Source organism: Streptomyces sp. NPDC050423 (genome assembly GCF_040655445.1).
Classification (GTDB): Bacteria; Actinomycetota; Actinomycetes; order Streptomycetales; family Streptomycetaceae; genus Streptomyces.
On the sequence record NZ_JBFAJY010000006.1, the window covers coordinates 1 to 54511 of the forward strand.

53 protein-coding genes and 2 pseudogenes (1 of these 55 cut by a window edge) are annotated in these 54511 nt (G+C 71.0%); 31 read left to right on the forward strand and 24 right to left on the reverse strand.

Translation table 11 applies throughout. The annotated features are described in order from the left end of the window. Positions 1 to 101 precede the first annotated feature (101 nt). On the reverse strand, positions 102 to 1694 hold the full coding sequence (locus AB0I52_RS06475; protein WP_363069527.1) for a GMC family oxidoreductase N-terminal domain-containing protein: 1593 nt from the start codon (positions 1692 to 1694) through the stop codon (positions 102 to 104). Between the two features lie 113 nt (positions 1695 to 1807). Here AB0I52_RS06475 and AB0I52_RS06480 point away from each other — a divergent pair, with 113 nt between their 5' ends. Next, complete coding sequence (locus tag AB0I52_RS06480) at positions 1808 to 2482, forward strand: TetR/AcrR family transcriptional regulator (protein WP_363069529.1); 675 nt, start codon at positions 1808 to 1810, stop codon at positions 2480 to 2482. Between the two features lie 180 nt (positions 2483 to 2662). Here the strand turns inward: AB0I52_RS06480 and AB0I52_RS06485 are convergent. Continuing rightward, positions 2663 to 3110: pseudogene (locus AB0I52_RS06485) on the reverse strand (transposase); the annotation flags it as partial. Positions 3111 to 3177: 67 nt separating this feature from the next. On the opposite strand from AB0I52_RS06485, the gene AB0I52_RS06490 reads away from it, so the two are divergent. The 6 genes and pseudogenes from AB0I52_RS06490 to AB0I52_RS06515 all read left to right on the forward strand — a co-directional run. Beyond that, positions 3178 to 3480 carry a transposase gene (locus AB0I52_RS06490; RefSeq protein ID WP_363069865.1) on the forward strand — a complete coding sequence of 101 codons (303 nt, stop codon included), beginning with the start codon at positions 3178 to 3180 and terminating at the stop codon, positions 3478 to 3480. Further along, positions 3477 to 4349, forward strand: a complete 873-nt coding sequence (locus AB0I52_RS06495; protein WP_363069531.1) for an IS3 family transposase — start codon at positions 3477 to 3479, stop codon at positions 4347 to 4349. Before AB0I52_RS06490 ends, AB0I52_RS06495 begins: the two co-directional genes overlap by 4 nt. A 268-nt stretch (positions 4350 to 4617) precedes the next feature. Continuing rightward, on the forward strand, positions 4618 to 4917 hold the full coding sequence (locus tag AB0I52_RS06500; RefSeq protein WP_363069533.1) for a DUF397 domain-containing protein: 300 nt from the start codon (positions 4618 to 4620) through the stop codon (positions 4915 to 4917). A 53-nt stretch (positions 4918 to 4970) separates the two neighbouring features. Further along, positions 4971 to 5888 (forward strand): hypothetical protein, encoded by a 918-nt coding sequence (locus AB0I52_RS06505; RefSeq protein ID WP_363069535.1) that lies wholly within the window; start codon positions 4971 to 4973, stop codon positions 5886 to 5888. Positions 5889 to 6046: 158 nt separating this feature from the next. Further along, the gene (locus tag AB0I52_RS06510; RefSeq protein ID WP_363069537.1) at positions 6047 to 6553 is read left to right on the forward strand and encodes a DUF6624 domain-containing protein; all 507 of its coding nucleotides are present in this window, start codon (positions 6047 to 6049) and stop codon (positions 6551 to 6553) included. Between the two features lie 67 nt (positions 6554 to 6620). Further along, positions 6621 to 6758 (forward strand): annotated as a pseudogene (locus AB0I52_RS06515) (VOC family protein); the annotation flags it as partial. 110 nt (positions 6759 to 6868) lie between these two features. On the opposite strand, the gene AB0I52_RS06520 reads toward AB0I52_RS06515, so the two are convergent. The 3 genes from AB0I52_RS06520 to AB0I52_RS06530 all read right to left on the reverse strand — a co-directional run bounded on the left by AB0I52_RS06520 (position 6869) and on the right by AB0I52_RS06530 (position 10148). Continuing rightward, positions 6869 to 7591, reverse strand: a complete 723-nt coding sequence (locus tag AB0I52_RS06520) for a sulfite exporter TauE/SafE family protein (protein WP_363069539.1) — start codon at positions 7589 to 7591, stop codon at positions 6869 to 6871. A gap of 505 nt (positions 7592 to 8096) precedes the next feature. Beyond that, positions 8097 to 8741, reverse strand: a complete 645-nt coding sequence (locus AB0I52_RS06525) for a hypothetical protein (protein WP_363069541.1) — start codon at positions 8739 to 8741, stop codon at positions 8097 to 8099. 297 nt (positions 8742 to 9038) lie between these two features. Continuing rightward, on the reverse strand, positions 9039 to 10148 hold the full coding sequence (locus AB0I52_RS06530) for a citrate synthase 2 (RefSeq protein ID WP_363069543.1): 1110 nt from the start codon (positions 10146 to 10148) through the stop codon (positions 9039 to 9041). Positions 10149 to 10373: 225 nt separating this feature from the next. Between AB0I52_RS06530 and pdxH the strand changes: the two genes are divergently transcribed. Both pdxH and AB0I52_RS06540 read left to right on the forward strand, forming a co-directional pair. Further along, a complete protein-coding gene (pdxH, locus tag AB0I52_RS06535; RefSeq protein WP_363069867.1) occupies positions 10374 to 11036 on the forward strand; it encodes a pyridoxamine 5'-phosphate oxidase in 663 nt (220 codons plus the stop codon). A 361-nt stretch (positions 11037 to 11397) separates the two neighbouring features. After that, a complete protein-coding gene (locus tag AB0I52_RS06540; RefSeq protein ID WP_363069545.1) occupies positions 11398 to 12792 on the forward strand; it encodes a PAS domain-containing protein in 1395 nt (464 codons plus the stop codon). Between the two features lie 50 nt (positions 12793 to 12842). Here AB0I52_RS06540 and AB0I52_RS06545 read toward each other — a convergent pair whose 3' ends face one another. After that, positions 12843 to 13598: an SIS domain-containing protein gene (locus tag AB0I52_RS06545; protein ID WP_363069547.1), complete on the reverse strand. Its 756-nt coding sequence runs from the start codon at positions 13596 to 13598 to the stop codon at positions 12843 to 12845. A gap of 209 nt (positions 13599 to 13807) precedes the next feature. Between AB0I52_RS06545 and AB0I52_RS06550 the strand changes: the two genes are divergently transcribed. Then, complete coding sequence (locus AB0I52_RS06550; RefSeq protein ID WP_363069549.1) at positions 13808 to 14500, forward strand: metal-dependent transcriptional regulator; 693 nt, start codon at positions 13808 to 13810, stop codon at positions 14498 to 14500. A 666-nt stretch (positions 14501 to 15166) separates the two neighbouring features. Next, positions 15167 to 16060: an alpha/beta hydrolase gene (locus AB0I52_RS06555; RefSeq protein WP_363069869.1), complete on the forward strand. Its 894-nt coding sequence runs from the start codon at positions 15167 to 15169 to the stop codon at positions 16058 to 16060. A 57-nt stretch (positions 16061 to 16117) separates the two neighbouring features. On the opposite strand, the gene AB0I52_RS06560 is transcribed toward AB0I52_RS06555, so the two are convergent. The 3 genes from AB0I52_RS06560 to AB0I52_RS06570 are packed head-to-tail and all read right to left on the reverse strand — an operon-like array spanning position 16118 to position 19320. Next, complete coding sequence (locus AB0I52_RS06560; protein ID WP_363069551.1) at positions 16118 to 17767, reverse strand: transporter; 1650 nt, start codon at positions 17765 to 17767, stop codon at positions 16118 to 16120. Beyond that, complete coding sequence (locus AB0I52_RS06565) at positions 17764 to 18594, reverse strand: ABC transporter ATP-binding protein (RefSeq protein WP_363069553.1); 831 nt, start codon at positions 18592 to 18594, stop codon at positions 17764 to 17766. Before AB0I52_RS06565 ends, AB0I52_RS06560 begins: the two co-directional genes overlap by 4 nt. Before the next feature lie 39 nt (positions 18595 to 18633). Beyond that, on the reverse strand, positions 18634 to 19320 hold the full coding sequence (locus AB0I52_RS06570) for a bifunctional DNA primase/polymerase (RefSeq protein WP_363069871.1): 687 nt from the start codon (positions 19318 to 19320) through the stop codon (positions 18634 to 18636). Between the two features lie 294 nt (positions 19321 to 19614). Between AB0I52_RS06570 and AB0I52_RS06575 the strand changes: the two genes are divergently transcribed. Together AB0I52_RS06575 and AB0I52_RS06580 are read left to right on the forward strand one after the other, a co-directional pair. Then, positions 19615 to 20997: a transcriptional regulator gene (locus AB0I52_RS06575; RefSeq protein WP_363069555.1), complete on the forward strand. Its 1383-nt coding sequence runs from the start codon at positions 19615 to 19617 to the stop codon at positions 20995 to 20997. 191 nt (positions 20998 to 21188) lie between these two features. Continuing rightward, positions 21189 to 22820, forward strand: coding sequence for a hypothetical protein (locus AB0I52_RS06580; RefSeq protein ID WP_363069557.1), 1632 nt, complete (start codon positions 21189 to 21191; stop codon positions 22818 to 22820). Positions 22821 to 22863: 43 nt separating this feature from the next. On the opposite strand, the gene AB0I52_RS06585 is transcribed toward AB0I52_RS06580, so the two are convergent. Then, positions 22864 to 24144 (reverse strand): ABC transporter substrate-binding protein, encoded by a 1281-nt coding sequence (locus AB0I52_RS06585; RefSeq protein ID WP_363069559.1) that lies wholly within the window; start codon positions 24142 to 24144, stop codon positions 22864 to 22866. A 174-nt stretch (positions 24145 to 24318) separates the two neighbouring features. Here AB0I52_RS06585 and AB0I52_RS06590 point away from each other — a divergent pair, with 174 nt between their 5' ends. Together AB0I52_RS06590 and purU are read left to right on the forward strand one after the other, a co-directional pair. Further along, complete coding sequence (locus tag AB0I52_RS06590) at positions 24319 to 24765, forward strand: hypothetical protein (protein ID WP_024494606.1); 447 nt, start codon at positions 24319 to 24321, stop codon at positions 24763 to 24765. Positions 24766 to 24793: 28 nt separating this feature from the next. Next, on the forward strand, positions 24794 to 25696 hold the full coding sequence (gene purU, locus AB0I52_RS06595; RefSeq protein ID WP_363069561.1) for a formyltetrahydrofolate deformylase: 903 nt from the start codon (positions 24794 to 24796) through the stop codon (positions 25694 to 25696). Between the two features lie 27 nt (positions 25697 to 25723). Here purU and AB0I52_RS06600 read toward each other — a convergent pair whose 3' ends face one another. Beyond that, the gene (locus AB0I52_RS06600) at positions 25724 to 27013 is read right to left on the reverse strand and encodes a zf-HC2 domain-containing protein (protein WP_363069873.1); all 1290 of its coding nucleotides are present in this window, start codon (positions 27011 to 27013) and stop codon (positions 25724 to 25726) included. Between the two features lie 59 nt (positions 27014 to 27072). Next, positions 27073 to 27669, reverse strand: coding sequence for a sigma-70 family RNA polymerase sigma factor (locus AB0I52_RS06605; protein ID WP_363069563.1), 597 nt, complete (start codon positions 27667 to 27669; stop codon positions 27073 to 27075). 385 nt (positions 27670 to 28054) lie between these two features. Between AB0I52_RS06605 and AB0I52_RS06610 the strand changes: the two genes are divergently transcribed. Together AB0I52_RS06610 and AB0I52_RS06615 are read left to right on the forward strand one after the other, a co-directional pair. Then, positions 28055 to 28423 carry an STAS domain-containing protein gene (locus tag AB0I52_RS06610; RefSeq protein WP_363069875.1) on the forward strand — a complete coding sequence of 123 codons (369 nt, stop codon included), beginning with the start codon at positions 28055 to 28057 and terminating at the stop codon, positions 28421 to 28423. A gap of 118 nt (positions 28424 to 28541) precedes the next feature. Continuing rightward, complete coding sequence (locus AB0I52_RS06615; RefSeq protein ID WP_363069565.1) at positions 28542 to 29063, forward strand: EF-hand domain-containing protein; 522 nt, start codon at positions 28542 to 28544, stop codon at positions 29061 to 29063. Positions 29064 to 29770: 707 nt separating this feature from the next. On the opposite strand, the gene AB0I52_RS06620 is transcribed toward AB0I52_RS06615, so the two are convergent. Next, positions 29771 to 31312, reverse strand: coding sequence for an AMP-binding protein (locus AB0I52_RS06620; RefSeq protein WP_363069567.1), 1542 nt, complete (start codon positions 31310 to 31312; stop codon positions 29771 to 29773). Positions 31313 to 31456: 144 nt separating this feature from the next. On the opposite strand from AB0I52_RS06620, the gene AB0I52_RS06625 reads away from it, so the two are divergent. From AB0I52_RS06625 to AB0I52_RS06640, 4 genes are all read left to right on the forward strand, one after another. Then, a complete protein-coding gene (locus AB0I52_RS06625; protein ID WP_363069569.1) occupies positions 31457 to 32650 on the forward strand; it encodes an amidohydrolase family protein in 1194 nt (397 codons plus the stop codon). Between the two features lie 11 nt (positions 32651 to 32661). Beyond that, a complete protein-coding gene (locus tag AB0I52_RS06630) occupies positions 32662 to 33819 on the forward strand; it encodes an acyl-CoA dehydrogenase (RefSeq protein WP_363069571.1) in 1158 nt (385 codons plus the stop codon). A gap of 7 nt (positions 33820 to 33826) precedes the next feature. Further along, complete coding sequence (locus tag AB0I52_RS06635; protein WP_363069572.1) at positions 33827 to 34774, forward strand: acyl-CoA dehydrogenase family protein; 948 nt, start codon at positions 33827 to 33829, stop codon at positions 34772 to 34774. A gap of 495 nt (positions 34775 to 35269) precedes the next feature. Next, positions 35270 to 35860 carry an ATP-binding protein gene (locus tag AB0I52_RS06640; protein WP_363069573.1) on the forward strand — a complete coding sequence of 197 codons (591 nt, stop codon included), beginning with the start codon at positions 35270 to 35272 and terminating at the stop codon, positions 35858 to 35860. Between the two features lie 81 nt (positions 35861 to 35941). Here the strand turns inward: AB0I52_RS06640 and AB0I52_RS06645 are convergent, their stop codons facing one another. Continuing rightward, positions 35942 to 36868, reverse strand: a complete 927-nt coding sequence (locus AB0I52_RS06645) for a cyclase family protein (RefSeq protein ID WP_363069575.1) — start codon at positions 36866 to 36868, stop codon at positions 35942 to 35944. An 83-nt stretch (positions 36869 to 36951) separates the two neighbouring features. Between AB0I52_RS06645 and AB0I52_RS06650 the strand changes: the two genes are divergently transcribed. Continuing rightward, positions 36952 to 37878 (forward strand): SDR family oxidoreductase, encoded by a 927-nt coding sequence (locus AB0I52_RS06650; protein ID WP_363069577.1) that lies wholly within the window; start codon positions 36952 to 36954, stop codon positions 37876 to 37878. A 268-nt stretch (positions 37879 to 38146) separates the two neighbouring features. Beyond that, positions 38147 to 39196 carry a Zn-dependent alcohol dehydrogenase gene (locus tag AB0I52_RS06655; RefSeq protein WP_363069579.1) on the forward strand — a complete coding sequence of 350 codons (1050 nt, stop codon included), beginning with the start codon at positions 38147 to 38149 and terminating at the stop codon, positions 39194 to 39196. Between the two features lie 37 nt (positions 39197 to 39233). Here AB0I52_RS06655 and AB0I52_RS06660 read toward each other — a convergent pair whose 3' ends face one another. Beyond that, positions 39234 to 40226 carry a helix-turn-helix domain-containing protein gene (locus tag AB0I52_RS06660; RefSeq protein WP_363069581.1) on the reverse strand — a complete coding sequence of 331 codons (993 nt, stop codon included), beginning with the start codon at positions 40224 to 40226 and terminating at the stop codon, positions 39234 to 39236. Positions 40227 to 40412: 186 nt separating this feature from the next. Between AB0I52_RS06660 and AB0I52_RS06665 the strand changes: the two genes are divergently transcribed. Genes AB0I52_RS06665 through AB0I52_RS06675 form a run of 3 tightly spaced genes read left to right on the forward strand, consistent with a single transcriptional unit; the run spans position 40413 to position 43382 of the window. Next, positions 40413 to 41618: an MFS transporter gene (locus AB0I52_RS06665; protein ID WP_363069583.1), complete on the forward strand. Its 1206-nt coding sequence runs from the start codon at positions 40413 to 40415 to the stop codon at positions 41616 to 41618. Further along, complete coding sequence (locus tag AB0I52_RS06670) at positions 41615 to 42034, forward strand: DUF2809 domain-containing protein (protein ID WP_363069585.1); 420 nt, start codon at positions 41615 to 41617, stop codon at positions 42032 to 42034. Before AB0I52_RS06665 ends, AB0I52_RS06670 begins: the two co-directional genes overlap by 4 nt. Positions 42035 to 42065: 31 nt before the next feature. After that, positions 42066 to 43382: an MFS transporter gene (locus tag AB0I52_RS06675; RefSeq protein ID WP_363069587.1), complete on the forward strand. Its 1317-nt coding sequence runs from the start codon at positions 42066 to 42068 to the stop codon at positions 43380 to 43382. 18 nt (positions 43383 to 43400) lie between these two features. On the opposite strand, the gene AB0I52_RS06680 is transcribed toward AB0I52_RS06675, so the two are convergent. Continuing rightward, on the reverse strand, positions 43401 to 44027 hold the full coding sequence (locus AB0I52_RS06680; protein WP_363069877.1) for a flavin reductase family protein: 627 nt from the start codon (positions 44025 to 44027) through the stop codon (positions 43401 to 43403). Positions 44028 to 44331: 304 nt separating this feature from the next. Here AB0I52_RS06680 and AB0I52_RS06685 point away from each other — a divergent pair, with 304 nt between their 5' ends. Continuing rightward, positions 44332 to 44835 (forward strand): Uma2 family endonuclease, encoded by a 504-nt coding sequence (locus AB0I52_RS06685; protein ID WP_363069589.1) that lies wholly within the window; start codon positions 44332 to 44334, stop codon positions 44833 to 44835. 31 nt (positions 44836 to 44866) lie between these two features. Here AB0I52_RS06685 and AB0I52_RS06690 read toward each other — a convergent pair whose 3' ends face one another. From AB0I52_RS06690 to AB0I52_RS06700, 3 genes are all read right to left on the reverse strand, one after another. Next, positions 44867 to 45715 carry an enoyl-CoA hydratase-related protein gene (locus tag AB0I52_RS06690; RefSeq protein ID WP_363069591.1) on the reverse strand — a complete coding sequence of 283 codons (849 nt, stop codon included), beginning with the start codon at positions 45713 to 45715 and terminating at the stop codon, positions 44867 to 44869. A gap of 55 nt (positions 45716 to 45770) precedes the next feature. After that, positions 45771 to 47999, reverse strand: coding sequence for an acetate--CoA ligase family protein (locus tag AB0I52_RS06695; protein WP_363069593.1), 2229 nt, complete (start codon positions 47997 to 47999; stop codon positions 45771 to 45773). Positions 48000 to 48242: 243 nt separating this feature from the next. After that, complete coding sequence (locus AB0I52_RS06700; RefSeq protein WP_363069595.1) at positions 48243 to 49430, reverse strand: NAD(P)/FAD-dependent oxidoreductase; 1188 nt, start codon at positions 49428 to 49430, stop codon at positions 48243 to 48245. A 173-nt stretch (positions 49431 to 49603) separates the two neighbouring features. Here AB0I52_RS06700 and AB0I52_RS06705 point away from each other — a divergent pair, with 173 nt between their 5' ends. After that, the gene (locus AB0I52_RS06705) at positions 49604 to 50056 is read left to right on the forward strand and encodes a DoxX family protein (RefSeq protein WP_363069597.1); all 453 of its coding nucleotides are present in this window, start codon (positions 49604 to 49606) and stop codon (positions 50054 to 50056) included. Beyond that, the gene (locus AB0I52_RS06710; protein WP_363069599.1) at positions 50053 to 50493 is read left to right on the forward strand and encodes a Zn-ribbon domain-containing OB-fold protein; all 441 of its coding nucleotides are present in this window, start codon (positions 50053 to 50055) and stop codon (positions 50491 to 50493) included. The genes AB0I52_RS06705 and AB0I52_RS06710 overlap by 4 nt, the downstream gene beginning before the upstream one ends. Before the next feature lie 271 nt (positions 50494 to 50764). On the opposite strand, the gene AB0I52_RS06715 is transcribed toward AB0I52_RS06710, so the two are convergent. Together AB0I52_RS06715 and AB0I52_RS06720 are read right to left on the reverse strand one after the other, a co-directional pair. After that, the gene (locus AB0I52_RS06715) at positions 50765 to 51262 is read right to left on the reverse strand and encodes a ricin-type beta-trefoil lectin domain protein (RefSeq protein WP_363069601.1); all 498 of its coding nucleotides are present in this window, start codon (positions 51260 to 51262) and stop codon (positions 50765 to 50767) included. 104 nt (positions 51263 to 51366) lie between these two features. Next, positions 51367 to 51882 (reverse strand): hypothetical protein, encoded by a 516-nt coding sequence (locus AB0I52_RS06720; protein ID WP_363069603.1) that lies wholly within the window; start codon positions 51880 to 51882, stop codon positions 51367 to 51369. 609 nt (positions 51883 to 52491) lie between these two features. Between AB0I52_RS06720 and AB0I52_RS06725 the strand changes: the two genes are divergently transcribed. Beyond that, entirely contained in the window at positions 52492 to 52845 is a 354-nt protein-coding gene (locus tag AB0I52_RS06725) for a hypothetical protein (protein ID WP_363069605.1), read from the forward strand. Between the two features lie 97 nt (positions 52846 to 52942). Here AB0I52_RS06725 and AB0I52_RS06730 read toward each other — a convergent pair whose 3' ends face one another. From AB0I52_RS06730 to AB0I52_RS06740, 3 genes are all read right to left on the reverse strand, one after another. Further along, the gene (locus AB0I52_RS06730) at positions 52943 to 53167 is read right to left on the reverse strand and encodes a hypothetical protein (protein WP_363069607.1); all 225 of its coding nucleotides are present in this window, start codon (positions 53165 to 53167) and stop codon (positions 52943 to 52945) included. Positions 53168 to 53307: 140 nt separating this feature from the next. Then, on the reverse strand, positions 53308 to 53811 hold the full coding sequence (locus AB0I52_RS06735; RefSeq protein ID WP_363069609.1) for a hypothetical protein: 504 nt from the start codon (positions 53809 to 53811) through the stop codon (positions 53308 to 53310). Positions 53812 to 53972: 161 nt separating this feature from the next. Then, complete coding sequence (locus AB0I52_RS06740; RefSeq protein WP_363069611.1) at positions 53973 to 54173, reverse strand: hypothetical protein; 201 nt, start codon at positions 54171 to 54173, stop codon at positions 53973 to 53975. Positions 54174 to 54424: 251 nt separating this feature from the next. Between AB0I52_RS06740 and AB0I52_RS06745 the strand changes: the two genes are divergently transcribed. Then, on the forward strand, positions 54425 to 54511 hold the beginning of the coding sequence (locus AB0I52_RS06745; protein WP_363069613.1) for a helix-turn-helix transcriptional regulator. It continues 876 nt past the right edge of the window; the window shows 87 of its 963 coding nt (coding positions 1–87); its start codon is at positions 54425 to 54427; the stop codon falls past the right edge of the window.

A 54511-nucleotide genomic window follows, 5' to 3' on the forward strand; every position in this document is an offset into this window, starting at 1 on the left:
GGCACCGCCCCCTCTCGTCACGAGAAGACCTGCCCATTTCCGCACCAACCCACGTCCCCACAGGTCAGGGCTTCCCTCGAAACGAGCCGCACCCATTGAGGTTAGGCGTTGCCGAGGATGTGGTCGGCTGCGATCCAGCCTACGGCCATGGTGGGGGCGGCGGTGTTGCCGGAGACCTGGGTGGGCAGGACGGAGGCGTCAGCGATGCGCAGGCCCTCGACTCCGCGGACACGCAGCTGGGAATCTACAACGTCGTCGTTCTCGGGCCCCATTGCGGCCGACCCTACAGCGTGGTAGATACCGGCACCCGTGTCGATGGAATACTTGAGCACCTCATCGGCGGTTGATACGGCAGGGCCGGGATATTCCTCATCGAGGATGTAGTCCGCGATCGGGCCCTGGGCGAACACCGTGCGTGCAGTGTCCAGGATGGTGGACGTTGCCTTTCGGTCGCCCTCGTCCTCCAGGAATCGCGCATCGATAATCGGCAGGTTCTCGGGAAGCTTTCCCGACAGGTGGATCGAGCTACGGGTCTTGGGCCTGATCTGGTACCCCATGAACATGATTCCCGAATGTTTGGCCAGCTTCATGGTCGCACTGCTGGTGTCGAGGGCCATCGGTACGAAAAGCCCTTGGATGTCCGGGCGGTCGAGCGTCGGATCGGACTTGAACTGAGTCATCAGGTCGTAGCCGCCGGTCGAGATGGGACCCTTGTGGTTGAACAGGTACTTGAAGCCTTGCCAGCCCTGTTTCGGGATGGTGTTGAGCTCTTGGGTGGGACCGATTTGCCGCTTCAGCCGCACCTGGGTGGCCACGCCGCGTTGTTCGATGACGCGCTCGCCCACGTTGGGGCTCTCGGCGATCATGTCGATGCCGGCGCCATGAAGGATGTCGCCGCGCCCGATGCCGGATCGTTCAAGCAGCAGCGGCGTCTCGACCGTGCCGGCCGAGAGGATGACTTCCTTGCGCGCCTTGTAGTCATGTGTCCGGTCGCCGCTGCGGGCACGAACACCGACCACCCGTTTACCCTCGAACAACAGGTAACCCGCGCGTGTACGGGTCCGGATCGTCAGGTTGGGACGCTTACGTACGGGGCGGACGAAGGCGCTGTAGGCGCTGGTGCGCAGTCCGTTCTTGATCGTGGAGGGGGTGAAGCCGACGCGCTCGGTGTCGAGTGCGTTCATGTCATCGACACGATCCCACCCATGAGTCTGCGCTGAGCCGAGCATCGCGGTGACCACTTCGTCGTGATTCTCGACCACCGATACGCCCAGCGGCCCACCGGCTCCGCGCACCTTCGAGGGGCCGAGGTTGTGGTCCTCCATCGACCGGTATACCGGTAGGACCTGGTCCCAGCCCCAGCCCAGGTTGCCACGATCGGCCAGTCCGTCGAAGTCGGCCTTGGCGCCGCGGGTCCACATCATGCCGTTGACCGACGTCGAACCGCCCAGCACCTTGCCGCGGGCCCAATCCTCGGTCTGACCGCTCGGGCCGATCGGCTGCGTCTTGTAGTGGTAGCTGTAGCGGTTCCCCTTGAGCGTGAAGAAGAATCCCTTGGGGATGTAGATCATCGGGTTCTTGTCGCCGCCGCCGTACTCCAGCAGCAGAACTTGGTTCTTGGGATTATCCGACAACCGACTGGCCAAGACCGAGCCTGCCGCTCCGGCACCGACGACGATGTAGTCGTAGACCATTTTTTTTCACCCTTTGAGAATGTAGTTGAATTCAGCACCATCAGCATACACTAAAATGGGGACTACTCCACGTTTCGTTGCCAGAAAGCGAGCGACCCGCTAGGTTGACGTACATGACGACGATGAAGCGCAAGCCGAGGAAGGACCAGCAACGTAATCGCGAAGCACTTCTGTCCGCAGCACGAGAGGTGTTCGGGAGTCAGGGTCTCGACGCACCCTTGGACGTTATTGCCAAGCGTGCCGGCGTTGGGAACGCCACGCTCTATCGGCATTTTCCGACCCGCCAGACGCTCGTCGTTGAGATTCTTTCCTTCAATCTCCAGCGCAGCTCGTCCGCACTCACCAAGGCGCTGCAACGGCCGACCGGATGGGACGGGCTGGTGTACTACCTGTCATGGTTGTTCGCAGAGCAGCTCGACAATGCCGCCTACATGAGCGCGCTGCGAGCGGTCCCCGCAGGGCGGAACGTGGGCATAGACGTCGTACGGGATCAGACAGTCACCGGCGTCAACGAGCTCATCGCCCGCGCCAAATCCGAAGGGTCCATGAGAGCCGACCGCTGGATCGAAGACATCTTCCTCGCCCTGACCCTCAACGAAACACTCGCCGGCGCCAGCCACCAAGACCGGCGCAGCGCTTCCCAGCGGTTCCTCCAACTCACGCTCTCAGCCCTCGCGGCCGATCTCGCTCCCTGCGGAACAGCAGCCGATGAACCCGAAGCCGTCCTCGCCCTCCGCCACACGCTGGGCCACGAACTCGCCGGCCTGCCCAACCCCAGCTCTGACTGATGCCGCTCACCGAGGGCCATCCGTTCCGCCTTCTGCACATCGGGTTGGAGCTTCGAGTCGTGCCAGCGCGTTGGTGCTGGACGGTCTGGCCCGGATCCGTGACGCGCTGACCGCACTGCGGGCGGAGACGGTGGAGGATGTGGCGAAGCTGGCGGGGCAGGTCTTCGCGGAGCATGACTTCTTCATGCGGGCGAAGACGTGCTCGACCCGGGCCCGGACCTGCTTGTGGGACCGGTTGTGCTCCTCTTTCCAGTCCCGGCAGTTCGGTCTGGCCGCGCTCTCGGCGATGTGGCATGACGAGTCCGGTGCCCGGGTAGCCGCCGTCGGCGATCACGACGGCCTTGCCGACGGCGGCCTTGGCGCCGGACTCCTCCCAGGCCCTGCAGTCGTTGCGGTTCCCGGCGAGCGGTCGACCGACCACGACGACGCGCCGGGTGTCGGCGTCGATGACGACCTGGTGGTTGGTGGAGTATCGGTAGTTCTTCGACCGCTCGGCGATGGTGTGGTCCCGGGTGGGGACCAAGGTCCCTTCCACGATGAACACGGCGTCCTTGGCGAAACGCTGACGGGGCTGGAGCGCGAACATCGGCCCGAGGTGGTCGATGATCCGGTCCGCCGCCGACTGGGCTTGATCCGCTTTGACGGACATTCGAGATCTGGGGTTCAGCCCCGGGAGGATGTCCATCATGGAGAGCATGGGGAAGAAGAAGCCTCGCCGCCCTCGTCGTTCGTTCACGCCTGAGTTCAAGGCCGAGATCGTCGGACTGTGCAGACGAGGCGACCGCTCGGTCGGACAGGTTGCCAAAGACTTCGAACTGACCGAGACCGCGGTGCGGGACTGGGTGAAGCAGGCCGAGGTCGACGGGGGCGAGCGCAACGGGCTGACCAGCAGTGAGCGCGAGGAACTGGCCGCGTTGCGGCGGGAGAACCGCAGGCTGCGTGAGGATGTTGACGTCCTCAAGCGGGCCACAGCTTTCTTCGCGAAGGAGACCCGGTGACGGTGCACCCGTTCATCGAGGCGGAGAAGCAGGCAGGTCACAGCGTCAAACGGGCGTGTGAGCTGATGAAGGTCTCCCGGGCCGCCTTCTATGCCCATCGCTCCGATCTGCCCGGTCCTCGTGCGGTGAGGGATGCCGAGCTGACCGAGCAGATCACCGAGGTCCATGCGAAATCACGCGGAACCTACGGGGCCCCACGCGTGCATGCCGTGCTCAAGCGCGGGGGTGCCGGGTGCGGCCGTCGTCGTGTCGCACGTCTGATGCGGGCCGCCGGACTGCAAGGCCGGCACCGCCGACGACGGCACGTGACCACGATCCCCGATCCCCGGGCTGCCTTCCGTCCCGACCTCATCGCCCGGGACTTCCAGCCCGACCGCAACGGGCTCGATGCCCGCTGGTGCGGCGACATCACGTATGTCCCGACAGAGGAGGGGTGGCTCTATCTGGCCACGGTCATCGACATCGCCTCCCGGCGCGTAGTCGGCTGGGCAACCGCCGATCACCTGCGGACCGAGCTGGTTGCCGAGGCACTGACAGCTGCCTGCCGGCAGCGTCGCCCCACCCATCCGGTGATCTTCCATTCGGATCGTGGCTGTCAATACACCAGCCAGCAATTCGCCGCCCTGGCAGCCCAGTTCGGGGTCCGGCTGTCGGCCGGCCGCACCGGCCAGTGCTGGGACAACGCGCTCGCGGAGTCGTTCTTCTCGACCATCAAACGCGAACTGCTCGGCACCTCCGCCTGGCCCAGCAGGGCCGCCGCCCGCACCGCGATCTTCGATTTCATCGAAGGCTGGTACAACTTGCACCGACTGCACAGCAGCCTCGGCTACCTCAGCCCCGCCGAGTACGAGACGGCACTCGCAGTCTGACCACCACACCAATGGTGTCCGTCAAAGCGGAACAAGCTCAATCCGACCAAGGAACACACAACGCTCAGCACGAAGGCCGTGGGGATGAGTCTGTCGCATCACGTCGTCCGGCAGGATCCGATTGCGGGACTGTCACGCTTCCGGCTCTGGCCCGTAATCGGTGGTAACGAAGTGTGACTGCCGTCGTTGACATGGCATGCGTGATGTTAGCTCAGGCCCTCAGCCCCGCTGACACCCTGGGCCTGTTGGACCGGATGCTGGGCGAGCAATGAGCACTGCACGCGCGTGGTTCAAGTCCAGCTACAGCGGCGACGAGGGAGGCGCCTGCCTCGAAGTCGCCTACGAGTGGCGGAAGTCCAGCTACAGCGGCAGCGAGGGCGGCCAGTGCCTCGAAGTCGGCTACGCATGGCGGAAGTCCAGCCACAGCGCTGACGAGGGCGGCCAGTGCGTCGAAGTCGCCGCGCACCCCGCGGCCGTACACGTCCGCGACTCCAAACACCCCGAGGGCCCGGCCCTCGCCCTTCCGCCCGCCGCCTGGGCCGCCTTCACCGCACACGTGGGCCGCTGAGGCGCTGCACGACCAACGGGCCTGTTGTCAGAGGCGGCTGGCAGCATCGACGTATGGACGCCATCCGTAGGACCCCGCCTCGGCCGATCGATGTCACGGCGGTTTTCCCTCAGCTGGCCCCGCTGGCGCGCACAGCGATCCGTCTGCACCCCAGACCCGGGTCCCCGTCGCCGCGCGATAGTTCGGTCGGCGGGCCGCTGCTGTGGCCCGCCGACGAGCCGTGGCCGTACTGCGACGAGCGGCACGAGTGGTACGACGAGCAGGCGGGCGAGCAGCGCGTGGGTCCGAACGCCATGCTGCCGGTGGCCCAGCTGTACGTACGCGACGTACCCCTGCTGCGACCGCCCGGCCAGGCCGATCTGCTCCAGGTGCTGTGGTGTCCCTGCGAGCACCCGCCGGAGTACAAGCCCCCGACCGCGCTGGTCTGGCGCACCGCCGCCGAGGTGACCGGCATACTCGCCGCGCCGCCCGAGCCGTCCGTGCTGGAGTACGGCGACAACTACGTGCCGGAGCCGTGCCTGCTCACGCCGGAACAGGTCACCGAATACCCCAACGTGCTCGCTCTGGACCAGGAAACGCAGCGGCAGGTGGAGGACTGGAATACTTGGCAGGCGGCCGGCGTCGCGATGGACACCTCCTACGAGGACGGCCCGCACGAGTACTACCTGGACGCCCTGTCCGTCGCCCCCGGCTGGAAGGTCGGCGGCTGTCCCCCGTGGGGTCTCACCGATCCCGTCGCCCGCTTCTGCGCCGAGTGCGGCGCCGGGATGAGCCCGCTGCTGACCATCGCCTCGGACGAGTGGCTCCCCGATGGTCACAGCTGGATTCCCTACGAGGACCAGGCCCTCACCACGCTCGACGACCCCGGCACGGCGAACCCGCCCAAGGTCCAGGTCTCCAAGGGCAACCATCTTCAGCTCTACGTCTGCCCGGAGTCCCCGGACCACCCGCACACCGACCTGATCCAGTGAGCGCGCCGGCGGGGGCCCACCTCTTTCGGCAGCAGATCAAGTATCCCAACGCCGGGGTCTGCTCGTCACCCTGCGCCAGAATGATCTTTTGTGGCTATTTGCGCGCCTAGGGTTGCGAACGACGAGCACGACGCACCCCTTTGGACTCCAGGAGCAGGATGACACCCGAAGTCGCCGCAGTGGCACGGGAACTCGTGGACATGGCCGCGACCGACCACCTGGCCACCGTTCAGGCCAACAGCGACAACCACACGGAGCAGTTGGCGTGGCGTCGTATGACCGCCCAGCACGCGGACCGCCTCACCGAGATCATGGGCGAGTGCGGCTGGCCCACCGCGGAACTGGTCGGTGAGGACGCGGCGCGGGCCGCGTGGCTGATCGCGCAGCACGCCGACCGGCAGCTCGATGTGCAGCGCCGGGCGCTCCGGCTGATGGAGCAGGCGGTGGCAGCGGGCTCAGCAAGCGCGCGGGACCTGGCCTTCCTGCGCGATCGGACACGCGTGAACGAAGGAGGCGAGCAGATCTACGGCACGCAGATCGCCGGGGTGCGGGACGGTTCGCCGATCCCGTGGCCCTGCGAGGACCTCGAGCGCATGGACGAGCGGCGCGCGGAAGTGGGCATCCCTCCGTTCGACGAGTACGTCGCCCAGTTCCCGGTGGCCTGAGCCGAACGGCCGATGCGCCGGCACGAGGCCGACGGCACACCTGGCCGGCACCCGCTGCCGGACTCCGCTCGTGGAGCGGCTCGAACTGCACGGCGGCAAGCGGGTGCCCGCGCACAATCCGTACTGGGACACCTGGGGCGTGACGGTCCAGGACCCGGACGGATATCTCCTGGTGCTCTCCACCAGGAACTGGTCCAACTCCTAAGTTCTGGCCGGGTGGGGCCGCTCCACGCCCAGGGAAGGCGGGCCTCGTTTCCCAGGGCGAGCATCGGCCTTCGGGGGCGAGGAGCCGCCCCCGAAGGCGGGCCCCCTCCGTCAGGAGCCACCCGCCAGCATGACCACCGCGATGACGGTCAGGCCACCGAGCACGATCGGCCGGAAGCGTTCCGCCGGGACGCGCCGGAAGATGCGGTCACCCATGGCCCAGCCCAGCGGCAGGCCGAGTACACCTGCCGCTGTCAGGAGCAGCGCGGTGGTGGAGACGTGTCCCAGCGCGACGAATGTGGCGACCGCGACGACGTCCTGCCCGCAGAAGACGGCCTGCAACGTCGCCCGGTAGCGGCGCGGTTCGAGTTTCTGCAGCGCCAGCACCAGCGGAGGGCCGTTCATGCCGGTCGAGGTGAGGAGTCCACCGCTGAGGAAACCGGCTGTCCACGCCGTGACGTTTCCCTCGGGCAACCGCACACCGAACGACAGCAGCCCGACCAGCACCAGCAGTGCGCCACCGATGAGCAGCGAGAGAGTGTGCTCGTCGGAGAGGGCGAGCGCGATCAGGCCGAGCGGCATGCCGAGCACCCCGGCGAGCGTGAGGCGCCGGGCCTGCCCGGTATCCACGTGGAGGCGCTCGCGCCGCCAGGAGCCGGCGGTGAGGACGAGACTGACCGTGGTGGCCGCGACCACCGCGGTCACCGGGTCGACCACGAGCGTGAGGAGGGGGACGGCGACCAGGGCGGCGCCGAAGCCCGTCACGGCCTGGGCGAGCGCGGCCAGCAGGAAGACGCCGACCGCGGTGAAGGCGAGGGGCAGGAGGTCAGTCATCGGTCGCCGGAGCCGTTCGCTCCTCGTCGTCACGGACGACCCCGTGCAGGAAGCTTCGTACCCTCTGCTCGTGCAGCTGCCGCGGTGTGAGCTGGTTCGAGGACGGAGTCCTGACATCGAGATGCTGGGCCGGCCGTGCCGGGCTGAAAGCCTCCAGCCCCTCACTGTCGGTGATCGCGATGGCTCCCGCCACGGCGGCAGCTCGGCTGATCAAGGGTTTCGGCGGTCGAGCCATTGGTGCGCGGTCTCCTCTGCTCGGCGCCTGGCAGGCTCGTGCGATCTCGTAGTGGGCCCCGGGCCGGGGGCGGGTGCACGGTGTACGCGTGTGCAGGGTATCCCCGCCAATCGGTCGGCCCCGTAATCGCCTGCGATCACGCCCTGGCGAAGACGGCGTGACGAACGGCATGGCTAGTCGGATGTTCCCCCGACGAGGCCCTGGCGCCGCCACCGGCCGGGCATGTCGTCAGGGACGAGATGCCCGGCGTGCGGACACGGGAACGGCCTGTCAGCTGGTCCAGAGGACCGGGCTGTCGCTGTACGCGTCACCCTCGTCGAACGAGGCGGCCGTGATGGGTGTGGTCTTCGTGGCGCTGAGCGAGCAGGTCTCGTACGACGCGCCCTTGGTGGTGAAGTCGCGGGGTGCCGTTTCGTTGTCGCACTTGCCCGGGAGGTCGCCGATCAGGACGATGCCCGTGGCGCCGCCGTCCTCCAGCTCGCCGCGCAGCTTCAGCGACGCGTACGCCAGGTCGGTGCCGCCGACGTTCTCCACCTTCATTCGGATGTAATAGGGCGTCATGCCCTTCGCCTTCGCGCCGAATCCGGCCATGTCGGCCTCGGCGCCCTTCTCGATCGCCGTGACGGTCACGGCGATGGTGCCCTTCTTTTCGGTCCCGTACTCGAACGGCAGAACCGCTCTGTCGCCGATCTTGAGCTTCGTGCCCGGCGCGGTGTTGTCACCCTTGGCCGGCGCCGCACCGTCGTCGCCGGGGTCCGCGGACGGGCTCTTGCTGCCCGGGTCGGACGATGTCGGGGCGGACGCCGAGGGTGAGTCCTGTGCCGATGACGAGTCCTCGCCGTCATTGCAGGCCGTGAGCCCGAGCACCATGGTGGTGAGGGCGGCCGCGAAGATGATGCGTCCCTTGTGTGTCATTTCGACCTAACTGGCGGTGAGGGCTGCCCCGTACGACAGCCGGTGCGTTCAACAACGGGACGAGACGTCCGGTGCGCGGCCGGACGGACGTGCCGGAGCGGCGCGACGACGGCAGTCCGTCACCGTGGCGCGCCATGACGCATCTCAGACTGCGGGGGGAATGACACAGGCATGCCACAGGCCTGCGACGGGTGCGGCACGGCGACGCCCGGCCGCCCGACGCCCGCGGCAGTCGCGTCGGCGGACGCCCGCGCCGGCTGCGCGAGCGACGGGCGCCCGGCAGTTGTCGAACCGTCCTCAGTTGCCCAGGTCGCCCAGCTGATCGAAGCCCGGGATCTCCCGCGGGCTGCGCGTCCCCGGCCCGATGTACGTGGCCGAGGGCCGCACCAGGCGGCCCGTCCGCTTCTGCTCCAGGATGTGCGCCGACCAGCCCGCCGTACGGGCACACGTGAACATCGACGTGAACATGGGCGCCGGGACCTCCGCGAAGTCCAGCATGATCGCCGCCCAGAACTCCACGTTCGTCGCCAGCACCCGGTCCGGGCGGCGCGCGTGCAGCTCCTCCAGCGCGGCCTTCTCCAGGGCCCGCGCCACCTCGAAGCGCGGTGCGCCCAGCTCCTCGGCCGTGCGGCGCAGCACGCGGGCGCGGGGGTCCTCGGCGCGGTAGACGCGGTGGCCGAAGCCCATCAGCCGCTCGCCCTTGTCCAGGGCCTTCCTCACGTACGCGGTGGCGTCGCCGGTCCGCTCGATCTCCTCGATCATGCCGAGCACCCGGGACGGTGCGCCGCCGTGCAGCGGGCCCGACATGGCGCCCACCGCGCCGGAGAGCGCGGCGGCCACGTCGGCGCCGGTCGAAGCGATGACGCGGGCCGTGAACGTCGAGGCGTTCATGCCGTGCTCGGCGGCCGACGTCCAGTAGGCGTCCACGGCCTTCACGTGGCGGGGGTCCGGCTCGCCGCGCCAGCGGATCATGAACCGTTCGACGACGGACCCCGCCTTGTCGATCTCGCTCTGCGGGACCATCGGCACCCCCTGCCCGCGCGCCGACTGGGCGACGTACGAGAGCGCCATGACGGCCGCCCGCGCCAGGTCGTCGCGCGCGGTCTCCTCGTCGATGTCCAGCAGTGGTTTCAGCCCCCACACGGGGGCGAGCATCGCCAGCGCGGACTGCACGTCGACCCGGATGTCACCGGAGTGGACCGGGATCGGGAACGGCTCGGCCGGCGGCAGACCGGGGTTGAACGCCCCGTCGACCAGCAGCCCCCAGACATTGCCGAACGACACCTGGCCGACGAGATCCTCGATGTCGACCCCGCGGTACCGGAGCGAACCGCCTTCCTTGTCGGGTTCGGCGATCTCCGTTTCGAACGCGACGACTCCTTCGAGTCCGGGTACGAAGTCGGACATCAGGCGGCTCCCTCGGGTCGGCGGCTGCGGGCGGGACCCGAAGGGCCCGCCCCACGATATTGGCGGGTTCCGACGTGACCGGGAAGCGTGACATCCGGCACAGCTCCCCGCTCTCTCCCGGAACGGTTGATGACCCTCCTCGCCGGGCAGACTGGGCCGCTGCGGCAGGATGAGCGTGTGTCCACCGCAGATTCCTCCTTCGATTCCACCACCGATCCGGCCGCGATGCGCGAGCAGTACCGTTCCGAGAGCTTCGCCGAGGACAGCCTGGCCGCCGATCCCATGCAGCAGTTCGCCCGCTGGTTCCGGCAGGTCGCCGCAGGTGGGATGCTCCACGAGCCGAACGCCATGGTCGTGTCCACGGCGACGCCCGAGGGCGTGCCGTCCTCCCGCACAGTGCTGCTGAAGATGTACGACGAGCGCGGCTTCGTCTTCTTCACCAACTACGAGTCCCGCAAGGGCCGCGAGCTGGCCGCCAATCCGCAGGTGTCGCTGCTCTTCCCCTGGCACCCGCTGGCCCGCCAGGTCATCGTCACCGGCACCGCGGCCCGCGTGGGCCGCGAGGAGACGGCCGCCTACTTCCGCACCCGCCCGCACGGCTCCCAGCTCGGCGCCTGGGCGAGCGCGCAGTCCACGGTGATCGGCTCCCGTGCCGAGCTGGTCAGGCGTTACGAGGAGCTGGCGGCCCGCTACCCGGAGGGGGAGCAGATCCCGGCGCCCCCGCACTGGGGCGGCTTCCGGGTCGTTCCCGGCACGATCGAGTTCTGGCAGGGCCACGAGAACCGGCTGCATGACCGGCTGCGCTACGTACGGGAGACCGGGATCGGCACCGGGACCGGGAGCGGCGACGGCCATGGCGGCTGGCGCGTCGAGCGGCTGTGCCCGTAGGCCGTTTCCGCCTCCGGACACGCAGAAACCCGCAGGCTCTGGTCCCTCCTTGCGGAGGGGTCGGCCGGACTTACCGGCGAGCCTGCGGGTCGGTGACTGCTTGGGATTGGCCGGCGACCGGCCTGCACTGCAAAGAGCGCGACGACGGGCGTCAGCCCGCAGTCACCTCACGAGTCCGAAGAGAAATCACTTCCGGAGCACCTCCTTTCATGTGTACCCGCAGCCTAGGAACGTCCCCCCGGGCCGCACAACCGAATTATCCGTGCCATCGATTTCGGCGAAGTCGCTGTGTGCTGGGTCACGTTCGAGTTCAATGGTCTGACGTGCAGCAATGCCGGAGACGTCCCTCAGGGGGTACGGGATGAGTGCTTCCAGGAGCAGCGGAACCACTGACGCCCTCGGGCCCGAGGAAGGCCCGCAGGCCGGTCCCGGGGCGGTCCCGGGGTCGGAGCTGCTGGCGGCCCTGCTCGACGGAATGGACGCCGCGCTCTGCGCCTTCGACGCGGGCGGCACCGTCACCCACTGGAACCGCGAGGCCGAGCGGATCCTCGGCTGGTCCGCCGAGGAGGCCGTCGGACGGCCCGGTTTCGCCGGATGGGCCGTGCGGCGGGCGGACGCGGACGAGGTGCAGGGGCGGCTGATGGCCGTCATGGACGGGCCGGGGCGGCAGGTGCACGAGTTCGCGCTGCTGCGCAAGGACGGCGGGCGGGTGCTGGTGCGGACCCAGTCGGCCGGGGTGCGGGGCGCGGACGGGAAGCCGGCCGGGGTGTACTGCGCGTTCAGCGAGGTCCATGCGCAGATCGACCTGGAGCGGGCCATCGCGCTGAGCGAGGCGCTGTTCGAGGACGCGTCATGGGGTGTCGTCCTGGTCGACGTGGACCTGCGGCCGACCGTCGTCAACGCCCACGCCGCCCGCGCGCTGGGCGGTGGCCGGACGACGCTGCTGGGGCGGCCGCTGGGCGAGCTGATCGTGCAGGGCGTGGAGGACCTGGAGGGCGCGCTCCAGCACGTGCTGGCCGCGGGCGCCCCGCCCGGCCCCGCCGAACTGTGGGTGACGCTGCGGACGGCCGAGGGCGACCGCCGGCGCTGCTGGCGCAGCGGCTTCCTGCGGCTGGCCTCGCCGCTCGCGGAGGAGCCGGTGCCGCTGGGCGTCGGCTGGCTGTTCCAGGACGTCACGGAGGCGAAACTGGCCGCCCAGGACGCGGACCGGGTGCGCTTCCGGTCGAACCAGCTGCACCGGGCCTCGCGGTCGGCGGCCGAGTGCGAGGACCCCATGGAGGCGGCGACCACCTCGCTCGACTACGCGCTCGCGGGCTTCGCCGACCACGCGCTGGTCGACCTGGTGGCGGGGGAGCGGCTGGTCCGCGCGGCGCAGACGCCGTCCGATGCGCCGGGCCCGTGCCTGCCGGTGGCCGGCGGCGGCATCCCGCTGCGGTACGTACCGGGCCACCCCGCCCTGCAGGCGGTGGACCGCACGGGCTCGGTACGGGCCACGGCGGGGGCGGCACGGGCCGCCGGGGAGTGGGCGGCCGAGCGCCAGTGGCCGGCCGACTCGGTGCACGCCCTGTGCGCGGTGCTGCGGAGCCGGGGGCGGACGCTCGGCGTGGTGACGTTCCTGCGCTCGGCCAACCGCGCCGCCTTCGAGCGCCCGGACGCGGTGTACGCGGAGAGCATGGCGGACCGCGTCGCGGCCTCGGTGGACCTGCACCAGTCGCGGGGGGAGGGTCCCGGGGGTATCAGCCCGTCCGGCGGCTGAGGGGACGGAACCCTCGCGTCGGTGGCGGCCCCCGGTACCCGGTCAGGTCCTCAGTGCCGGTAGAAGATCCGGTCCGCGTACTGCGTCATCACGCGCCCGTTCCACTCGTGGCCGCCGTCGACGTTCCCCGACCGCAGCAGTGGCGGCTCCACGCCCCGCTCCAGCAGCTGTTCCGCCGCCGCCGCCATCATCGCCTGCATCACCGCACTGGTGACCACGGTCGACGCGGGCGCGAACGGTGCCTCGATGCCGTCGACGTTCAGCTCCGCGTCACCGATCGCGATCTTGCTGTCGAGGACGATGTCGCAGTGGTCCCGCAGGAAGCCGCCCGAGCTGTGCCGGGACCGGGTGCCGTCCGCGTACGCGACCGAGGTGACGCCGATGACCTTCACGCCCAGCGCACGCGCGTTCATCGCCATCTCCACCGGCAGCGCGTTGCGCCCGGACAGCGAGATGATCACGAGGAGGTCGCCCGCCCTCGCGGGGCTGGAGTCCAGGACCGCGCCCGCGAGGCCGTCGACCCGCTCCAGCGCCGAGCCCAGGGTCGCCGGCATGACGTCGACCCCGAGAGCGCCGGGGACGGCCAGGAGGTTCATCAGGGCGAGCCCGCCCGCGCGGTAGACGACGTCCTGGGCGGCGAGCGAGGAGTGCCCGGCGCCGAAGGCGAAGAGCCGTCCACCGGCCTCGACGGTGTCGGCGATCGCGGCACCGGCCGCCGCGATGTTGCCGGACTCCTCGTCGCGCACCCGCTCCAGAAGGCCGATCGCTGCGTCGAAGAACTGACCGGCCAGCTTGCTTTCGCTCATCTGAGGAGGGCCTTTCCGGCGGGATGGGGGTGACCAGGGGGCGTCCGTACCGCCGATCACGTTGCGGTCTGGACCAGTGACATGTCAATACCGCGAGGCTCGCTCCGGCCCACTCCGATGCACCGCATCGGACCGACGAGGCACGGTTGTCGGTGGTATGCGTCAGAATTGGGTCAGGGCCAGCGCACGATTGCATCGAGGGGCACGAAATGTCCGGACTGATCGACACAACGGAGATGTATCTCCGCACCATCCTCGAACTTGAAGAGGAAGGCGTGGTCCCCATGCGCGCCCGGATTGCGGAACGGCTGGACCAGAGCGGTCCGACGGTCAGCCAGACGGTGGCGCGCATGGAGCGCGACGGCCTGGTTCAGGTCGCGGGCGACCGGCATCTGGAGCTGACGGAGGAGGGGCGCCGGCTGGCGACCCGTGTGATGCGCAAGCACCGGCTCGCCGAGTGCCTGCTCGTCGACGTGATCGGCCTGGAGTGGGAACAGGTCCACGCCGAGGCATGTCGCTGGGAACACGTGATGAGTGAGGCCGTGGAGCGGCGGGTGCTGGAGCTGCTGCGCCACCCGACGGAGTCCCCGTACGGGAATCCGATCCCGGGCCTGGAGGAGCTGGGCGAGAAGGCCGAGGCCGATCCGTTCCTCGACGAGGGCATGGTGAGCCTCTCGGATCTCGACCCGGGCGCCGAGGGCAAGACCGTGGTGGTCCGGCGGATCGGTGAGCCGATCCAGACGGACGCCCAGCTGATGTACACGCTGCGGCGGGCGGGCGTGCAGCCCGGTTCCGTGGTCAGCGTGACGGAGTCGCCCGGCGGAGTGCTGGTCGGCAGCAGCGGGGAGGCGGCGGAGCTGAACTCCGAGGTGGCGTCGCACGTCTTCGTCGCCAAGCGCTGAGGCGTCGCCACGTACGGAAGCGGCGCCACGTACGGAAGCGGCGCCACGTACAGAAGCGGCGCCACGTACGGAAGCGGCGGCGCCATGTACTGATGCACCGCCGCGCGTGCATTCGCCGGCGAGCGCCGAGCGGCCGGTGTCCGTTTCACGCCTCCAGGCGGTGCCGGGCACCGGCCGCCGACGTCCGCTTCCCGTCTTTTCCGTCCGGAATTGCAGCGCTCGGACGGATCGCGTGCCAGGCTGTGGCTGAGGGATACCTGAGAGTGTCGGCCACCTGGCCGCGCGGTCGGGGAGGGGAGCAGGGTATGCGCCCGTCGTGCTGGCAGGTCCGGCATGCGCACCGGATGAGACACGCACCCACGCCCGCGCCCGGCCCCGGTCCCCATGAACGATGGATGGCCCCGGCGCCTCACGGCGCCGGGGCCTGTCCTCCCCTGTTCCGACCTGGAGCCCCGAGCTCTTCAGATCGGTCCCTGCGGGCCCTCATCCCCGAGTGGCCCGCCTCCCGGAGAAGATCTCCCCTCCGCGGCCGACGTCAATCCTTGGAAGCGGTCACTCGAACGAGCGGTGTTGTGTGGCGGAACCCGGTTTTCGAATAAGAGTTCGATACTCTGGCGGAACGCGACCACGTGGTGATCGAGGGACCAGAAGGGGGTGCCAGAACATATGGTGCGGCGCATCGATGTGACCGGAACCGACGGCGTACGCCTCGCGGCCTGGGAGTTCGCCGATCCGCCCAAGGAGCGCACGGAGAGCGAACGCGCCCCCGGCGTCCTCATGCTTCACGGCCTGATGGGCCGGGCCTCGCACTGGGCCTCCACCACCCGCTGGCTCGCCGAGCGGCACCGCGCGGTCGGCCTCGACCAGCGCGGCCACGGCCGCAGCGACAAGCCGGCCGACGGCTCGTACACGCGCGACGCGTACGTGGCCGACGCCGAGGCCGCGATCGAACAGCTCGACCTCGGCCCCGTGACCCTCGTCGGGCACGCCATGGGAGCGCTCACCGCCTGGCAGCTCGCCGCCAAGCGCCCCGACCTCGTCCGGGGGCTGGTCATCTGCGACATGCGGGCCTCCGCGCTCGGGGCGGCCTCGCAGCGGGAGTGGGAGGAGTGGTTCACGTCCTGGCCGGTGCCGTTCGCGACGCTGTCCGACGTACGGAAGTGGTTCGGTGAGGACGACCCGTGGGTGGAGCGGCCCAACCCGTCGCGCGGTGAGTTCTTCGCCGAGGTGATGGCCGAGCGCGCCGACGGCTGGCGGCCCGTCTTCTCCCGCCGGCAGATGCTCCAGTCCCGCGCCACCTGGGTCTTCGAGGCGCACTGGGAGGAGCTGGCCCAGGTCGGCTGCCCGACCCTGGTGCTGCGGGGCCTCGACGGCGAGCTGGGCCGGGCGGAGGCCCAGGAGATGGTCCGGGTGCTGCCGCGCGGGCAGTACGCCGAGGTGGCCGACGCCGGCCACCTCGTCCACTACGACCAGCCGGAGGGCTGGCGCGCCGCGGTCGAACCCTTCCTGGAGCAGTTGGCCGAGGACAACCGCGACGACCGGGAGCCGGTGTCCCCGTAAGAGCCGGTGTCCCCGTGGGGCCCGGAGCCTCGCCGCCCCGTCCACCGCCCCCGTCCGTCACCCCTTGCTGACCGCCGCCAGGATCTCCGGCAGCCGGTCCGCCGTCCGGGGCGCCGCCAACCGCAGTCCGGCCCAGGCGATCAGCGCCCCGTACGCACCACCCACCGGCAACAGCAGCCACAGCCAGCCCTCCGCACCGGCGAGATGCAGCCAGATCGTCGCACCGATCACCGGCGCGCACAGCAGCGCGGCCGAGACCATGCCGCCGAAGATCGAGATCCAGGCGAGCCCGGCCTGACCGGGGGCCACGTTCTTGAACGCGCCGTCCTGCGGGATCGAGTACGGGAAGTTCGCCGAGGCCATCGCGCCCGTGGCCAGCATCGCGCCCAGCAGTGCGAACGACAGCCCCATGACCCCCGGCAGCGTCCCCCAGTCCCCGAGCACCGCGCACGTCAGCACCGTCACCAGGACCGTGTAGGGGAGGGTGATCAGCAGCATCGCCAGTGCGCGCGCCCGCAGTTCCAGGTACGCGTCCCGGGTCGAGGAGATCGTCAGGGCCACCATCCAGAACGCGGAGGTGTCCTGCCCGAACTGGTTGTACATCTGGATGCCGAGCATCCCGGCGGCGAAGCAGGCGAAGTAGACCGAGCCGGTGCCCTGCATGGCGTTGAGCAGCGGCACGATCAGCCCGATCGCCAGCGCCGTCACCCACGCGGCCTTGGTCTTCGGGTCCCGTGCGATGTACCGCAGGCTGCGCTGCATCACCGTGCCGGTGCGCCCCTCCGGGAACAGTGCCCACAGGCCGGCGCCGCGCGAACCGGACTTGGCGCGGTTCGGCTCGGCGGCGGCGAGCGTCGAGCCGTCCGGTGCCGTCATCAGCTTCACCAGGCTGCGCTGCCACAGCCACACCAGCAGGGCCAGCGCTGCCACGGAGAGCAGCAGTTGAACGGCGGCCCGGCCGTACGAGCCCTGGGACGCGGACTGCACCGACCCGATCGCCGAAGCGGGCGGCAGCCAGCGCACCACGTCCGCGGCCGGGTCGAGCGCGGAGAGACCGCCGGCCCGGCCGAGCCGCTGCGCGCCGAAGTTGACGGCCTGGATGCCCACCGCGATCACCAGTCCGCTGAGTACCGCCAGATCGCGGCCCTTGCGTGAGGTCAGCAGCCGGCTGTTGGCCGTGGCGACGGCCCGCGTCAGCGCCACGCAGACCAGCAGGGTCAGCGGGGCGGCCACGACCGCGAACACCGCGGCCCCCGCACCGTGGGCCAGCGCGATCACCGAACCGGCCGTCAGGCAGAGCGTGAACAGCGGGCCGATTCCGACCAGCGAGGCCATCAGCAGCGCGACGATCAGAGGCCTCGGCCGCAGCGGCAGCATCACCAGCCTGCTCGGGTCGAGAGTCTCGTCCCCGGCGGCGAAGAACAGCGGCATCACGGCCCAGCCGAGCGCCAGCACCGCGGCCAGCAGCACGACGAGCGATTCCGCGTGGGCGTTGCCGCGCAGCGCGATCAGCCCGATCAGCTGGCCCGCGGCGATCAGCAGGGTCACGACGACGGACGCGATGTACGCGGCCCGCCGGCCGGCCGACTGCCGCAGCCCGTTGCGCAGCAGGGTGAGCTTGAGCCGTACGAAGACGGGGACCAGGGCCGTACCGTCCATGCCGCCCGTCCGGGGCCCGGATCCCGCCGGGGCGTCGAGCACGCTCATCGGGTGCCGCCCAGCCAGTCCAGGGCGTCACCGGTGTCGCGGCCGCCCGCGCCGACGAGCTCCAGGAAGGCGTCCTGGAGCGAGGGCGCGTCGCCGCGCACCTGCGCCAGGGTGCCCTGGGACCGGATGCGGCCGGCCGCCATGACGGCCACCCAGTCGCAGAGCGACTCGACGAGCTCCATCACATGGCTGGAGAAGACGACGGTCGCCCCGGAGCGGGTGTAGCGCTCCAGCACGCCGCGGATGGTCTGCGCCGACACCGGGTCGACGCCCTCGAACGGCTCGTCCAGGAAGAGCACTTCGGGATTGTGCAGCAGCGCCGCCGCCAGCCCGATCTTCTTCCGCATGCCGGTCGAGTAGTCGACGACCAGCTTGTGCTGGGCGCCCGCCAGGTCCAGTACGTCCAGGAGCTGGGTGGCCCGGCTGTCCGTCTCGGGCCCCGGCAGTCCCCGCAACCGGCCGGTGTAGCCGAGCAGTTCACGTCCCGAGAGGCGCTCGAAGAGCCGCAGGCCCTCGGGCAGGACGCCGATCCGGGACTTCACCTCCACCGGGTCGCGCCAGACATCCCGTCCGCCGACCTCGATCCGGCCCAGGTCGGGGCGGAGCAGCCCGGTGACCATGGACAGGGTGGTGGTCTTGCCCGCGCCGTTGGGACCCACCAGACCGATGAACTTGCCCGCGGGCAGCTCCAGATCGATTCCGGCCACCGCGGTCTGCTCGCCGAACCGTTTCCAGAGCCCCTCCACACGCACCGCGGGCGGCGTCACCCGCGGTGTGTCCGACTCGAAGGCCTGCTCTGCTCTGTCGGTCTGGTACCGGTCCGGCATCGTGCACGCCCTTCGAAGTCCCCGTCTGTGGGGGCCACCCTACGAAAGGCGGGTCCGCGCGTCGGCCGCTTCCCTGCCGCAGGCGTAGGCGAGCGGGCTGATGAGCTCCTCCACCTCGGGCAGCCAGCGGTTGGCGGTGGTGGGGCGGCGGGCCCACTGCACCACGCCACTGCCGCCGACCCGGGTCGGCGGTGCCGTCACGTAATGGCCCTCGCCCCGGCCGCGCAGGCCGATCGCGGCGGCGCTCCAGCCCAGCCGCCGCACCAGACCGTCCGCCTTGGCGGCGGCGCCCGGCAGGACGAAGAACTGCATCCGGCGGTCGGGGGTGCGGGTGACCGGCCCGAGCGGCAGGCTCAGCCGTTCCACCCGGGCCAGCGCCAGGAAGCCGGCCGACTCCGGTACGTCGATCGCGTCGAAGGCGCGTCCGGTCGGCAACAGGATGGCCGACCGGGGGTGTTGGGACCACATCCGGCGGGCCGCCGCGCCGCTGCCGGTGGCCAGGCCCGCCCAGTCGGCCCGGGTGGGATGGGCGCCTGGAGCGGCGCAGCGGGCCTCGCCGCACGAGCACCCCTCCGCCCCGTCGGCCGGCTCCAGCCAGGTGCCGGGGCACACGTCCCAGTGCCGCTCCTCCGTGTACCGCACGGCGGCGTCGAGCAGCGGCTCCGCACGCTGCTGGGGGACCTGCGCGGCTTCCTTGACTCCGATGGGCTCTTCCACGCACAGCACAACTCCCGCCACCACGTGGGGTTACGGGCGTGGCGTGCGCGGTTGGGGCCGCTTCGCTCCCGTCACGCGGGGCGCATCGAGGCATGGGCGGGGGCGCGCGGTAGGCGTCACGGCGAAGGAGGGGTAACCAGATACGGGAATTCCGGCACAGTTCGTCTCTCATCCTAGGGCGCTTGCTGTGACGAAAGATGCAAGACGCCGTGAAAGTGACCAACACGATGAATCGGTGCATTTCTCAGTCATATGTCGGGCAGTGATCCCGCAATGATCACTGCGGCCTCAGGGGGACAAACGATGGCAGCCAGGCCTCTCGTCGCACGCCAGCCGAACGAACGGCTCCAGGCGCTCATCCAGGAAGCCGGATGCTCCAACGCGGGCCTCGCCCGCCGCGTCAACATGGTCGGGGCCGAACGCGGGCTCGACCTCAGGTACGACAAGACCTCGGTCGCCCGCTGGCTGCGCGGACAGCAGCCGCGCGGCAGGGCACCGGGAATCATCGCCGAGGCGCTCGGCCGCAAGCTCGGCCGTACGGTCACGATCGACGAGATCGGGATGGCCAACGGCAAGAACCTCGCCTCCGGCGTGGGGCTGCAGTTCGCCCCGACGGTGATCGGGGCGATCGAGCAGGTCTGTGAGCTGTGGCGCAGCGATGTCGGCCGCCGCGACTTCCTCACGGGTTCGACGGTGGCCTCCTCGGCGCTGGTCGAGCCCAGCCGGGACTGGCTGATCAGCGGCGCGGACCCGCAGGTCGCGCGGGCGGCCGGGGCCCGGGTGGGGATGCCGGACGTGGAGGCGGTGCGGGCGATGACGGCCGCGCTGGTCGACCTCGACCACCGGTTCGGCAGCGGCCATGTGCGGCCGGTCCTGGTGCACTACCTGAACAGCGTGGTCTCCGGGCTGCTTTCGGGTGCGTACCGCGAAGCGACCGGGCGGCAGCTGTTCGCCGCGGTCGCCCGGCTCACCGAGCTCGCCGGGTACATGGCGATCGACACGGGTCAGCCGGGGCTGGCCCAGCGCTACTACATCCAGGCGCTGCGGCTGGCGCAGGCGGCGGGCGACCGCGCCTACGGCGGCTATGTGCTGGCCGCGTCGATGAGCCATCTCGCGGCCCAGCTCGGCAATCCGCGCGAGATCGCCCAACTGGCCAGGGCCGCGCAGGAGGGCGCGCGCGGACGGGTCACACCGAGGGCGGAGGCGATGTTCTACGCCGCGGAGGCGCGCGGCCACGCCCTCCTCGGCGACGCCGGCACCTGCCAGTCGGTGGCGGGCCTGGCGCAGGCGGCCCTGGAGCGCGCCGAACCGGACAGCGGTGACGATCCCGACTGGATCGCGCACTTCGACCACGCCTACCTGGCCGACGAACTGGCGCACTGCCACCGCGACCTCGGCCAGGCGGAGGCGGCCGCGCGCCGGGCGAAGGAGTCCCTGGACGGCCACCCGGAGTCCCGCGCCCGCCGCCGCGGCATCGGCCTCGCGCTGCTGGCCACGGCGCAGGTGCAGTTGCGCGACGTGGAGCAGGCCTGCCACACGGGGACGCGGGCGATGGAGCTGCTGGGGTCGGTGCGCTCCAGCCGGGGCGCGGAGTATCTGGAGGATCTGCAACAGCGGCTGGTGCCGTACGGGGACGAGCCCGCGGTACGGGAGTTCGGGGCCCGCCTGGAGCTCCAGGCCGCCTGAACCGCAGAGGTGCGGCCGGGGCCCTTTCCGGCCGCCCTTGTCGCGGGCCGGGGCGTTAACAGCGTCGTGGGGCCGCTGGGTGTTACAGCCGGTGTGAAGGGGAGGTGAGTGACCTCACGCGCTTGGCGAACGGCGGCAACCACCCGATAGCGTGAGCCGACGATTCCATAGGTACACACGTAGGAGTCCCGGTGACACAGAGCGGACAGGGCGACGAGCAGCAGCTCCCTGCTGTACGACCCGCGCACGAGGGTGTCGTGCTGCCCGCGGGTGGCGGCGAGCCCTGGACACCGGGGGGACCCGCGGACCAGCTGGCCCCGGCGGAAGGACAGCCGTGGGGCCAGCCCTGGGGGCCGCAGGCGCCTGGCCAGGCGCCGGGCCAGGCGCCGGGCCAGGCGCCGGGACAGGCACCGGGCCACGGCCAGTACGGGCAGGACCAGCAGGCGCCCGCGTACGGGCAGCAGCAGGGGCAGTACGACCAGGGGCAGTACGGCCAGGGCCAGTACGGGCAGGGCCAGCAGGCGCAGGCACCGTCGTACGGCCAGGATCCGCAGCAGGGTCAGCAGGGTCAGCAGGGTCAGCAGGGTCAGCAGGGTCAGCACGGGCACCAGGGACCGGCGTACGGCCAGTCGCCGCAGCAGCCGCTGCCGCTCCCGCCCGCCCAGCCGCAGGGCCCGTACGCCCAGCCGCTGCCGCCCGAGGCGGTGCCCGGCATGGGCATGGGCGGGGACTCGGACGCCACGCAGTTCATCGCGCCGGTGCCCTCGGGCCCCGCGCCGGGCGGGCCGCCGCCGGAGAGCCCCGCGGAGTCGACCCGGTACCTGGGCCGGGGCCAGCAGCAGGGGTACCAGCAGTCCCCGGCCGGTGGTCACGCCGCGCCGGGCGGCCAGGACTCCGACGCGACCCAGTTCATACCCCCGGTGCCCGGTGGCGCCCCCTACGGCATCAGGCCCGGGACGCCCGGTGAGCGGCCGCCGCCCGCCGAGTTCGACAACCTCTTCCGCAGCGACGAGCCCGCCGGCGCCACGCAGCAGATGCCCCGGTTCGACCCCGCGCAGCAGCTGCCCCCGCAGCACCAGGGCTCCCAGCAGCCCCCGCAGGCGTACCAGCAGCAGCCGCCCGCGTACCAGCAGCAGCCGCCCGCGTACGGCGGACCCGAGGACGGGCTGCCGCAGGAGGGGCGTGACGAGCGGCGCAAGCGGCCCGCGCACGTCCCGCTGATCGCCGCGGTCGTCGTCGGCTGTGCTGTGATCGGGCTCGGCGCCGGTGCGCTGCTGAGCGGTGGCGACGACGACAAGGACAGCAAGCAGCCGGTGGCCTCGGCGAGTTCACCCGCCGCCGAGCCGCCCGCCAAGGCCCCGGCCGACCCGGCGAAGCCGCAGGCCGAGGCGCTGGACAAGCTTCTCGCGGACAGCAACAACAGCCGGGCCGCGGTCATCAGCGCGGTGGAGAAGACCAAGACCTGCACCAACCTGGACCAGGCCGTGGCGGATCTGAAGGGCGCCGCCCAGCAGCGCCGCGACCTGGTCACCCGGCTCAAGGACCTGTCGGTCGACAAGCTGCCGGACAACGGCCGGCTGACCGCCTCGCTCACCAAGGCCTGGCAGGCGTCCGCGTCCGCCGACGACCACTACGCCGCCTGGGCCGAGCAGGCCAAGAGCAAGAAGGTCTGCAAGCACGGCACGGCCCGTTCGACCCCGCAGAAGGAGCAGGGCAACGTGCAGAGCGGCGAGGCGAGCAAGGCCAAGCGCGAGGCGTCCGGGCTGTGGAACACCATCGCGAAGAAGTACGGCCTGACCGAGCACGAGGCCACCGAGCTCTGAGCACGGCGGTGAGACGGGGCGGGCCGGGTCCGCCCACCCCGCCTCAGCCGGTCGCGCTCGCGTCCGAGAGGGTCTTCGTCACATCCACGAAGCCCTTCCGGTCGGCGACCAGTTTGCCGTCGCGGACGATCTGGAACGTCACCTTGCTGTTCACGATGCGCGGGTAGGAGTCCGAGCCGATCATGTCCTCGTAGCGCCAGCGGAGCTCGGGGGTGAGGCCGCCGGTGTCGACCCGGATGCCCTTGTTGAGGGCCTTGGTGACCTTCCGGGCGGTGATCTCCGGCTCGTGCAGGGACTCCACGACCGACTTCAGGGCGGTGTAGGCGATCCAGGTGGTCTGCACGCCCGTGTCGTCCGGGTCGATCCGGTTGTCGCCGAAGGCGTGCTCGCGGATCACCTGCCGCATCCGGTTCCAGCGGGCGTCGCCCGAGTCCGGGTACCAGCCGGTGACGTACGCCCCCTCGAACGGGCTGTCGCGGCCGCCGGTGCGGTCGATGAGCGGCTGGCCCACGCTGCCGAGCACCGAGGAGATCCTGACCGCCGCGTCCGGCGGCTCCAGCCGGCGGAAGGAGTCGAAGAAGGTCTCCGTGCGGTCGCCGAGCACGGCCGTCACGCACCCGCCGGCCGCACCCGCCCCGGTCAGGGCCCGGCCGGCCGCGTCGTCGTAGGAAGTGGCCGCCTCCGCCGCCCGGATGTCGACCGGCGCGGGCCGACGGGCCCCGGTGAGACCGGTGCTCAGGAGCCATGACTGCCCGTCGCCGCCCAGCGTGTCCGGCCGCACCAGCGCGACCCGGTCGCAACTGCGGGCCAGCTGCTTGGCGTTGCCCGCCAGCAGTGCGGACTGGCCGCCGGTCACGGGGTAGGACACATAGCTGCGGAACTCCTCCTCGGAGGCGCCGTACCCGCCGATGTACGGAATCCCGGCCACCTCCAGCGGCGCCGTGAACGCCCGCCCGTGGCGGCTGTACGAGCCGACGACCGCGACGGCCTTCTCCTCGACGGCCAGCCGGGCGCAGTTTCCCGCGCCGGTCGAGGTGTCCTGCTCGTCGCAGGTGAGCACCCTCAGCCTGTGCCCGTCGAGGCCGCCGGCGCCGTTCACCCAGCGGGCGTACGTCTGCGCCATCGCGGTCATTCCCGCCATGTCGGCCGCGTCCGGGCCGGAGGCGCCGCTGGGCGCCCAGGTGACGACGGTGACGGGCTCCCTGGAGTCCCCCGATGCCCCAGGGAGCGCACCGCAGCCGGTCGCCAGCAGGCCCCCTGCCGCCACAGCGCTGACGAGCAGCCTCGAAGGGCGGGAAGCGATGGGGCGTTGCCGTCCGGTCATGGGCACAGACGATTCCCGCCCCGGGGTAACGCCGCAGTGTGCCGCGTTCAACGCTCGGTGACATCCGGGTGAATTGCAGGGGGCCGCACAGGAGGCCGGAAAGGGAACGTACGATCGACAGCTGTGCAGCAAGGTTCCGAGAACACTTCCCGTCGCGGCCGTCGCTCCTCCACCATGGGCGGCATGCCGCTCAACGACATTCCGTGGTGGCGCTGGCGCAGCAACGTGCGCTCGGCGCTGCACATGCTCTCCGACCCCGTCTTCCATCACGAGTGCTGGCTGGCCGGCCGGGAGGGATACGGCGACGTCACCGACGCCGTGTACCGCCTGGTCGAGGACACCTGGCTCGACAACTGGTCCGCCGAGAAGTACGTCGGCACGGTCTTCCGGGACTCCGGTGAGGCCGCCCTCGTCGACGTCGCGGTGCTGCGGGTGCTGCGCATCATGCACCAGGTCGGCGCGGACGCCCCGGTGTCCGCCTATCTGGAGCACCACGGCTGGCCGGAGGCCGTCCGGGCCGCCCGCGAGGCCCATGTGCTGCTCGCCTCGAACGACGGCGAGGACCCCGATGTGCCGCCCCGTTCGCTGGACGTGCTCCGCATCATGACCAGAACGGCCTGAGATCCGGGCGGTGTGGCACCCTACGGGAATGACCGCGCCGCAGCCCGCCGATTCCGTTGCCTCCGCTGTCCCGGACGCCGCGTCCGAGCAGTATGTCCTCACGCTTTCCTGCCCGGACAAGAAGGGCATCGTGCACGCCGTGTCGAGCTATCTCTTCATGACCGGCTGCAACATCGAGGACAGCCAGCAGTTCGGGGACCACGACACGGGTCTGTTTTTCATGCGCGTCCACTTCTCGGCGGACAGCCCGGTGACGGCGGAGAAGCTGCGGGCGAGCTTCGCCGCGATCGGTGACTCCTTCCGGATGGACTGGCAGATCCACCGGTCCGCGGACCGGATGCGGATCGTGCTGATGGTCAGCAAGTTCGGCCACTGCCTGAACGACCTGCTGTTCCGCTCCCGGATCGGGGCGCTGCCGGTCGAGATCGCCGCGGTCGTCTCCAATCACACCGACTTCGCCGAGCTCGTCGCCTCGTACGACGTCCCCTTCCGGCACATCCCGGTGACCAGGGACAACAAGGCGGACGCGGAGGCGCGGCTGCTGGAGCTGGTCCGCGAGGAGGACGTGGAGCTGGTCGTGCTGGCCCGCTACATGCAGGTCCTCTCGGACGATCTGTGCAAGCAGCTGAGCGGCCGGATCATCAACATCCACCACTCGTTCCTGCCGAGCTTCAAGGGCGCCAAGCCGTACCACCAGGCGTACGCCCGTGGTGTGAAGCTGATCGGTGCGACGGCGCACTACGTGACGGCCGACCTCGACGAGGGGCCGATCATCGAGCAGGAGGTGGAGCGGGTGGGCCACGGCGTGACGCCGGACCAGCTGGTCGCCGTCGGGCGCGATGTCGAGTGCCAGGCGCTGGCACGCGCCGTGAAGTGGCACGCGGAGCGGCGCATCCTGCTGAACGGCCGCCGCACGGTCGTCTTCCCGTAGGCCGGGCCGTGTCGACGGCGGCCGGTCTCACAGCCTGCTGAGCGAGGCCGCCGCGAGGAGCACGTCCTGGATCGCCTCGCGGTCCCCGCGCTGGCCGGCCGCTGCCTCCACGGCCGGCACATGACCCGCCACCAACTGGCAGAACTCGGTGCCGTCCAGCGCGACCTGTGCCACCGCGTGGTCGGGGGAGCCGATCGCGGCCGGTGAATCCAGTGCGATGTACCAGTCACCACCGCCCAGGCCCTCGACCTCCAGATGGAGCGAGCGGCCCGGGGAACCGGCCGCCACCAGACGGCGGGCGGGACCGGCGAGCCCCGACCGTCGCCGTTCGGCCAGGGCGGCGGGCAGCATCCGGGCCGCCAGGTCGATCATCCGGTGGAGATGGGCCGCGGAGGGCGCCTCGTACGGATAGTCCACCGCCTCCGCGATGTCACCGCCGTGCACCCAGCACTCGAAGGCGCGGTCCAGCAGGGCGTCCTGCAACGGCAGCGCGAAGTCGCCGTAGGAGACGGAGAGGTCCGAGACACCGCGGCCCGCGAAGGACACGGTGCGGATGAGGGTGTGGCTCTGGTCGCGCCACGGCTCACGGACCGCGCGGGTCGGCGGCCGCCGGGCGGACGACCAGTAACTCTCGGTTCGCGCGGTGGGCGCGAGCGCCGGTCCTGAGCCCCGGCGCGGAATGCCCGGGACGCTGTCGGCGAGTGGGTCGTCGAGGCCGAGGGCGGTGCTGACCAGTCCGTCGACGGTCATGAGGTGGCCGATGACCCCGGCGACCGTCGTCCTGCGGTTGGCCGTGCGCTCGCCCTCGAACCACTTCAGCCGCACCGGGGCGTGCCACTCGGAGGCACCGATGTCGCGCAACAGCGCGTCGAGGCGGGCGGTCTCCGCGTCGTACGGGGCTACCCAGTCGGGCACCGGGATCTTGGCCGGCCGGCGGCTCAGGCAGTTGTCCAGCACCCGCGACCGGAGCAGCGGATCGAGGTCCAGGCTGGCGTCGGTGTGCAGCAGCCCGACCGCGTCACGCAGCCGCAGCGCCTCGTCCGCACAGGGCGCGCACTCCGTGAGGTGCGCCTCGACGGCCTCGGTCTCCTCGGCGGAGCAGGCGGCCAGCGCCCACGCACCGAGGAGCGCCTTCAGTACGCGGTGCGGGAGCACCAGGGACGGCGGACCTGGCGGACCCGGCGGGCCCGGTCGGTCGTCGGCCGGGTCCGGTTGCGGCCGTACGGATTCCGGCTGGGGCGTGGGTGGCGTTGCGTGCCCCAAGTCGAAGTCGTCCGCGGCTGCCCGCGGGCCCGGTATGCGTCGGGCGCCTCGCACCTCGTCGTCCTGACCGTTCCACTCGCGGTCGTCGCCGTCGAGCCCTTCCGCGTCGTCGCTCACAGCCGCCGCCCGTATCCGGGAGGTGAGGAACCCTCCAGCGGACGGGTGTGGGCGGTGGAGAGCAGTTGGAGCCCGAGCCGCAGCCGGCGCCGGGCCTCGTCCTCGGTGACGCCGAGGTCGGTCGCGGTCTGCCGGTAGTCCCGGCGCTGGATGTACGCGAGCTCCAGCGCGGCCCGCAGCGGTGCGGGCATGGACGCGACGATGTAGTCGGCACGGGCGGCCGCCGTGGCCCGGTGCACCCGTTCCTCCAGATCGGCCGGGTCCGCGCGGGCCCGGCCGTCCTCCGCGTCCTCGCACGTCCCGGCCGCGGCGGTGCTGCGCAGCCGCCGCACGGACTGGCGGTGGGTGAGCCGGGCCACCCAGGACCGCATCGAGCCCTGCTTGGGGTCGTAGGCGTCGGGGTGCTCCCACACGTACCCGAAGACCTCCCGGGTCACCACGTCCGCGGCGCTCTCGTCGTCGAGCATCCGGTGGGCCTGGCTGTGCACGAGCGAGGCGAACCGGTCGTAGAGCTCCCCGAGGGCGGCCGCCTCTCCGCGTGCCAGCCGCTGCTGCATCCTGCGGTCCCAGCGGGGTGGTGCGTTATTGGCCATGAGACCCCCAGCCCTGTGCCCGTCTCCTGTACGCCTCGTCACATCGAATGTAGTCGGCAGTACTGACAGGGCACGCACTTTGCGGCAAGTACGTCCGCGCGGACGCCCTGGATGGTAGGGAATGCAGCCCCCGCGACGCCGGAATCAGACCTGAAGTGATCATTTCTGCCTGAAACCCTTCTGTGCGTTCTTGGGGCGGCGGTGTTTCATGGGGGGTGCCCCGGGGCAGCCGCGAGGAGGAACGCAAACTTCCGGATCGCGAATTCCCCGGAATCCCCGGAACGAGAGGCCCAGTCGCGTGACAAAGCCATCCCCTCCTGGAAACCGCCCCCCGGCTGCCGCCGCTCATGCCCCCTGGTTCGCCCAGGAACGTTCCCGGAAGCCACTGAGCGTGGCCGAGAGCGAGCAGGGCGGGTGGACCGTGCTGCGCATGCGCGGTGAACTGGACCTGGTGACCTCACCGGCCGTCCGTCAGTCCGTCCACGACGCCGTCGCCGTCGGCCGCCACGATGTCGTGCTCGACCTCTCCGAGGTCTTCTTCTGCGACTCCAGCGGCGTCGGCGTGCTGATCGCCTCCCGCCGGCTGATGCGCTCCTGCGGCGGCCGGCTGCGGCTCATCCTGCCCGCCCGGGGCGCGGAGGACGGTTCCCACGTCAACCGGGTGCTCGCGGCGCTCGGCGTGCGCCGGCTGTTCGAGGTGTACCCCGACTGCGACTCGGCCGTCGACGACGCGGCCCAGCCGCTCTCGGCCTGAGACCGTCCGCGCGGCGGCCGTCCGGCGGGCGGTCGCCGCTGCCGTTCAGTACCGGGTTGTCACAGCGCTGACGCCGGTAAGTGACACGTGAACCCCGTGGGCGTCGTACGCTCCCCGCATGGACAGCGCAGAGTATGAGCGCAAGATCGCATTCCGCTTCGCCGCCTTCGACCAGGACGGCAACGGGTACATCGATCGCGCGGACTTCAACGCCGCCGCGGCCCGGCTGCTCGCCGAGTTCGCCACGACGGCCCGCTGCGACAAGGGCCAGGCGCTCTACAGCGGGGCCGAGGCGTTCTGGCAGGGCATGGCGGGCATCGCGGACGTGGACGGGGACCAGCGCGTCAACCGCGAGGAGTTCGTCGGCGGGGCGGTGAAACGGCTCCGGGACAGCCCCGAGCGGTTCGCGGAGATCGCCCGCCCCTTCCTGCGCGCGGCGCTCGCCGTGGCCGCCCAGGACAACGACGGTCCGGCCGCGGTGCCTGCCGTGGAGCGGGCACTGCGGGTGCTGGGCGCGAGCCCGGACGCGGCGGCGTTCGCCGCGCAGAGCCTGGACGTGGACGGGGACGGGTGGGTGGCGGAGGCGGACGCGGTGGCGGCGTTCGCCGTGTACTTCACGGTGATCGAGCCCGACGCGTAGCCCTTGGGCGGGCGGCCGCGTGTTGCTTGTCCCGGTCCGGGGCGCGGGTTCTTGTCCTCAATCGCCGGACGGGCTTGATTTTGTGCGGGTGCCCCCGCGGGGCACTTTCCGTGCGGGTGGGGGTCCGGTGCCCCTCGGGGGCGTCTCCTCGGACGACGAACGTGCGGCCGGAACGGACAGGCACCCGGGTATCCGTGCGTAGCCTTGGGCGGGCGGCCGCGTGTTGCTTGCCCCGGTCCGGGGCGCGGGTTCTTGTCCTCAATCGCCGGACGGGCTTGATTTTGTGCGGGTGCCCCGTGGGAGCGCCTGCCCGGTGGGTGGGGGTCCGGTGCCCCTCCGGGGCGTCTCCTCGGACGACGAACGTGCGGCCGGAACGAACAGGCACCCGGGTACCTGTTCGTCGTCCTGCGGGGACTCCCCTGCACGGCCCCGGACCCGGCCGCCTCGCGTCTGCGGCAGTCGTAGGGCCGGTGTGCGGACGCGTGTGATGCAGGGGTGGGGACGTGCAGGGGAGTCCCCGCAGGAAATGGCGTACGACCCGGGTCCCCCGCGGACCCGGGTGAACACGCCATTTCCGAGGAGACGCCCCGGAGGGGCACCACCCCCCACCCACCGGGCAGGCGCACCCGCGGGGGACCCGCACTCAAGCCCGTCCGGCGATTGAGGACGGAACCCCGCACCAAGGAACCCCGCACCAAGGACCGGCGTCACCGCGTCGTGAACCGTTCCCGCAGGCGGTACTTCAGTACCTTCCGGAGGGTCTCGTTGCGGGGGAGGGCGTCCACCACCTCCAGTTGTTCCGGGAGCTTGTGGACGGACAGGCCCTCGCCGCGCAGGTAGGCCGTCAGCTCGGGGAGGGTGAGCGCGGCGGCGTCCGGCGGCTGTTCGATCACCGCGCAGACGCGTTCGCCGCGCTCCTCGTCGGGGAGGCCTATCACCGCCGCGTCGCCAACGCCGGGGTGGCGGGCGAGGAGGTCCTCCACCTCCTTCGCCGAGATGTTCTCGCCCTTGCGGATGATGATGTCCTTCAGCCGGCCCGTGAGCACCAGGTGTCCGCTCGGCCCGACGTGGCCGACATCGCCCGTGAGCAGGAAACCCTCCGCGTCGAAGGGGCTGGGGGAGGCCAGGTAGCCCTTGCAGACGGCCTCGCCCCGCAGCCGTACTTCGCCGTCCGTGTCGTACGGCAGCGGCTTGCCGTCCTCGTCGGTGATCCGGATCTCCATGCCCTCGGGCGGCCGCCCCTCCGTCTCGGCGAGGTGTTCCACGGTGTCGTCCGGGGCCCCCATCGTGATCATGGGGACCTCGGTCATGCCGTAGCCGTGGGTGAGCTGGATGCCCATCTCGCGGACCACCGCGTGGTAGATCTCGGGGGGTTTCGGGGCGCCTCCGCCCGCCAGCAGGCGGAGCGTGGGGATCAGCGGGCGGGACGGGTCCTTGCGCTGCTCCGCCAGGAACATCGAGTAGAACGCGGTGGAGCCGCCCGCGACCGTCACCCCGTGACGCCGGTAGCCCGCCAGCGCGTCCGGCATCGCGAAGTGCTCGAACAGCACCGCCGGGAAGCCGTACAGCAGCAGCATGACCGAGTAGTCCGGGCCCGCGACATGGGCGAACGGGAAGGCCATCGAGCCGACGTCGGCCGCCGACAGGCGCAGCGCGTGGGCCAGGCAGGAGCCGGCCGCGATCAGGCTGCGGTCGGTGTGCAGGACGCCCTTCGGGTCGGAGGTGGTGCCCGAGGTCCAGTAGATCCAGCGCACCGACGTGCCCTCGGCGGGCGGTGGGGGCAGGGTCGCCGGATCGCCGTCCGGGAGGTTCTCGTACGCCTCGAAGACCTGCGGCGGGCGGTCGAGGTCCGCTGACAGGCGGCCGGCCATCGCCGTGTGGTCGAAGCCGCGCCAGGTGCCGGGCACGGCGAGGAACCCGGCCTTCGACTCGCGCAGTGCGAACCCCACCTCGCGGTCGCGGTAGAAGGGGATGAGGGGCGTCTGCACCGCCCCGATCCGGGCCAGCGCGAAGGACAGCAGCGCCGTCTCCAGCCGGGTCGGCAGCTGCCAGGCGACGACGGTTTCCGGGCGCACCCCCATGGCGTACAGCCCGGCAGCCACCCGCTCGCTGCGGTCCCTCAGCTCGCCGAAGGTGAGTGTGCGGTCGTCCTGGATCAGGAAGGGCCGGTCCGGCGTCAGGGCGGCCCGGCGTTCGATGAGCTCCCAGAAGGTGCCTGATGCGCCCAGGGCATGTGCGGTCTCGTTCACGGCGAACCCCTCACAGCTGACGGGTAGTCAGATCGTGCGGAGAGCGTAGAGCGCTGTGCCTTGTCGGTCCAGGGGTGCGGGGCTAGCCTGAGGGCGAAGTAAATCTGACGGATCATCAGAAAAGCGTGCGCCGAAGGGGACACCATGACGGAACTGCCTCGGATCGTCAGCGTCGACGACCATGTGATCGAGCCGCCGCACCTGTTCTCGACCTGGCTGCCGGCCAAGTACCGGGAGCGCGGTCCGCAGCCGCTGACCGCGGGCATCGGGGAGCTCGCGTACACCGGCGGCAAGTACGTCATCACGATGGATCCCGACGGCCCGCCCACCGACTGGTGGATCTACGAGGACCTCAAGTTCCCGTACAAGCGGAACATCGCCGCCGTGGGGTTCGACCGCGACGACATGACGCTGGAGGGGATCACCCGGGCGGAGATGCGGCGCGGCTGCTGGGACCCGGCCGAGCGGCTGAAGGACATGGACCTCAACCACGTCGAGGCGAGCCTCTGCTTCCCCACCTTCCCGCGGTTCTGCGGGCAGACCTTCGCGGAGGCACACGACAAGGAGGTCGCACTCGCGTGCGTCCGCGCCTACAACGACTGGATGGTGGAGGAGTGGTGCGGTGACAGCGGCGGCCGGCTGATCCCGCTCTGCATCATCCCGCTCTGGGACATCGGCCTGGCCGTCGCGGAGATCAGGCGGAACGCGGCGCGCGGGGTGCGGGCGGTGACCTTCTCGGAGATCCCGACCTATCTGGGGCTGCCGTCGATCCACACCGGCTACTGGGACCCGTTCTTCGCCGCCTGCCAGGAGACCGGCACGGTCGTGAACATGCACATCGGGTCCAGCTCGCAGATGCCCGCCGCGTCCCCCGACGCCCCGCCCGCCGTGCAGGCCTCGCTCTCCTTCAACAACGCCATGGCCTCGATGATGGACTTCCTGTTCAGCGGCGTGCTGGTGAAGTTCCCGACGCTCAAGCTCGCCTACAGCGAGGGCCAGATGGGCTGGATCCCGTACGCCCTGGAGCGCGCCGACGACGTCTGGGAGGAGCACCGGGCCTGGGGCGGGGTGCGCGATCTGATCCCCGAGCCGCCGTCGACGTACTACTACCGGCAGATGTTCTGCTGCTTCTTCCGTGACAAGCACGGCGTCGCCTCGCTCGATGTCGTCGGCCGGGACAACGCCACCTTCGAGACCGACTACCCGCACGTCGACTCGACCTTCCCGCACACGAAGGAGGTCGCCCTCGACCACGTCAGGGGACTGGACGACGAGACCGTCTACAAACTGATGCGCGGGAACGCGATCCGGATGCTCGGCCTGGACCTCGACAAGTAGGCGCGCGCGTCATGGACCTCGCGTACACGGAGGAAGAGGAAGCCTTCCGGGCCCGGCTGCGGGAGTGGCTGGCCTCGGTGCTCCCCGGCCTGCCCGGGAAGCCGGACCCCGGCGACTGGCCGGGACGGCGGGCGTACGACACCGGCTGGCAGCGGCTGCTGTACGACGCCGGCTACGCGGGCCTGCACTGGCCCGCCGACGCGGGGGGCCGGGGCGCCACCCCGACCCAGCACCTGATCTTCCTGGAGGAGACGGAGCGGGCCGGGGCGCCCTACGTCGGGGCGAACTTCGTCGGGCTGCTGCACGCCGGGCCCACCGTCGCCGCCGAGGGCACCGCCGCCCAGCGGGCCCGCTGGCTGCCGCCGGTGCTGCGCGGCGACGAGATCTGGTGCCAGGGGTTCAGCGAACCGGACGCGGGCTCGGACCTGGCCTCGCTGCGGACCCGTGCCGTGCGCGACGGCGACGACTACGTGGTCAGCGGGCAGAAGATCTGGACCTCGCACGCGGAGGTCGCGGACTGGTGCGAGCTGCTGGTGCGGACGGACCCGGCCGCGCCCAAGCACCGCGGGATCAGCTGGCTCGCGATGCGGATGGACGCCCCCGGTGTCACCGTCCGGCCGCTGCGCACGCTCGCCGGGTCGACGGAGTTCGCCGAGATGTTCCTGGACGAGGTGCGGGTGCCCGTCTCGCACCGCGTGGGCGAGGAGAACGACGGCTGGCGGGTCACCATGGTCACGCTCTCCTTCGAGCGCGGCACGGCCTTCGTCGGCGAGGTCGTCGCCTGCCGGCGCACCCTGGACGCCCTGGCGGCCGAGGCGCGGCGCGGCGGGCGGTGGGACGACGCGGTGCTGCGCCGGAGGCTGGGCAGGCTGAACGCCGAGTTCCGGGCGCTGTGGCGGCTCACCCAGTGGAACGTCAGCGAGGCGCAGAGCACCGGCGGCGTGCCCGGCACCGGCGGCTCGGTCTTCAAGCTGCGCTACTCGCACGCCCGCCAGGAGCTGTACGAGGCGGCGGCGGAGGTGCTCGGCGCGGGCGACGCCCTCGACCTGGACCGGGAGTGGGTGCTGGACCGGCTCTCCTCGCTCTCGTACACGATCGCGGCCGGTACCTCGCAGATCCAGCGGAACATCGTCGCCGAGCGGATTCTCGGCCTGCCGAAGGGGCGGTGAGCGGACAGTGGACTTCCGGCTCTCGGAGGACCAGCGGGCCCTGCGGACGGGGATACGGGAACTGCTCGCCGGCCGGTTCGGCAGGGACCGGATGCGGGCCGCGCTGGACGGCGGCGGGGGCGTCGGCCGTGAGCTCTGGCGGGAGCTCGGCGCGGCCGGTCTCTTCGCGCTGCGGCTGCCCGGGACGGCGGGCGGGGTCGGGCTCGGCCTGCCCGAATCCGTACTGATGTTCGATGAGGTCGGGCGGGTCCTGCTGCCGGGCCCCCTGGCCGCCACCCAGCTTGCGGCGGGCGCGGTGAAGGGGGCGGCGGAGGGCGAGGCCGTGGTGGCACTGGCGGAGGCCGGGCGGCCGGTGGGGCACCTCGCCGACGCCGACGCGCTGCTGGTCCTGGACGGGGACCGGGCGCGGGTGCTGACCGGCGGGGCGCTCCGGCAGGTCGTACGGGCGGCCCGGCCGGTGCGGTCGCTGGACCCGGGCACCCCCCTGTGGCGGGTGCCGGACCTGGCCGCGCACGACGGCGAACCGTTGCCGGACGGGGCGCGGCTGCGCCGCGAGGGCGCCCTGCTGACCGCCGCCGAACAGCTCGGCAGCGCCGCCCGCAGTCTGGAGTCGGCGGTTCAACACGCCGGTGAACGTGAACAGTTCGGAGCGCCGATCGGGGCCTTCCAGGCGGTCAAGCATCTGTGCGCCGGAATGCTGGTGCGCGCCGAGACGGCCCGTACCGCCGTCTACGCGGCCGCCGTGACGGCGGACCCGGTGGAGATCGCCGGGGCCAAACTGCTCGCCGACGAGGCGGCCGTCGGCAATGCCCGCGACTGCCTCCAGGTGCACGGCGGTATGGGCTTCACCTGGGAGGCGGACGTCCATCTGCACCTCAAGCGGGCCTGGCTGCGGTCCGGGCAGTGGCTGACGGCGGCGGACGCGGAGGAGGCGCTGGCCGCCGATCTGGCCTGAACCGGAGCGGATGGTTGGCCGGTGCACACAGGTGACGCGATGGACCCCTGAGGTTCACGCTGCGGAGTGACACAGCGCAGTCGGTATGCACCGATACCGGCTTGTGTCCGTTGCGTGATTCGTCACGGGGTGGAGTCGGCGCCGGGCTCGGGTACGCTCCGTTGGATGCGAGTGGTTCTGGAACCTGGCGATCCGGATGTGGCCTGTGCGGCTGCTCCGGTCCGCGAGAGGTGCCCTGCTCGTGGTCCACACAGAGGGGCCGGGCCTGCCGGGGAAGCGATTTCCGGGGTTTTCGTGGCCTCCGGGCGCCTCTGTTCGACTCTCCGCAACGTGCGTCGCACAGTATGCACCATGCGTACTCCTTCGCGCTGGAATATGCCCGAAGCGCTTGTTGCGGTGACTGTACGTCAACCATGCTGTCTCGTAAGGGAATCACGTTCCGTGACCCTGAGGAGGCGCGAGGCGATGTGTCCGCCGGTTCGGATGGTGTGAGCGGTGCAGGTGCTTCAGGTTCAGTTGGAGGTCGGGGCCGACCCCGCGGAGGTCGGGCGGGCCCGCAGATGGGCGCGTTCACGGCTGGTCGGGTCCGGGATACGGGACGACGAGCCGCTGGCCGAGACGCTCATTCTGCTGATCTCGGAGCTGGTCACCAACGCGGTCGTGCACACCGGCTGTCCGGCCGTGCTGCGCATGCTGTTCGGTTCGACGGGAGCGCCGGGCAACGCCGGGACCGTACGGGTCGAGGTGGCCGACGCCAGCTGCCGCCCGCCGCAGCAGCGGCACGCGGAGGGCGAGGACACCGGCGGCCGGGGCCTGGAGCTGGTCGACGGCCTGGCCGACCGCTGGGGCTGGCAGCCGGAGGGCGCCGGCAAGCGCATCTGGTGCGAGGTGGACCGGGGCATTCCGCTGATTCAGGTGCAGCTACAGCCCTGCGCCCAGGGAGCGGGCGCGCGCGGCGCCGCGCAGGGCCCGGTGCAGAGCCCCGTGCAGAGCCCCGTGCAGTGCGACACCGGCGGCTGTGACGCCGCCGGGCGCGAGGTGGGCACCGCGTACGAGGCGTCGCACGCGGTCACCCGTCGCGCGTAGGTCCGGGTCAGTCATGAGCGCCGTTTCCGTCGGTGCGGGGCACGGCCCTGCACCGGCCCGGTTCCGCGGCGGTTCGGCGCCTCAGAGGACCGCGACCGGGGCGACCGGTGTGCCGGTGGCGCCGACGAAGGGTTCCGGCATGGCGGAGAGCAGGAAGCCGTAGCGGCCCGACTCCGCACAGGCTGTGGACAACTTCTCCAGATTCCAGTTCTGGCCCTGCAGCATGCCCATCTCGACGAGGTCCAGCGCGTGCACCCCCAGCCACAGGTCCTCGATCTCCGGCGGGAAGATCTCGAAGGTCAGCGTGTCATTGGCGACCGCGGCCACGTCCCGGGCGCGGAACCACTCGGGCGTCCGGATCGAAAGGCCCGGTGACGGGTAGGCGTACCCGTTCTTGTCCCCGGCCAGATAGACCTGAACCTGCCCGGTCCGTACGAGCACGATGTCGCCGGCCCGCACCCGGACCCCGGCCAGCTCCTCGGCCGCGTCCAGGTCCTCGGGGGTGACGGCGTGGTCGCCGGGCAGCCGGTCCACCCCGTGGGCGCGGGCCACATCGAGCAGCACCCCGCGCGAGACGATGTGCGTGGCCTTGTCGATGCCGCTGAAGCGCGCGCCGCCGTGCGCGGTGATGGAGTCGGCCGGGCGGCCGTTGTAGATCTTCCCCGAGTGCGAGACATGGGTGAGGGCGTCCCAGTGGGTGGCGGTCTGGAGGCTCAGGACCGCGCTGTCGTCGCTGGTGGCGACGGTGCCGGGGCCGAACAGCTCCTGATTGATCTGGACCATGGTGTGCAGCGGATTGATCCGCCCCTGGATCAGCCCGCTCTGCACGCCGTCCTGCTGGAGAGGGAGCGCGAGCGGGATCCGCAGCCCGGTCCGGACGGTGGCCGCCGCCTCCCGCACGACCTCGTCGGTGATGAGGTTGAGCGTCCCGATCTCGTCGTCCGCGCCCCAGCGGCCCCAGTTGTTGACGCGCCTGGCGATGTCGTGGAACTCGTCCGGCAGTGACATGGAGCCTCCTGGGGCTTGTGCCGGTGGACCTGATGACCCATAGAATCTAACGGTCCGTCAGAAACCGCGGGAAGGGGCCGGACATGGGGAACTTCTTGGCAGGCAAAGTGGTGGCCGTCACGGGTGCCGGGCGTGGCATCGGGCGGGCCGTCGCGCTCGCCGCGGCGGCCGAGGGGGCAAGAGTCGTGGTCAATGACTACGGCGTCTCCATCGAGGGCGGCGAACCCGCCAGTGAGATAGCCGAGTCCGTCGTCAAGGAGATCGTGGCGGCGGGCGGTGAGGCGGTCGCGGTGGCGGACGACATCTCCACCATGGCCGGCGGGCAGCGGGTCGTGGACACCGCGCTGGCAAGGTTCGGGCGTATCGACGGGGTGGTGTGCGTGGCCGGCATCCTGCGCGAACGGATGCTGTTCAACATGTCCGAGGAGGAGTGGGACCCCGTGATCGCCACCCACCTCAAGGGCACGTTCACCGTCTTCCGGGCCGCGTCCGCGGTGATGCGCAAGCAGGAGGGCGCGGGCACGCTGATCGGCTTCACCAGCGGCAACCACCAGGGGAGCGTGGCGCAGGCGAACTACAGCGCGGCGAAGGGCGGGATCATCTCGCTGGTCCGCAGCGCGGCGCTGGGCCTGCACAAGTACGGCGTCACGGCGAACGCGGTCGCGCCGGTGGCGCGTACCCGGATGTCCGCCAACGTCCCCATGGAGCTCAAGGAGATCGGCGAGCCGGAGGACGTGGCGGCGCTCGTCGTCTACCTGCTCAGCGAGCGGGCGCGCGCGGAGAAGATCACCGGCCAGGTGTACACGATCGCGGGCCCCAAGATCGCGGTCTGGGCCCAGCCGAGGGAACTGCGCGCGGGGTACGCGGAGGGGGCGGCGTGGACCCCGGAACGCATCGCGGACTTCCTGCCGGGGACGGTGGGAACGGACCCGATGCCGATGCTGGCGCAGCTGGAGGCGATGGCGGAGGCGGCGCGGGCCGCGGCGGCGGGAGCGCGCCCGAACGCGTGAGGGGCTCCCGGTGCGCGTTCGCCTTCCGGCGGGGGATGCGTGTGGCCGGCCCCTGGGGTGGGGCGGATCCCGGCTTTCCGGGGCGGCTTAAGCCCCTCCGGCGATTGAGGAGCGGGGATTCGAGGGCGGAGCCCCGGTTGCCGGGCGCGCGGGCGCGTTACCGGGGCGCTGCCCCGGACCCCGGTCCTCAATCGCCGGACGGGCTGGGCTGCAAAACGCAGCGGAACATCATCGCCGAGCGCGTGCTCGGCCTACCGAGGGAGCCGAGATGAGAGGCGTCGTCTTCGACGGCAAGCGGACCGAGGTCGTCGACGATCTGGAGATACGTGATCCGGGTCCCGGCGAGGTGCTGGTCGGGGTGGCCGCGGCAGGCCTCTGCCACAGTGATCTGTCGGTGATCGACGGGACGATTCCGTTCCCGCTGCCGGTGGTGCTCGGGCACGAGGGCGCCGGCGTGGTGGAGGCGGTCGGCGCGGGCGTGAGCCATGTGGCGCCCGGCGACCACGTGTCGCTGTCCACGCTGGCCAGCTGCGGCGCGTGCGCGCAGTGCGACCGGGGCCGGCCGACGATGTGCCGCAAGGCGATCGGGATGCCGGGGCAGCCGTTCTCGCGGGGCGGGAAGCCGCTGTACCAGTTCGCGTCCAACTCGGCGTTCGCCGAACGGACCCTGGTCAAGGCCGTGCAGGCGGTCAAGATACCCGCTGACCTGCCCCTCACCTCGGCGGCCCTGATCGGCTGCGGGGTGCTGACGGGAGTCGGAGCCGTACTGAACCGGGCCAGGGTCGACCGCGGCGAGAGCGTCGTCGTGATCGGCACCGGCGGCATCGGGCTCAACGTGATCCAGGGGGCGCGGATCGCCGGTGCGCTGACGATCGTCGCGGTCGACTCCAACCCGGAGAAGGAGGCGGTGGCCCGGCAGTTCGGCGCCACCCACTTCCTGACCTCCGCCGAGGGCGTCCGGGAGATCCTGCCGAGCGGCGCCGACCACGCCTTCGAGTGCGTGGGCCGCACCGAGCTGATCCGTACCGCGATCGACCTGCTGGACCGGCACGGCCAGGCGATCCTGCTGGGTGTGCCGGCGGCGACCGCCGAGGCGTCGTTCCTGGTCTCGTCGATGTACCTGGACAAGTCGATCCTGGGCTGCCGCTACGGCTCCTCGCGCCCGCAGCGGGACATCGCGCTGTACGCGGATCTGTACCGGGAGGGCCGGCTGCTGCTGGACGAACTCGTCACCGAGACCTACCCGGTGGAGGACTTCGCCAAGGCGGCGGACGACGCGCACCACGGACGGGTGGCCCGGGGGGTGCTGGTGTTCTGACGCGGACGAGCCGGCTGAAAGGCCACCCGGCAGCCTCTCAGCAGCGGTCGCCCGCCGTCGCCCGGAACGTCCGGCGGTACATCGTCGGCGACACCCCCAGTGCCGCCTGGAGGTGCTGCCGCAGCGAGGTGGGCGTGCCGAAGCCGGCGTCGCGGGCGGCCTGGTCGATCGACAGGTCGGTGGACTCCAGTAGCCGGCGGGCCCGTTCCACCCGCTGCTGGGTCAGCCACTGGACGGGGCTGATCCCGACCTCCTCACGGAAGCGGCGGGTGAACGTCCGTACGCTCATCGACTCCTGCTGCGCCATGTCGCGCAGCAGGATCGGCCGTTCCAGCCGCCCGAGCGCCCAGGCCCGTGCGGTGGTCGTGCCGGCGATCTGGGTGTCGGGGACCGGGCGCTGGATGTACTGCGCCTGGCCGCCGTCGCGGTGCGGCGGTACGACGGTGCGCCGGGCGACGTCGTTGGCGACGGCGGTGCCGTGGTCGCGGCGCACGATGTGCAGGCAGAGGTCGATGCCGGCGGCGACCCCGGCGGACGTCAGGACGTCCCCGTCGTCGATGAACAGGACGTCGGGGTCGACCCGGACCGCCGGGAACAGTTTCTGGAAGTGTTCGGCGGACGACCAGTGGGTGGTGGCGGGGCGGCCGTCGAGATATCCGGCGGCGGCGAGCACGTAGCCGCCGGTGCAGATGGAGACCATCCGGGTGCCGGGCCTGATGTACGCGAGCGCGGCGGCGAGTTCGTCGGTCAGCCGGCCCTCGGTGTGGACGGGGCCGAGTTCGTGGCTGGCGGGGATCACCACCGTGTCGGCGGTGGCGAGGGCCTCCGGGCCGTGCTCGACCGTGATCGTGAAGTCCGCGTCGGTGTGGACCGGGCCGGGCGGGCGGATGGAACAGGTGACGACTTCGTAGAGTTTGTGGCCCGGGTTGAACGGCTCGATTCCGAAGGAGCGGCCGAATATCCTTTGTGGGATGCCCAGTTCGAAGGGGAGCAGTCCATCGAGGGCGAGGACGACGACTCGGTGTGGCACGGCGGACTCCCTTCACCACTAGCTGGTATAGACCATAAGCTGATACATGTCATCGGTGTGAAGGAAAAGTCAGCAGACCACGCATGCATTCCCGCCGTGGACAGCGAGAGCGCTTTGCGTGATTCGCCCCCCTTGGTTCCGTTGGCCGGGCTGTCGTCCCTGCCGCCCGAACCGCCCCTGCCGCCCTTGCCCCTCGGGCCCGAACGGCTCTGGAACCGCAACTTCCGGCTCTTCTTCGTCGCCCGCACCGCGGCGCTCTTCGGTGACGGGATGATCCCGGTGGCGCTCACCGCGGGCCTGTTGGGGGCGGGGCGCCCGCACTCCTCGGTGGGGTACGCGCTGGCGGCCTGGATGGGGCCGCTGGCGCTGTTCGTGCTCTTCGGGGGCGTGCTGGCGGACCGGTTCACCCCGCGCCGGATGATGATCATCGCCGATGCGCTGCGGCTGATCGGCGCCTCCGCGCTCGCGGTCTCCTTCGCGGTCGGCAACCCGCCGCTGTGGGCGGTGTACTCGCTGAGCGCGGTGGCCGGTGTGGGAGCGGCGCTCTTCCAGCCGGGCGTCGCCTCGACCGTGCCGCGGGTGGCCTCGGACGTGCAGCGCGCCAACGCGGTGCTCCGCGTCTCCGAGGCGCTGATGACCATGGCCGGCCCGGCGTTCGCGGGCGTGCTCGTCGGGCTGGCGAGCGCCGGCGCGGTCTACGCCGCGAACGCCTCGACGTTCCTGGTCTCCGGCATCTGCCTGTTCCTGCTGCGGCTGGCCCCGGCCCCGTCGGACGAGGCGCAGCGCGGCACGTTCGTCGCGGAACTGGTGGATGGCTGGCACGAGTTCCGGGCGCGCAGCTGGCTGTGGGGCGTGATAGCGATCTGGACGGTGTACGGCTTCAGCGTGCTCGGCCCGATGCTGCCGCTGACCGCCGTCGAGGTCACCGAGGCCCACGGCTCGGGGACGTACGGCGCGATGATGGCGGTGAACGGCGCGGGCAGCGTCGTCGGCGGCCTGCTCGCCCTGCGGCTGCGTCCGCGCCGCCCGCTGGCGGCGGGGGCCGTGGCGCTGACCGGGGTGTGCGTGAACCTGTTGGTGCTGGGGCTCGGGATGCCCGTGTTCGCGCTGGGGATGGGTCAGTTCATCGCGGGTGCGGCGTTCGCGTTCTGGCTGGTGATGTGGTCGACGACCGTCCAGACGCAGGTGCCGCCGGAGGCGCTGAACCGGCTGCACGCGTACGACGTGGCCGGATCGCTGCTGATGCTGGCGGCGGGCCGGGCGCTGGCGGGACCGGTCGCCGACCGGGTGGGCGCACCGGAGGTGCTGCTGGCCGGGGCGGTGATCAACATACTGGCGGTGGGCGTGCTGCTGGCGGCCAGGCCGATCAGGCGGCTGGAGCGGATCGGATGAGGGTGCGCGGACGGGGTGCGTACCGGTACCGGTCCGTCGCGCTGTGCGCGGCCGTGGTGACGGTCGCGGCCGGGCTCGGCGTCCGTACCGTCGCGGACGGCGCACTCGCCAAGTACGCCGGGGACGCGCTCTACACGGTCCTGATCTGCGCCCTCGTCGCGCTGTGCGCCCCCCGCGCCCGGCCGCTCACCGTGGCCGGGACGGGGCTGGCGCTCAGCTGGGCGGTCGAGCTGAGCCAGCTGACCGGGGTGCCCGCGGAGCTGTCCCGGCACAGTGCGGTGGCGCGGCTGGTGCTGGGCTCGACGTTCAACGCGCCCGATCTGCTCTGGTACGCGGTGGGCGCGGCGGCGGCCTGGGGCGCCTGGCGCTTGGTGTGGCCCGATTCCTGCGAACAGTGTCCCTCCGGCCACTCGTGAGGAGGGTCGCGCCGCCGGGATGCTGAGTGACGTGACCCAGACAACCGAAAGTGCCGCTCGGGATGCCCGTCGGCGGATCTCCCCCGAGGTCCGGCGCCGGCCGCGTATCCACCGCGCGTGGATCGTCGCCGCCGTCACCTTCGTGACGATCATCGGCGGCGCGGCCTTCAACTCCCTCCCCGGGCTGCTCATCGACCCCCTGAACACGGAGTTCGGCTGGTCGCGCGGGGAGATCGGCCTCGCGGTCTCCATCGACATGGCGCTGTACGGGCTCACCGCGCCGTTCGCGGCGGCGCTGATGGACCGGTTCGGCATCCGCCGGGTCGTGGTCGTCGCGCTCAGCGCGGTCGCCGCCGGTGCGCTGGCCAGTGTCTGGATGACGGCCGCCTGGCAGCTGATGATGTATTGGGGGCTGCTCGTCGGCCTCGGCACCGGCTCGATGGCGATGGCCTTCTCCGCGACGGTCACCAACCGCTGGTTCGTCGCCCGGCGGGGCCTGGTCACCGGCATCCTCACCGCGGCCGGCGCCTCCGGCCAGCTGGTCTTCCTCCCGCTCTGCGCGTGGATCGTCGACAAGCACGGCTGGCGCCCGGCGTCGGTGACCGTCGCGCTCGCGGCCCTGGCCGTCGTCCCGTTCGTCTGGCTCCTGATGCGCGACCACCCGGCCGACGTGGGCGTGGCACCGTACGGCGGGGAGTACGTGGCGAAGCCCGCGCCCGCCCGGGGTGCGGCGAGCCGGACCGTACGCGTGCTGTTCGACGCGGCCCGCACCGGACCGTTCTGGCTGCTGGCCGGCACCTTCGCGATATGCGGCGCCTCGACCAACGGCCTGATCCGCACCCACTTCGTGCCCTCGGCGCACGACCACCACATGCCCATCACCGCCGCGGCCTCGCTGCTGGCCGTCATCGGGATCTTCGACATCATCGGCACGATCTTCTCGGGCTGGCTCACCGACCGCTTCGACGCCCGCCGGCTGCTGGCCGTCTACTACGCGCTGCGCGGGATCTCGCTGCTGTTCCTGCCGATGCTGCTGGCGCCGGCCGTGCACCCGCCGATGGTCTTCTTCATCGTGTTCTACGGACTGGACTGGGTCGCCACGGTCCCGCCGACCCTGGCCCTGTGCCGGGAGCGGTACGGCGAGGACAGCGCGATCGTCTTCGGCTGGGTCCTGGCCTCCCACCAGGTGGGCGCGGCACTGGTGGCGTTCCTCGGCGGGGTGGCGCGGGACCACTTCGGCTCGTACGACCTGGTCTGGTACGCGGCCGGGGCGCTGTGCGCGGTGGCGGCGCTGATGGCGCTGGTGATCCGGCGGTCGCCGGGAACGGACCGGCGCGGCAGCCGCTGAGCGGAGGCCCGGCCCCGCTCAGCGGCTGAACCGCCCGAACGCCCCCTGGTGGAAGAGCAGCGGCCCGTCCCCGGTCCCGTCCTCGTCCGCCGCCCCCAGCGCCTCCACCCGGCCGACCACGATCAGGTGGTCGCCGCCGGTGTGGACGGCCTGGATGCGGCAGTCGACCCAGGCGGGCACGGAGTCCAGCAGCGGCGACCCGGTCGCGGGGGCGGGGGTGTGGGCCACCCCGGCGAACTTGTCGGCCCCGCTGACCGCGAAGGACCGGCACAGCGCGCCCTGTTCCGCCCCCAGGATGTTGACGCAGAAGGCCCCGGCGCGGGCGATGCGCGGCCAGGTCGTCGACGTACGGGCGACCATGAACGTGACCAGTGGCGGGTCCAGCGAGAGCGAGGCGAACGACTGGCACGCGAAGCCCGCCGGACCGGCTGTGCCGTCGGTGGCGTTCGGATCGTGCGCGGTGACGATGGTGACGCCGCTGGCGAAGTGCCCGAGCACCCGGCGGAACTCGCCCGGATCGACGGGCAGCCGCTCGTCGTCCGCGACGGCCCGAAGAGCGGGGCGCGGCAGCGGATCGACCGGCGCCGGAGCGGCGGCCGTCGCGGCGCCGACGGACCTGAGGTAGCGGACGGCGGTCGCGGCCATTCCTGCGTGTCCCATCACCCTTCGATTAGACCTGACGTCATGTCAGATGGGAAGGGGTGAGGGACCGGTTCCCCGCCTAGTCACGGGCCGGCCGTGCCCGCGGCCGTGCGCGGCCGGAGGCGCGGCCCGACACTGCCGAGAGCCGGATCCCCGGCGCTCCGGCGCTCGGCGTCGCGACGACACCTGGTTCCTCAATGGCTACGCTGAGTCGTCAGGGATTCGGTGGAGCGGGAGGAGGCGCGAGAGGACCGGTGCGCCCGACTACGGCCAGGGCATTGACTCCGAACGTGCCCTGAAGTTCGCCGTGCAGCGGATCCGCGGGGACCGTGCGCAGATCATCGAGGGGATCATCGAGCACGTGTCACCGACCTGGGACCACGAACGTGCCGCCCGAGTGGTTCGCCGGCAGATCGAGGAACGTGTCGACGAGCTGGGGTGCGTCGAAGGCTCCGGGAACCCGGACCTGCCCGGGTCCTCCAATTGGTACGTCCCTGACATCGCAGTGGTCCCCGAGGCGCTCGCCAAAGGGGGCGGTGCTCTGCTCCCCGACCGGACACTCCTCGTTGTGGAGGTCACGTCGGAGGCGGACGCGGAAACCGACCGGGTCGTGAAGCGCCGCCGGTACGCGGAGTACCGAGCGCCGCTGTACCTCCTCGTCGACCGGATCGAGGGCAGCGTGACCCTGTGCTCCGAGCCGGGCCACTTGGGCTGCACCCGGGTGGACGGCCCGCACCCGTTCGGTGCGGTCCTGCGCCTTCCGGACCCGTTCGGTCTGGACCTGGACACCAGCGGGCTGTCACCCGCGTAAAGGGGCGCGCCGCACCCCGGCCGGGTACGTCCTAGATCCCCCGGTACTTCGGGGCCCGTCGCTCCACGAAGCCCGCCACGCCCTCGTTGGCGTCCCGCGTCGTCATGTTGATCTCCTGCGCCATGGCCTCGGCGGCGAACGCCGTGGACCGGTCGGCGTCCAGCGAGGTGTTGACCAACTGCTTGGTGAGGGCGATCGAACGGGTGGGCCCCTCCGCCAGCCGCTGGGCCCACGCCCGCGCCGTCGCCGCCAGCTCCTCGTCCGGAACGGTCCGGTTGACGAGCCCCAGGCGCTCCGCGTCCCGGGCCGGGAGGGAGTCGCCGAAGAACATCAGCTCCTTGGCGCGCTGCGGCCCGATCAGCCGGGGCAGCAGGTACGCGCCACCGCCGTCCGGTACGAGGCCGCGGCGCACGAACACCTCGATGAACTTCGCCGACTCGGCGGCCAGCACCAGGTCGCAGGCGAACGCGAGATGGGCGCCGATGCCGGCCGCGGTGCCGTTGACGGCCGCGATGACGGGCTTCTCGCAGTCCAGGACCGCGGCGATCAGGCGCTGCGCGCCGAGCCGGATCGTCCGGGCGACGTCGCCGGGCACCCGGTCGCCGGTGGCCGGGGCGCCCCGCAGGTCGGCTCCGGCGCAGAAGCCGCGGCCGGTGGCGGTCAGGACGACAGCCCGGACCCCGGGGTCGGCCGAGGCCTCGGCGAGCAGTGCGATGACGCGTTCGCGCTGGTCCCAGGTGACGGCGTTCATCGCCTCCGGGCGGTTGAGGGTGATCCACGAGACGCCGTTGTCAGTGGCGTGGAGTATCAATGATTCAGGCGATCCGGACGGGTCGTGGTGGCCGGTCCGGTCGGCGGTGTCTTCGGGGGAGGACGGCATGAGGCAGCTCCTGGGCGGGTGGTGGGCTCGATGGCGGATGCGGCGGCGGGGCAGGTCAGCGGCAGACGGCGAGTGCGTCCAGCGCCACCGCGCCCTGTCCGCGTCCCAGCACCATCAGCGGGTTGATGTCCAGTTCGCAGAGGTCGTCGCCCAGTTCCAGCGCCATCCGCTGTACCCGCAGCACCACTTCGACGAGCGCGTCCACGTCCACCGGCGCACCGCCGCGCACCCCTTCCAGCAGGGCCCGGCCGCGCAGCTCGCCGAGCATCGCCCGCGCCTGGTCCTCGCCGAACGGCGGCACCCGCACCGCCGCGTCGTGCAGCACCTCGACCAGTACGCCGCCGAGCCCGACGGTCACGGTCGGGCCGAACAGGGCGTCCTGCGTGACGCCGACCATCATCTCGACGCCGCGCTCGACCATCTGGCAGACCAGGATTCCGTCCAGCTCGATGCCCTCGTAGCGCGCGATGTCGGTCAGTTCGCGATAGGTGTCCCGCACCTGGCTGGCGGAGGTGAGGCCGACCTTGACCAGGCCCAGTTCGGTTTTGTGGGCCAGCCGTGCGCCGGACGCCTTCATGACGACGGGGTAGCCGACCAGTCCCGCCGCCCGGACGGCCGCCGCGGCGCTGGTCACCAACTGCTCGCGGGGCACCCGGATTCCGTACGCCCGCAGCAGCTGCTTCGCCGCGTGCTCGCTCAGCTGGTGGCCCGGACGCATCAGTGCCTGCGCCTTGCGGAACGAGGGCGACGGCGTGCGCGGCGCCTCGTCGAAGGGGGAGCGGTAGGAGGCGGCGAACCGGTGGTGGTCCAGATAGGCCTTCACCGCCGTGATGCAGTTGCCGAACGTACGGAAGGTGGCGACGCGGGACGAGCCGAGCAGCGTCGTGCGGTACGCGTCCTCGGTGCCGACCGGCGAACCCCACACCACGCACACCAGCTTGTCCGTGGCCTCCGCCGCGTCCACCAGGTCCTGCGCGAGTTTGTCGCTCATGGGAGGGAAGGGGCCGGTGATCGGACAGATCAGCACCCCGACCCCGGGGTCCGCGAGAATCGCGTCGATGATCTTCCGGCCGCGCCAGTCCCCGACCGGGTGACCGCCGTTGTCGACCGGGTTCGCCACGTTCAGGTAGCCGGGTATCCAGGTGTGCAGCTCGGCCTGCTTCTCCTCGGACAGGACCGGGATCTCCAGGCCCGCCGCGGTCGCCAGGTCCGAGAAGTGCGCGCCCGTGCCGCCCGAGATCGAATAGACGACGACCCCGTCGGCCAGCGGCTTGCGCGCCCGTGCCAGGAGTGCCGCGGTGTCCTGGAGTTCGTCGAGGCCGTCCACCCGGATCACGCCGAACTGCCGCATCGCCGCGTCGACGACCTGGTCGGCGCCGGTCAGCTTGCCGGTGTGTGACGCGGCCATCCTGGCCCCCGTCTCCGTCCGCCCGACCTTGACCGCCACCACCGGGACCCCGGCCCGTGCCGCCCGGTCGGCGGCGAGCAGGAAGGAGCGCCCGTCCTTGAGCCCCTCCACGTAGCAGGCGATGGCCCCGACCTCGGGGCGCTGGGAGAAGTACGCGATGAAGTCGGCGGTCTCCAGGTCCGCCTCGTTGCCCGTGGGAGCCCAGTGCGAGAGCCGCACGCCCAGCTCCTGAAGGGTGTAGACGGGGCGCCCCTGGTGGCCGGACTGGGTGATCAGCGCGATCGCCGGCCCGTCCAGGTCGTCCCGGAACTCCTCGAAGGCGTTGAGGTTGGTGTTCGGCCCGAGCAGCCGCAGCCCCGACCGCTCCACCGCGGCGGCCAGCCGGGCCTGTGCGGCGGCGCCCTCCGCCCCGGTCTCCGCGAAACCGGAGGCGAAGGCGACGGCGAACTTCACCTTGGCGTGCGCGAGTTCCTCGATCACCGGGAGCGGGTCGCCGACCAGCAGCACCGCCAGGTCCACCTGCTCGGGCAGCTCGGCGACGGAAGGAGCACAGGCCCGCCCGAAGACGGACTCCCGCGTGGGGTGCACGGGATACAGCCGTGCCCCGACCCGCTCGGCCCAGGCGATCAGCTGCCGGGTGATCCCGGTATTGGGCCGGCCGTCGGTGTCGGAGGCGCCGATGACGGCCACGGACTCGGGCCGGAAGAACCGGTCCAGATCCGGTACGGCCGCGTGCAGCGGACGGCCGCTGACATCGAGATCGCCTTCCGCGGCGGCGGCCGTCATGCTGTGGACGGCGGCGTGCGGCTCCTCGCCACAGGCCACCACCCTGGCTCGGAAGTCGGTGGTGAGGGTGCCGTGAGTCGATCCAAGCATCGTTCCGCCCACTCCTGCTCGAAGGTCCTCGGCGCTCGTGCTGACCGGTCGGCGTCATAAGCTGACGCAGTGTCAGGTTACTGAACTGACGGCCCGTCAGGAATGGGTGTGCAGGCAAAGGCTGAGAGTGGCCTTTCCGGAGCGGGGTCGCCGCAGCCCCCGCGGAGACGTCCGGCGGGGGCTGAAGGTGGAGGTCGAAGGAGAGGCCGATGGTGGTGGCGAGGGTGGGCGAGCGGTGGTGGATCAGCGGGCGCGGGCGAGCTTCCTGGCGATCTTCTCCGCGTCCAGGGCCAGTTCGCGGAGCATGCCGCTGATCGGGTTGGTGAACCCGGTGAAGTACAGCCCGGGTGCCTGCTTCGGTGTGCGGCCGCCGTGCACCACCGGCCGGCCCCGGGCGTCCAGCACCCCGAGGTGGCCGACCAGCCCCTCCAGGGAGCGCAGATAGCCGGTGGCCGCGATGACCGCGTCCGGGGTGATCCGGGTCCCGTCGGCCAGCACCACCGCGTCCTCGTCGAACGACTCGACGGCCGCCACCGGCACCACCCGGCCGCCCTTGACCGCGTCGATCAGCCCGACGTCCTGGACCGGGATGGCCCCGTCCTTGACCCGTGAGTACAGGCCGGTGTCCGGGCGGGGGAGCCCCTGTTCGGCGAGGTCGGGCATGGAGACGCGGGTCAGCAGGCCCCCGGCCCGGTCGACGAGCGCGACCGGCAGCCGGCGCACCAGGATCCCGGTGCCCTGGGCGGGCCAGCCCGCCGTGGAGCGGCGCAGGATGTGCGGGACGGTGCGCACCGCGAGCCGCACCCGTGACGCCCCGCCCTCCACCAGGTCGACGGCGATCTCCGCCCCCGTGTTGCCGACGCCCACGACGAGGACGTCCTTGCCCGCGTAGGGGGCCGGGTCGCGGTAGTCGGCGGCGTGCACCAGTTCGCCGGTGAAGGTGTCGCGCCCGGACCAGTCGGGGATGCGCGGGGTGTGGTTGAAGCCGGTGGCCACGACCACGGCCCGGCCGGTCAGCTCACGGCCGCCGGTCGCGGTCAGCCGCCACCCGGTGCCGTCCGGCGCCCGGTCGATGCGGGAGACCTCGACGCCCGTCACCACTTCCAGCTCGTGGTGCTCGGCGTACTTCTCCAGGTAGCGCACCACGTTGTCGCGGGACACCCAGCGGCCGAACCGGCGGGGCATGGGCAGCCCGGGGAGGGCGGACCAGCGCCGGGTGGTGTGCAGGTGCAGCCGGTCGTAGTGGCGCCGCCAGGATGCGCCGACGTCCGCGGACTTCTCCAGTACGACGGCCCGTTGCCCCTGTGCGCGCAGGGCCGCCGCAGCGGCGAGCCCGCCCGGACCGCCGCCGATGACGTACACGGGGCGGCCCTCGGTGAGGTCCGTGGGGGCCGGAATGGGGCTACCGGGGGCAGATGTGCTGTCGGGCATGGTTTGGAGCGTAATCGCGCGTCCTCTTGATGGGTCTCGGTCAAGACCGGAATCGATTGCGAATTGATCACGGGTGCGCACTCACGCGCATCCTCTTGCGCGGCCCGCCGCTATCAGGTGAACTGACGTACGTGAACTGACGCACCGTCAGATCACGTGAAGCGGGAGGGCCCATGCGGACGATCTGGCTCGACGGAGCCGAGTGGCTCGCTGTTCTCCGGATAGGCCTCGGCCTGTGGTGGCTGGAGAGCTGGCGGCACAAGGACAAGAAGGGCTGGTTCGAGCGCGGCACCGGCATCGCCTGGGCGGCGGGCGTGGCGGAGAAGCACCGCTGGCCGATGGTGCGCGGCGGCTTCGGGAAGATCGTCGCGCCGCGCCCGAAGGCGATGGCGTACGTCGTCGTCTACGCGGAACTCGCCCTGGGCCTGGGCCTGGTCACCGGCCTCCTGACCCCGGTCGCCCTGGTCGCGGGGCTCCTGCTCAACCTGCTCTATCTGGTGCTGATGATCCACGACTGGGCCGAGCAGGGGCAGAACGCGATGATGGCGCTGAGCTCCCTCGTCGCCCTGTTCGCCATGTCCTGGCAGACCTGGTCCCTCGACCACGCGATCGGACTCTTCCTGTGACGGCGACCCCACCGGCCCCCCGGACGCCCACCGCTCCGGCCCCCCGCTACGACCTGCCGGAGCCGGACGCCTCCACCCGCCCCTACTGGGACGCCGCCGCCGAGGGGCATCTGCTGCTGCGCCGCTGCCGGGCCTGCGACCGGGCGCACCACTACCCGCGCGAGTTCTGCCCGCACTGCTGGAGCGAGGACGCCGTCTGGGAGCGGGCGAGCGGCCGGGCCACGCTCTACACCTGGTCCGTCGTCCACCGCAACGACCTGCCGCCGTTCGGCACCCGTGTGCCGTATGTCGCGGCCGTCGTCGACCTGGCGGAGGGGCCGCGGATGATGACGGAGGTCGTGGAGTGCGAGGAGTCCGCGCTCGCCATCGGGATGGAGCTGCGGGTGACGTTCCGGGAGGAGGAGGGGTGCGAGGCGGTGGCGGTGTTCAGGCCCTGAGGCCAGGGGCGGGGCAGGAGCGCTCGCCTCAGCACGGGAGACCCATCGCAGCGCCCAGGCACGCGCGTTGTGCCGCCTGCTCCTGCACTCGTGCTGCCGGCGGGCTTCCTCGTGCTCCTGGCGGGCCTTCTCGCGCCCGGAGCACGCCGCGCAGCCGGGATTTTCCTCCCGCATGGCGGGAGAAAAATCCCGGCTGCGTTGGCTGGTTGTGCAAGCGTTTCACGCCCAGGAGCAGATCCGGTGCGTGCCCTTCGGCTGGTTCGGGCCGGCTTTAACCAGGCATGGTGAACGTCAGGTACCACTGCTGGTAGGGGTTGCTCGAACCGTACGGGTTCAGGTAGGCGTTGCCCTTGGCGTCCGCGTCCACGGCGTTGCCTCCGGCGCTGATGAGCCGGGCTTTCGCGTCGATGAACTCTTCGTTCCAGTAGTCGTTGTCGTCAATGCCGCACGGCGCGGTCGTCAGTACCTTCGAGAAGGCGTTCGTCGGCTTCAGGCATCTGCCGGAACCCGTGTTCTTGAGCTGGATCCTGCCGTTGATGCGGGTGTACGACCAGTGTTGGTAATGGTCTGTGCTCTTGCAGCCGGTGGTGGTGACGTGCGTGAAGGGACCGGTGCTGTTGAGGCAGCGCCCGGTCTGGGCGTTCTGGAGCCGGTAGGTGCCGCTGTTGGGGCCGCCGGCGGCGTGGGCGGGCGTGGTCATGCCGGTGACCAGGAGTGCAGTCGCTCCTGCGGTGGCTGCGAGGCTTCCGATGCCCTTGCGAACGTTCATGGGGATGCTCTCCTTGGAAAAGCTGAGCTGACGCTGTCGCGATGAGGACGGTGTGCGTGGTTCTGCACCGCAAGGTGTCGGTGCGTGCCGGCTGAGGGCGCGTGTCAGTTCACCAAGGCGGGGTTCCACTGCTGGTAGGGGTTGTCCGCACCGTATTCGTGCAGGTAGACGTTGCCCTTGGCGTTGGAGTCGAGTGCCAGGTTGCCGCTGTAGTTGTCGAGCATGCGGAATTTTCCGCCGGCAATGGTTTCCTTCCACGTGTCAGTGCACTTCGCGTTGGTTTCGAGGACGGTCGGGTTGAAGAGGGGGTCTTTCTTGGCCAGGCACCGGCGGGTGGCTACGTTCCGGAGTACGACCTGGCCGCCGCTTTCCGCGCGTTCCCATTGCTGGTAGGGGTTAGTTGAGCCGCACCCCTTGGTGTAGATATTGCCCTTGCTGTCGGAGTCGAGGCAGAGTCCGGTCTGCACGTTCCGGTACTGGAAGGTGGCAATGGTTCCGGCGGCCTTGGCGGCCTTGGCGGCATTTTCGGTGGCATGGGCGGCCGGGGCCGTGCCCATGGTGAGCAGGATGCCTGCTCCTGCAGCGGTCAGGACTCCGGTTATTTTCGCACGCATGCGCATAGGACCTCTTCTCCGAATGATGCGGAATTTTTCATGCCCTGCGGTTCCCGGTGCTGCGCTCGGAGGCCGAACGCGATGAATCGTGAGCGAATTGCGCCGGGTGATGTGCTCGCGGTGAATCCGAACGGGAATTCTGGCAGCTGTCTGCCCCGAAGGGGAAGACCTTATGTTTTTCTAGTGCCCGGAAAAGGCATCCAGAAGGGCCGCCCGGATACGGGCTTGCTCACGCAGGGGGGGGCCTGTCCGTCCGGGCCGGGGGGTGCTGGCTGAAACGACATGGTGAACGCGCCACCATCCGGCGCCAACAGCACTGCCCGGGAAGCCTTCTGGCATCCCGGGCAGTCTCCACAGGCACACGGTTCACATCCACACCTCTCCGCCGAGCCACTGCCCGCCGGTCCAGGTCTGATCCTGCGAGGGAGGTTGATGATGACCAGCGCCGCTAACGCTCTGCTAATGAAATACTAACGCAGGGTGAGATTCGGTCAGATTCGATCAAAGCACCGGCCGGAATGAGCCATTCCTTGGTGGACATCTCTCCGACTGATCAGGCTGGCCGGATAGTTTCCGCCATCAGCCACGTCCGATCTCACGAGGGTGGTCATGTCGATGAACAAGAAGGTTCTGGGTGCTCTTGCCGCAGCCCTGTTGCTCGGTTCGGCCTCTCCGGCCGGCGCCGCGGAAAGGCCGGATCTCATGACCTTGGGGCAGGGAACCATGACGCTCGGAATTATCTATGAACACAACGACTATTCCGGGGCGATACTTGAATTCCGCGGAAACTCGTGCGCCGCGTACTTCGAGCTGCCGGCCATATGGAAGGAGATAACTTCTTCCGTCAAAAGCATGAGTTGCAGAATGGGCATCCAGGACAAGTACAACAACTACCTGAGAGTGGGATGGGAGCCTCGGCTCGGCGAGTTCAACGACAGGGCCACCAAAGTCCAGTTCACCCAGTCCTGAGGGTAAGCACCGCAGTCATCGGCAGTGGACGGGAACCCCAGCTCTGCGAGTGGAACGACAAGACCGTTGTCGTCCGGTTCACCTGGCCCCTTTCGTGTCAGCTTCGGCGCCACCCCCGCAGTGGCAGCTCGGTGATCACCTCGTCAACCCTGGCTGCGACGTATTCAGCTGAGGCGTGTGTGTGCAGACCGAGAATTGCGTAGCCGGTCCCGCATCCCAGGATTCCGATCGACCACTGGGGCGGGAGGCGGGCGATGATGCGCAGGCACGCCAGCTCGGGGGCGGCTTCGGGCGGCCCGGCGATGCGGACCCGGTGTTCCACGGCCGCGTCTCCTTCGGATCGCGGGCCCTGCGGCCCTGGGGTGGACACAGCGTGGGCCGGTTCCCGTGAGGTGGCCGGCCCGTGCTGCGTAAGAGGCGAAGTTCCAGAAGGACTCAGGAGATCGAATGGGGCGGCCGAGCTCAGCCGAACGTCACGGTGTTGCCGCTGCGGGTGTACCAGCCGCCGAAGCCCCAGTTGAGCCAGCCGCCGTCGCCCCGGTTGACGATCGTGCCCGACTTGAAGGCGAGGACCCGGTAGGTGGCACTGCCCTGGGTGACACGGGCGTTGGCGACCAGCCCGTAAAGCTCCAGGGAGTAGTCGAGCTTGTCATTGATGACCATGACGCTGTAGCCCGGGTACGCCTTCAGGGTCTCGTTCACCTGCCGCTGTACGAACTCGGGCCGCTGCTTCTCCAGAATGAGGTCGCTCAGCACGTTCCCGATGCATTCTCCGATGCGCCCCATCGCATCGACGAAGATCTCCGTCCGGTATCCGCCGGCCATCATCTCGGCCTGCTGAGAAACGGCCCCAGCCTGTGCGGGCGCCGGATTGGTGGCGGCCTGGGCGGTGGCGGGCAGCAGCAGGCCGGCGGCGGTGACGGCGCCGATGACGGTGAGGGCCGCGCGCTTCAGGTTCTTCGACATGGTGTGCTCCTTTGAGGATGTTCCGGGCACAGCGATGCCCGGTGAAGGTGGGTGGAGGGGTGGATCAGGAAGTGGCGGGAGACCTGCCGAGACGTGCTGTCCGGACGAGTCGGCCCGAGCGGGAGGTGAGAGCCGGTCCGGCCGCGGTCACCCCGGCCCGCTCATCCCCAGTCGTTGGTCAGCGGACCGACGACGGGGACGGGCGTGGGCTCCGGAGCGGGCTCGGGCGCCTCGGTCTGACCGGTGGCGGCTGCGGCCGGGCGGGCCGCGTCCACGCTGTCGGCCTGGGCGACCCCTGCGCCGCCGAACACCAGGAGTGCGGTGACGGTACCGAGCGCGAGACGGGATCCGATGCGGTTCACGGGTTACCTCCTGGGTTGGCGGTGGCGCTGGACGGGGGCGTTCTGCTCGGGCCCTCCCGCCGTTTTCGTTCCGGCGGGCCGCCCTCACAAGAAGAATGTTGCCCGCCGGGAAGGGCCTTCGGTGGGGGCCGACCGTGCAGCAAACGGCCCGGTTCCCGTGCACTTTCCTGCACGACCCCGCCACCGACACCAGACGGTTCGCAGCCCTCGTACGCAGGTCGCCCCACCGGTGTGCTTCGGCGGGGGTGGCGATGAAGACCGGCGAAGCACCCAACTCCCTTGGCTTCCTGTGTGTTTCGGAGCAGGAGGAACAGCTCTACCTCGCGCTGCTGAGAGAC

What these genes read in the sequence shown, in the direction of transcription:
- AB0I52_RS06605 (WP_363069563.1), bottom strand. Translation starts at nt 27,669, where the DNA reads ATGGCCAATAACGCACCACCCCGCTGGGACCGCAGGATGCAGCAGCGG.
- AB0I52_RS06690 (WP_363069591.1), bottom strand. Translation starts at nt 45,715, where the DNA reads ATGCCGTCCTCCCCCGAAGACACCGCCGACCGGACCGGCCACCACGAC.
- AB0I52_RS06705 (WP_363069597.1), top strand. Translation starts at nt 49,604, where the DNA reads ATGCGGACGATCTGGCTCGACGGAGCCGAGTGGCTCGCTGTTCTCCGG.
- AB0I52_RS06550 (WP_363069549.1), top strand. Translation starts at nt 13,808, where the DNA reads ATGTCCGGACTGATCGACACAACGGAGATGTATCTCCGCACCATCCTC.
- purU (WP_363069561.1), top strand. Translation starts at nt 24,794, where the DNA reads ATGACCGCGCCGCAGCCCGCCGATTCCGTTGCCTCCGCTGTCCCGGAC.
- AB0I52_RS06715 (WP_363069601.1), bottom strand. Translation starts at nt 51,262, where the DNA reads ATGAACGTTCGCAAGGGCATCGGAAGCCTCGCAGCCACCGCAGGAGCG.
- pdxH (WP_363069867.1), top strand. Translation starts at nt 10,374, where the DNA reads ATGCGCGAGCAGTACCGTTCCGAGAGCTTCGCCGAGGACAGCCTGGCC.
- AB0I52_RS06510 (WP_363069537.1), top strand. Translation starts at nt 6,047, where the DNA reads ATGACACCCGAAGTCGCCGCAGTGGCACGGGAACTCGTGGACATGGCC.
- AB0I52_RS06695 (WP_363069593.1), bottom strand. Translation starts at nt 47,999, where the DNA reads ATGCTTGGATCGACTCACGGCACCCTCACCACCGACTTCCGAGCCAGG.
- AB0I52_RS06480 (WP_363069529.1), top strand. Translation starts at nt 1,808, where the DNA reads ATGACGACGATGAAGCGCAAGCCGAGGAAGGACCAGCAACGTAATCGC.
- AB0I52_RS06720 (WP_363069603.1), bottom strand. Translation starts at nt 51,882, where the DNA reads ATGCGCATGCGTGCGAAAATAACCGGAGTCCTGACCGCTGCAGGAGCA.
- AB0I52_RS06625 (WP_363069569.1), top strand. Translation starts at nt 31,457, where the DNA reads ATGACGGAACTGCCTCGGATCGTCAGCGTCGACGACCATGTGATCGAG.
- AB0I52_RS06585 (WP_363069559.1), bottom strand. Translation starts at nt 24,144, where the DNA reads ATGACCGGACGGCAACGCCCCATCGCTTCCCGCCCTTCGAGGCTGCTC.
- AB0I52_RS06500 (WP_363069533.1), top strand. Translation starts at nt 4,618, where the DNA reads ATGAGCACTGCACGCGCGTGGTTCAAGTCCAGCTACAGCGGCGACGAG.
- AB0I52_RS06525 (WP_363069541.1), bottom strand. Translation starts at nt 8,741, where the DNA reads ATGACACACAAGGGACGCATCATCTTCGCGGCCGCCCTCACCACCATG.
- AB0I52_RS06540 (WP_363069545.1), top strand. Translation starts at nt 11,398, where the DNA reads ATGAGTGCTTCCAGGAGCAGCGGAACCACTGACGCCCTCGGGCCCGAG.
- AB0I52_RS06615 (WP_363069565.1), top strand. Translation starts at nt 28,542, where the DNA reads ATGGACAGCGCAGAGTATGAGCGCAAGATCGCATTCCGCTTCGCCGCC.
- AB0I52_RS06650 (WP_363069577.1), top strand. Translation starts at nt 36,952, where the DNA reads ATGGGGAACTTCTTGGCAGGCAAAGTGGTGGCCGTCACGGGTGCCGGG.
- AB0I52_RS06530 (WP_363069543.1), bottom strand. Translation starts at nt 10,148, where the DNA reads ATGTCCGACTTCGTACCCGGACTCGAAGGAGTCGTCGCGTTCGAAACG.
- AB0I52_RS06545 (WP_363069547.1), bottom strand. Translation starts at nt 13,598, where the DNA reads ATGAGCGAAAGCAAGCTGGCCGGTCAGTTCTTCGACGCAGCGATCGGC.
- AB0I52_RS06475 (WP_363069527.1), bottom strand. Translation starts at nt 1,694, where the DNA reads ATGGTCTACGACTACATCGTCGTCGGTGCCGGAGCGGCAGGCTCGGTC.
- AB0I52_RS06670 (WP_363069585.1), top strand. Translation starts at nt 41,615, where the DNA reads ATGAGGGTGCGCGGACGGGGTGCGTACCGGTACCGGTCCGTCGCGCTG.
- AB0I52_RS06700 (WP_363069595.1), bottom strand. Translation starts at nt 49,430, where the DNA reads ATGCCCGACAGCACATCTGCCCCCGGTAGCCCCATTCCGGCCCCCACG.
- AB0I52_RS06520 (WP_363069539.1), bottom strand. Translation starts at nt 7,591, where the DNA reads ATGACTGACCTCCTGCCCCTCGCCTTCACCGCGGTCGGCGTCTTCCTG.
- AB0I52_RS06565 (WP_363069553.1), bottom strand. Translation starts at nt 18,594, where the DNA reads ATGCCGGACCGGTACCAGACCGACAGAGCAGAGCAGGCCTTCGAGTCG.
- AB0I52_RS06725 (WP_363069605.1), top strand. Translation starts at nt 52,492, where the DNA reads ATGAACAAGAAGGTTCTGGGTGCTCTTGCCGCAGCCCTGTTGCTCGGT.
- AB0I52_RS06590 (WP_024494606.1), top strand. Translation starts at nt 24,319, where the DNA reads ATGGGCGGCATGCCGCTCAACGACATTCCGTGGTGGCGCTGGCGCAGC.
- AB0I52_RS06490 (WP_363069865.1), top strand. Translation starts at nt 3,178, where the DNA reads ATGGGGAAGAAGAAGCCTCGCCGCCCTCGTCGTTCGTTCACGCCTGAG.
- AB0I52_RS06505 (WP_363069535.1), top strand. Translation starts at nt 4,971, where the DNA reads ATGGACGCCATCCGTAGGACCCCGCCTCGGCCGATCGATGTCACGGCG.
- AB0I52_RS06680 (WP_363069877.1), bottom strand. Translation starts at nt 44,027, where the DNA reads ATGGCCGCGACCGCCGTCCGCTACCTCAGGTCCGTCGGCGCCGCGACG.
- AB0I52_RS06630 (WP_363069571.1), top strand. Translation starts at nt 32,662, where the DNA reads ATGGACCTCGCGTACACGGAGGAAGAGGAAGCCTTCCGGGCCCGGCTG.
- AB0I52_RS06735 (WP_363069609.1), bottom strand. Translation starts at nt 53,811, where the DNA reads ATGTCGAAGAACCTGAAGCGCGCGGCCCTCACCGTCATCGGCGCCGTC.
- AB0I52_RS06575 (WP_363069555.1), top strand. Translation starts at nt 19,615, where the DNA reads ATGGCAGCCAGGCCTCTCGTCGCACGCCAGCCGAACGAACGGCTCCAG.
- AB0I52_RS06645 (WP_363069575.1), bottom strand. Translation starts at nt 36,868, where the DNA reads ATGTCACTGCCGGACGAGTTCCACGACATCGCCAGGCGCGTCAACAAC.
- AB0I52_RS06555 (WP_363069869.1), top strand. Translation starts at nt 15,167, where the DNA reads ATGGTGCGGCGCATCGATGTGACCGGAACCGACGGCGTACGCCTCGCG.
- AB0I52_RS06560 (WP_363069551.1), bottom strand. Translation starts at nt 17,767, where the DNA reads ATGAGCGTGCTCGACGCCCCGGCGGGATCCGGGCCCCGGACGGGCGGC.
- AB0I52_RS06655 (WP_363069579.1), top strand. Translation starts at nt 38,147, where the DNA reads ATGAGAGGCGTCGTCTTCGACGGCAAGCGGACCGAGGTCGTCGACGAT.